The organism is Streptomyces sp. NPDC007907 (assembly GCF_042959365.1).
Taxonomy (GTDB): domain Bacteria; phylum Actinomycetota; class Actinomycetes; order Streptomycetales; family Streptomycetaceae; genus Streptomyces; species Streptomyces indiaensis.
This window is the reverse complement of record NZ_JBIBKR010000002.1, coordinates 396,421-452,056: the sequence shown is the minus strand read 5'-3', so window position 1 is coordinate 452,056 and position 55,636 is coordinate 396,421. Positions and strand designations below refer to the sequence as shown.

The window sequence follows — 55,636 nt, the reverse complement described above, 5'->3', positions numbered from 1 at the left end:
GGGAGTTCGCGGCCATGGCCGTCAGGGTCGGCAGCCGGGAGCGGATCCGGTTCAGGACCTGTACGCCCGCTTCCCGGTCGGGCACGCCGACGTGCACGTGCGTGCCGTTGACCAGTTGCTCCGCCACGAGCTGCGGGGCCTGGGTGACCATGGCGCGGTAGCGGGCCTGGTCGGTGACGGCGATGGGGCGGCCGTGCCGGACCGGCGGTGTGCCGCACACCCCGATGCGGCAGCCGTGCTGCTCGGCGGCCACGCCCACGGCGTGCCGCAGCCGCAGCAGATGACCTCCGACCTCCTCCAGGGTGTCGCAGACCGGGGTGGCCACCTCGACCTGGGCCTGGAGCAGCTCGTACTGCACTTCCTGATCGGCCACGAGATGCCCCACACCCGCCGCCGCGCGCACCTTGTCCGCCTGAGGTACCGGCAGGCCCGTCACCGGGTCGAGCAGCAGGTACTCCTCTTCCACGCCGATCGTCGTCATCGACCATCCTTTTGTCCCGCCCGGCGGCCGGCCTGTCCCCGGGCGCAGCCCGTGCAGTGGAGGTCACCTCTCGGGGGCACGCTCGTGGCTTCCCGAGTGCCGCGCTCCGGCCCGGACAAAACACGGCACAGACCCAGAAAGCGATTGCACGGGCAAAGGAGCGCCTACCGGTGCCACCCGGCGTGCGGGGGGGGGCCGCCCGGTCGAATGGATCACTGCTCCATTCGGATCAAGGGCACCCGGCGGCATACAAAGGTGAGCAACCGGACCCAATAGGTTCCTCTCGGGCGGACGACCGTCCGTCCTGTTGCTGCCGATCGAGGAACTGATGGCGACTCACACCGAACCGGTTGCACCCGTCCCTGCGGTGGAGCGCCGTGGCAGAGGTCAGGTGATCGTCTCCTGGCTGACGACCACCGATCACAAGAAGATCGGGCACCTGTATCTGATCACGTCGTTCGGCTTCTTCCTGGTCGCCGGGGCACTGGCGATGGTCATCCGGGCGGAGCTGGCGCGGCCGGGGCTGCAGATCGTCTCCAGTGAGCAGTACAACCAGGCGTTCACCATGCACGGCACGATCATGCTGCTGCTGTTCGCGACGCCCACGTTCGCCGGTTTCGCCAACGCGGTCATGCCCCTCCAGATCGGTTCACCCGACGTGGCCTTCCCGCGGCTGAACATGTTCTCGTACTGGCTGTTCCTCTTCGGTGGCCTGATCGTCCTGGGCAGCTTCCTCACCCCGCAGGGATCGGCCGACTTCGGCTGGACCGCGTACACCCCGCTCAGCGGCGGTGAGCGCACCCCTCAGGTGGGAGGCGACCTGTGGATCATGGGCCTGGCCCTGTCCGGCTTCGGCACGATCCTCGGCTCGGTCAACTTCATCACCACCATCATCTGCATGCGCGCCCCGGGCATGACCATGTTCCGGATGCCGATCTTCACCTGGAACGTGCTGCTCACCTCGGTGCTGGTACTGCTGGCCTTCCCGGTCCTGGCCGCCGCGCTGCTGGTGCTGGAGGCGGACCGGCGCTTCGGGGCGCAGGTGTTCAACGCGGAGAACGGGGGCGCGATCCTGTGGCAGCACCTGTTCTGGTTCTTCGGCCACCCCGAGGTGTACATCCTGGCGCTGCCGTTCTTCGGTGTGATCACCGAGATCATCCCCGTCTTCGCCCGCAAGCCGATCTTCGGGTACACCGGCCTGATCGGCGCGACCGTCTCCATCGCCGGGCTGTCGGTGACGGTGTGGGCCCACCACATGTTCGCCACCGGCGCGGTGCTCCTGCCGTTCTTCTCCTTCATGACGTATCTGATCGCCGTGCCGACGGGCGTGAAGTTCTTCAACTGGATCGGCACGATGTGGCAGGGTTCGCTGTCGTTCGAACCACCCATGCTCTGGGCACTCGGCTTCCTGGTCACCTTCCTCTTCGGCGGCCTGACCGGCGTGATCCTGGGCTCCCCGCCGCTCGACTGGCACGTCACCGACAGCTATTTCGTGGTCGCCCACTTCCACTACGTGCTGTTCGGGACGATCGTGTTCGCGATGTTCGGCGGATTCAGCTTCTGGTGGCCGAAGATGACCGGCACGATGCTCGACGACCGCCTGGAGAAGATCCACTTCTGGACGCTGTTCGTCGGCTTCCACACGACGTTCCTGGTGCAGCACTGGCTCGGTGCCGAGGGCATGCCCCGGCGCTACGCCGACTATCTGGCCGCCGACGGTTTCACCGCGCTCAACACCGTCTCCTCGATCGGCGCGTTCCTGCTCGGCCTGTCCACCCTGCCCTTCCTGTACAACGTGTGGCGGACCGCCCAGAAGGGCGAGAAGGTCGAGGTCGACGACCCGTGGGGTTTCGGCCGCTCCCTTGAGTGGGCCACGTCCTGCCCGCCGCCCCGCCACAACTTCGTCACCCTGCCCAAGATCCGCTCCGAGTCCCCCGCCTTCGACCTTCGCCACCCGGACGTGGCGAGCCTGGACGAGGCGGAGAACACCGGGCGGCGCGATGCCATCGACGCCGAGGGGCACAAGGGCGAGCGGCAGTGAGACGCGGCAGGCACGAGCCGTCCGCGGGTGAGCAGCGCAGCCTCCTCGCCGACGAGACCGAGGGCTATCTCCTCGCCCACACCCACCGCGACGGCGCACAGCGCGAGGCAGCGGAGCTCTGCGGGCGGATGCCGTGGCTGACCACGGCCCAGGCCGAGGATCTCACCGGCCACTACGTCCGCCTGCGTCTCGACGTCACCCGGCAGCTGATGCTCGGCACCGTGCGGCGGGCCGAGGAACTGCGGCAGGAGTACGAAAGCCGTTACGCCCACCTCCGGCGTGCCCTGCTGCGCCGGCACGCCGCCGGAGCCTGTGCGGTGCTGGCATGCGTTGCCGGGGTGGGTGCACTGGTGGAGGTACTCCCTGACTGACCGGGGGGATCATCGGCCGTAGCCGTCGTGCTCACGGGGGCCTGATATCCGTGCCCGAGCGGTGGCTTCAGTGGCCGTAGGGCGGCTCGAAGCAGCCGGTCTCCGGGTAGGGGCCGTTGACCCGCACCTCGAAGTTCGACTTCTGCGCGAACCCCGACACGCAGGCGTCGGCGTGCACGCGCAGGGCGACCCGCGTCCCCTCGGGCGTGACGTAGCCGTCGTCCTTCCAGCGCGGGGACATCGTCGTGACGGTGAGCGTCCCGCCGAGACGCTTGCCGTCCTGCGTGACGCGCTCCTCCTCGTAGCCGAGCCGGAGCAGTGCCGTCCGTACGGTCGCCGGGTCCCACTTCCGCTGCTTCCACAGCCGCTCGATCACCGGCCGGATCCGGGCGGCCTCCCGCTCGGCGTCCTTCGCGTGGGCCGGGGCCATGTCGCCCTCGCGGCGGTAGGCGTTGTTCTCGTTGTAGTGCGGGGCACCGTCACCGGCGCCGGGCTCCACATAGGGCGACGCTCCCGGGGCGCTGGGCGAGGAGGTGACCGACGGAGAGGAGGCCGCTCCGGTCCGGGAGTCCTGGGCATGGAGGTCGCCGCAGCCGCCGACAGCCGCGACGACGGCGAGCGTCACGACGACGAGACGGAACGGGCGGACCGGCTTTGAGGTGGACATGAAGCCGACTCTCTCATCGCGGCCGGGTCCCGCTCGCCGGATTTTCGCGTCCGGACGCTCAATCGTTGCGGTACAGAGCGGTGAGGAGTTCGATGGCCGGCTGCGTGGCCGGGTGGGGCTCGTCGTGCCACCACGCGAGGCGCACGGCGATGGGTTCGGCGTCCCGTACGGGGCGGTAGACGACTCCGGGGCGCCGGTACTGGTGGGCGGTGGACTCCGCGGTCATGCCCACGCAGCGGCCGGTGGCGATGACCGTCAGCCAGTCGTCGACGTCGTGCGTCTCCTCGGTCGCCGGGCGGGAGTGGGGTGGCCACAGGTCGGGGGTGGTGGTACCGGTCCGACGGTCGATCAGCAGGGTGCGGCCGCTCAGGTCGGCGAGCCGTACCGAGCGGCGTCCGGCCAGGGGGTCGTCCGCGGCCAGGGCGACCATGCGTCGTTCGAGCCCCACGATGACCGAGTCGAGCCGCCGGTCCTCCGTGGGCCTGCGCACCACGGCCAGGTCGCACGCGCCCTCGGCCAGGCCGGCCGTCGCCGAGTTGACGCGCACCAGGTGCAGTTCGGTCTCCGGACGGTCCAGAGCCCAGCGGCGCTGGAAGGCCGAGGTGTGGCGGCCCAGCGCCGACCAGGCGTAGCCGATCCGCAGGACGGCGTGGCCCGACGTGGCCTCGCGGACCAGGTCGTCCACCTCCCCGAGCACTCTGCGGGCCCGGGCCACCACGCGCAGCCCGGTCGCGGTCGGGGTGACCTCGCGGGACGTGCGGCGCAACAGCTTCGCCCCCAGGGCCCGTTCGAGGGAGGCGAGCGTTCGGGAGACCGCCGCCTGGGAGACGCCCAGCGCGTGGGCGGCGTCCGTGAAGGTGCCCTCGTCGACGATCGCGACGAGACAGCGCAGCTGGCGGAAGTCCACATCCATGACTGCATCGTATAGATCGAACTCGTGGCGCATTTTGCGCAAGGATCGGCTCGGCGCACGATCAGCGCATGCGAGCCGCCTCCGCCCCCGTCGCCGCCTCCGGCCCTCCCACCGAGCCCGTGCTCCCGCCTGCGGCGGAGGACGCCGGGCACAGCCCGCGCCGGCTCGTCGGCGTGGTCACGATGGTGGGCAGCGGCCTGTCCAACCAGACCGGTGCCGCGATCGGCTCCCTCGCCTTCCCCGTCATCGGGCCGCTCGGGGTCGTCGCGGTCCGTCAGTACGTGGCCGCCGTCGTGCTGTGCGCGGTGAGCCCGCCCCGGCTGCGGTCCTTCACCTGGCGGCAGTGGTGGCCGGTCCTGGCGCTGGCCGTCGTCTTCGGGACGATGAACCTGTCCTTGTACAGCGCCGTCGACCGCATCGGCCTGGGCCTGGCCGTGACCCTGGAGTTCCTCGGTCCGCTGACCATCGCCCTGGCCGCCGCGCGGCGCCGGGTGGACGCGTGCTGTGCGGTGACGGCGGCGGCGGGGGTGGTCGTCCTGATGCGGCCCCAGCCGTCCGCCGACTACGCGGGCATGGGGCTGGGCCTGCTGGCCGCAGCGTGCTGGGCGTCGTACATCCTGCTCAACCGCACCGTCGGCCGGCGCATCCCGGGTGCTCAGGGCTCGGCGGCAGCGGCGGGCCTGTCGGCCCTGATGTTCCTTCCGGTCGGTGTCGTCCTCGTCGTCCGTCAGCCGCCGACCGCGCAGGCCGTCGGCTGTGCCGTCGCCGCGGGCGTTCTGTCGTCCGCCGTGCCGTACCTGGCGGACCTGGTCACGCTGCGCACCGTACCGGCCCAGGCCTTCGGGCTGTTCATGAGCGTCAACCCCGTTCTCGCCGCAGGGGTGGGCCTGTTGGGCCTCGGCCAGCACCTCGGCTGGGCCGAGTGGGCCGGCATCGGCGCCATCGTGCTGGCCAACTCCCTGAGCGTGCTCGTACGCCGGGGCTGACCCGGCTGAAGGTCATGCGCCGGCCGGGCCGGTCTCAGGCCAGGCCGAAGCGTTCGGCGTGCACCTGCCGACGGGGAACCCTCAGCCTCCGCAGTGCGTCGAGCACGGCCGAGGTCATCGCGGGCGGGCCGCAGACGTACACGTCGCGCTCGGCCATGTCGGGGACCAGGGCCCGGAGGCTGTCCGGCGCGAAGGGCCGGTTCCCCTCCCCCGTGCGGCCGGTGAGCAGGTGCAGCCGCCCACCGCGGTCCGCGACCAAGGCGCGCACCTCGTCGGCCAGCACGGCCTCGTGTTCGCTGCGCACCCGGTAGAGCACGACGACGTCCCCCGCCGCTTCCTCCTCCAGCAGAGCCCGGACCGGGGTGATCCCCACCCCTCCGGCGATCAGGAGAGCACCGGGCCGCGTTCGGTGCAGTGAGGTGAACGCCCCGTACGGTCCCTCGACGTACGCACGGCTCCCGACCGGGACGTGCCGCAGGCCCGCACTGGCACTGCCGACCGCCTTGGCGGTCAGGCGCAACGTGCGGCCGTCGGGAGCCGCCGACAGGGAGAACGGATTCGCCGCCCACCAGTGCCGGTGCCCCGGGAAGCGCCAGATGCAGAACTGGCCCGCCCGGGCGGGAAGCCGGTCGAGATGGCGGCCGGTGACGTGTACCGACACCACGTCGTCCGACTCCGGCACCACCGCGCTCACGTGGAACCGGTGGTAGGCGTTGCGCCACACGGGCAGGACGATCCGGCCCGTGACCAGCGCACCGAACGCGAACAGCCACAGGGCGAACCAGTAGGTCTTCGCGGCCGTGGAGGAGTTGAAGGTCGTGGTCTCCTGCAACTGGTGGACGAACGCCAGCCCCAGCGCCACGTACAGCAGCAGGTGCAGGCCGTGCCACGTCTCGTACCGCAGTCGCTGCCTCACGTACCGGGCGGAGACGGCACCGATCACGACGACGATCGCCGCGGCCGCCATCCCGAGCAGCGACGCCGGCACCCCGGCCAGCGCCAGGAACGTCTTCGTCATCGGCGCGTCGTCGAGCCGGTCGTAGCCCAGCACCACCAGAACGGCGTGGGTGAGGAGGGTCCACACCAGGGTGAAGCCGACCCACCGGTGCCACACCGTCAGCCGGTCCATGCCGATACGGCGGTCGAGCCAGGGCAGCCGGGCCACCAGCAGCAGCTGGAACAGCATCAGCACAGCGGCGTGCACACCGAAGAACTTGGCGACGGTGAGCACGTCGTTCTTCCCCGTGCCGGCGTCGAGGAACAAGAACTCGACGATCACCACGTTGACGATGACGAACGTCCACAGGGCCCACCGGGCCGCAACCACCGGAGTTACTGTGCGTCGCCGCACCCGCATCTGTGACCCAGCAGCTTCCACTGCTTCCCCCTCATGTTCAGGTGACGTACCGCGTCCGGGAACGCATACGGATCTCGCCGCGAAGAGACTCGAACCGTTCATCGGCCGCGGTCGCCACGCCGTCGAGCGGACCCCTGAATAGCACCTCGCGCACCCGTCGGCCACCCCGCGCGGACCGAAGCCGCCCTTCGCGGCCTCGCGCGCAACGCGGCAATCGGCCCGGGCGGCGGCAGCCGGACGTCCGGGGTCCAGGGCGCTTACCGCGGCACCTTAGCCGCGCCGGGTGGTTTCCAGCCTGAACGGGATCGCTCCACCGGGGCGTGGCCCGACGAGGCGCCGGGCGCTCACGTTCCCGCCCGGCGCCTCGTCCGGCCCGTGAGGCGGACCTCCTCGCCGTCGTGACTCCCCTTCCGCCGCAGCGGCTCAGACGCGGCTCCACTTCTGGTTCGCCTGCCCGTTGCAGGTCCACAGGACCAACGGGGTACCCCCCGCGGTGCCGGCGCCGTTGACGTCGAGGCACAGCCCCGCGCGCACGTTGCGGATCGACCCGTCTGCGCCGACGGTCCACTGCTGGTTGTTCTGGCCGTTGCAGGGCCAGGTGACGACCCGAGTGCCGTTGGTCGTGCCCTGGTTGTGGGCGTCGAGGCACTTGTCGCCGAAGACACGGATCTCGCCACCGGCCCATGTGGTCCACAGCTGGTTGGCGGCTCGGTGACAGTCCCAGATGAGTACGGTGGCGCCGGGCGCGGTCGAGGCGTTGTCCACGTCCAGGCAGCGGCCGGACGCGCTGCCCCGCAGGCGCGAGGTGGTGGCGCTCAGCGGGCTGCCCCCGCTCACCCGGAACACGGCCACGCCGTGCGCGGGAACACTCGCCGAGATCTGGCCGGACGTCGTCGAGGTGCCGCCGTTCCACAGCTCGGTGAGGTTGAACGGCCCGCCGGTCAAGCCGACTTGCGCGGCCGTGGTGGTGACGGTCGCGGCAGCGGCGCCACGGTTGAACAGACCCACCGCGACCGATCCGTCGGACAGGGGCTTGGCGAACACCTCGGTGGAGCCGTCGTCGCGCACTCTGCGTCCGCCCGCGCCCAGCGGGTCCTGGTTCACCGCCAGCAGGCGCGGGTTGCGCAGGATCGCGCTCACGTCGGCAGACATGGTGCGGATGTCGTTTCCGGCCATGAGGGGAGCGGCCATCAGCGCCCACAGGGCGAAGTGGGAGCGGGACTCGGTCAGGGACAGGCCCGGGCGGCCGACGACCAGCATGTCCGGGTCGTTCCAGTGCCCCGGACCGGACTGCGCCGCAAGCGGCGCGGCGACGTCCAGGACGTTGCCGACGCCCATGGGGTAGCTGTTGGTGTTGTTGTTCTGCCAGATGTCGAGCAGGTCCTCGGTCGTCCGCCACAGGTCGGCGACCTCGCCCCAGTTGTACGTGGCGCCGGTGATGGCGTGGAAGCTGTTGGGGTTGATGCTGTAGACGATCGGCCGCCCGGTGGCGCGCAGGGCGTCGCGCATCAGCGTGAACCGCGCGACCTGTTCGTCCCGGGTGCCGCTCGAGGAGCACCAGTCGTACTTCAGGTAGTCGACGCCCCATGCGGCGAAGGTGGCGGCGTCCTGGGCCTCGTGGCCCCTGCTGCCCGTCGATCCGGGATAGGCGCCGGTGGTCTGCGCACAGGTGCGCTCGCCCGGCACCTGGTAGATGCCGAACTTCAGGCCCTTGCCGTGAAGGTAGTCCCCGAGGGCCTTCATCCCGCTGGGGAACGTGGCCGGGTTGGCCCGCAGGTTGCCCGCCGGGTCGCGCTGCGGGTCGAACCAGCAGTCGTCGACCACCACGTATCGGTAGCCGGCGTCCTTCATGCCGGACGTCACCATCGCGTCGGCCGCTTGGCGGACCTGGGCCTCGGTGATCCCGCACCCGAAGCTGTTCCAGCTGTTCCAGCCGAGCGGCGGGGTGAGCGCCGGGCTGCCCGGCGCGGCCGTGGCGGTGGGGGGTGCGGAGCCCGCCAGGGCCGCGGTGACCGTCAGCACGGTGGTCGCGAGAAGGCGGAGCAGTCGTCCGCCTGGTCGTCTGGGCACCAAGGCCTCCTCGGCCGGAACGGTGTCACGGGTGGCGACGCCGAGCTGATGTCACGCCCATGACAGTCAGGTGGGTTCGAAATTTCGTATGCAATTCAGAACCATTCGGAAAATGGTGATGCCCCGGATGGTAGAGATAGGCCTGCACATGTCAATACCGGGGGAGCGTCCACCCGCCAGGCAGCAAATTTAGGCTTCGAATGTTTCGCAGGGCAAATCGAATCCTGCGGGAAGGATTGACGGGGCTCAGCCGCCTCCTATCATCCAGGTTGCTCGACACATCGATACATGTTCGACAGCTCGGACGATACGCACGCTCCACTCGCTCGAAGCGCGGCACCTCCAGGTCATCCCACACACGCAACGGCCGAGCCACGCGGGGAGAACGCACCCATGGAACTGTCATGGCTTCATCAAAGTATGTCCCGCCGCCACGCCCTGGCGGCCGCCACCGGCCTCACCGCGGGCGCTCTGCTTCCCGTGGCCCCGACACCCGCCGGCACCGCTTCCGCCGCCGCCCGGGGACCGGACCTCGCGAACGCGGCGGCCTACACGAACCCGGTGATCTGGCAGGACTTCGCGGACATCGACGTCATCCGCGTCGGTGACGCCTTCTACGCCTCGGCTTCGACGATGCACTACTCGCCGGGCGCGCCCGTCCTGCGGTCGTACGACCTGGTGCACTGGGAGATCGCCGGTCACGCGGTGCCCGTGCTCGACTTCGGCGCGAAGTACGACCTGAACGGTGCCCGCGGGTACGTGCGGGGGATCTGGGCGTCGTCCCTGGCCTACAGGCCGAGCAACCGGACCTTCTACTGGCTCGGCCAGATCGACTTCGCCCGGACGTACGTCTACACGGCCACCGCCGCCGAGGGACCGTGGAACAGGCTGACGACCATCAGCACCCCCTACTACGACGCGGGGCTGCTGGTCGACAGTGACGACACCCTGTACGTGGCGTACGGCAACTCCACGATCCACGTGGCCCAGCTCTCGCGCGACGGCCGGACCCAGGTCCGCACCCAGCAGGTGTTCACGACACCGTCGAGCGTCGGCATCCTCGAGGGCTCCCGCTTCTACAAGATCAACGGGCAGTACTACATCTTCCTGACCCGCCCGGCGAACGGCCAGTACATCCTGAAGTCGTCGGGCGGCCCCTTCGGTCCGTACACGATGCGGCAGGTCCTGCTCGACCTGCGCGGGCCGATCCCCGGCGGCGGGGTCCCCCACCAGGGTGGCCTCGTACAGACGCAGAACGGCGCCTGGTACTACCTGGCCTTCGTCGACGCCTATCCCGGTGGCCGGATGCCCGCCCTGGCTCCCGTCACCTGGACCCCGGACGGCTGGCCGGTCGTGCAACTCGTCGACGGCGCCTGGGGCACCTCGTATCCCGGTCCCGCCGTGCCTCCTGCACCGCGGCCGGTGAGCCCGATGACCGGAGTCGACACCTTCGACGGCCCGGCCCTGAATCCGCGCTGGGAGTGGAACCACAACCCGGACAACGCCAAGTGGTCGGTGGGCGACGGACTGACGCTGCGGACAGCGACCGTCACCGGCGACCTCTACGGGGCGCGCAACACCCTGACGCACCGTATCCAGGGCCCCACCTCCACGGCCACGGCCCAGCTCGACCACTCCGCGATGCGGGACGGCGACCGGGCCGGGCTCGCGCTGCTGCGTGACTCCTCCGCCTGGATCGGCGTCCGGCGCGACGGCGGCGTGCCGCGGGTGGTGATGGTCGACGGGCTGACCATGGACGGCAGCTGGAACACGACGGGCACCGGCAGCGAGCGAGCGAGCGCGGTCCTGCCGGGCAGCCGGGTCTGGCTGCGCGCGAGTGCGGACATCCGCCCCGGTGCGGCCCGCCCCGGCACCTTCTCCTACAGCACCGACGGCACCGCCTTCACCCGCCTCGGCCCCGCCTTCTCCCTGGGCAACGACTGGCGGTTCTTCATGGGCTACCGATTCGCCCTCTTCAACCACGCCACGCAGGCACTCGGCGGCGCGGTCCGCGTCCAGCGGTTCGATCTGTCCACGCCCTGAAGCGGCCCACCGATCGCACCACCAACACCCCCCACCCCCACGAGGAGATCCATGAACCTCCTGAAACGGCTCGGCTGTCGCCGGGCCGCGGTCCTCGGCCTGCTGGCCGCGACGGTCCTGGTGACACCCGGGACGGCGACCGGCGCGCCCGACGCCGTGCAGGCCTCCACCCTGGGCGCCCAGGCGGCCCAGTCCGGGCGGTACTTCGGAACCGCCGTGGCCGCCGGACGGCTCGGCGACGGTACGTACACCGGCATCCTGGACCGTGAGTTCACCTCGGTCACTCCCGAGAACGAGATGAAGTGGGACGCGACCGAGCCGTCCCGTGGCTCGTTCACCTTCGGCCGCGCCGACCAGATCGCTCAGCGCGCGCAGGCCCGCGGTCAGCGCCTGCGCGGCCACACCCTGGTCTGGCACTCCCAACTGCCCGGCTGGGTCGGCTCCATCAGGGACGCGAACACGCTGCGCGGCGTGATGAACAACCACGTCACCACCGTGATGAACCGCTACAAGGGCCGCATCCACTCCTGGGACGTGGTCAACGAGGCCTTCGCCGACGGAGGCAGCGGACAGATGCGCAGTTCGGTCTTCCGGGACGTGCTGGGCACCGGCTTCGTCGAGCAGGCCTTCCGCACGGCGCGATCGGCGGACCCGGCGGCCAAGCTCTGCTACAACGACTACAACATCGAGAACTGGAGCGACGCCAAGACCCAGGGCGTCTACCGCATGGTGCGCGACTTCAAGGCGCGCGGGGTGCCCATCGACTGCGTGGGCCTCCAGGCCCACTTCGGCGCCGGCGGCCCGCCCGGCAGCTTCCAGACGACGCTGTCGAGCTTCACGGCCCTCGGGGTGGACGTCCAGATCACCGAGCTGGACATCGCGCAGGCACCGACGACGGCCTACGCGAACACAGTCCGGGCCTGCATGAACGTCGCGCGCTGCACCGGCATCACGGTCTGGGGCATCCGTGACAGCGACTCCTGGCGCAGCGGCGAGAACCCGCTGCTGTTCGACCGCAACGGCACCAAGAAGCCGGCGTACCACGCGACCCTCACGGCGATGGGCGGCACGCCCGCCCTGGTGGCAGCGCTCTCCTCACCGCCGCCGGCACTCGCCGCCGCCCGGCCCGCTCAGACGGCCGATCCGACGACCATGACCAACGGGTTCTACGTGGACCCCGACTCCAGCGCGAAACGGTGGGTCGCCGCCAACCCCGGCGACGGGCGGGCCTCCGCGATCAACGCCTCCGTCGCCAACACGCCGACGGCCCGCTGGTTCGGCTCCTGGAGCGGCAGCATCGGCACCGCCACCGGTGCGTACACCGGCGCCGCGGACGCCCGGGACAAGCTGCCCCTCCTCGTCGCGTACAACATCTACAACCGCGACTACTGCGGCGGACACTCCGCGGGCGGCGCCTCCTCACCGCCCGCCTACGCGAACTGGATCGCCCAGTTCGCCGGCGGGATCGGCGGGCACCCGGCCGTCGTCGTCCTCGAACCGGACTCCCTGGGCGACTACGGCTGCATGAGCCAGGCGCAGATCGACGAACGCGAGGGCATGTTGACCGGTGCGCTCGCCGAGTTCAACCGCCGGGCACCCAACACCTGGGTGTACCTCGACGCCGGCAACCCGGCCTGGGCGGACGCGGCGACCATGGCACGGCGTCTGCACGAAGCCGGTGTCCGGCAGGCTCACGGTTTCTCGCTCAACGTCTCCAATTACCTCACCACCGCCGAGAACACCGCGTACGGCGACGCCGTCAACAGGGAGCTCGCCGCCCGTTACGGCTACACCAAGCCGTTCGTCGTGGACACCAGCCGCAACGGCAACGGCTCGAACGGCCAGTGGTGCAACCCGGCGGGCCGCCGTATCGGCACACCCACCCGGCTGGGCGGAGGCGCCGAGATGCTGCTGTGGATCAAGGTTCCGGGCGAGTCCGACGGCAACTGCGGTGTCGGCGGCGGCTCCACGGCCGGGCAGTTCCTCCCCGAGGTCGCCTACAAGATGATCCACGGCTACTGATCGAGGCCGTTCGGGCGCTTCCTGTGTTTCGTGCTCGGCCGGAGCGCCCGGGAACCTGGCCGCCACGGGGGCTGATCCCGACACCGGGCCGAGGCCGTCCGCACCTTCGAGGGGTGGGGACGGCCTCGGCCCGTAGGGCGTGTGGTCCACGACGGACCGATGCGAGCAGTCAAGATCGACAACTGGTCAAACGTGGTGTGGGCTGCGAAGCTGGAGTTCCAGGGCTCATCTACTAGGTCGTCTAGGAGGTACCCCGTGAAGATGCTGATCAACGTCCCGGAGACCGTGGTCGCGGACGCGCTGCGCGGTCTGGCGGCTGCCCACCCGGAGCTGACCGTGGACGTGGAGAACCGGGTGATCGTACGGCGGGACGCCCCCGTCGCCGGACAGGTGGGGCTGGTGTCGGGCGGAGGCTCGGGGCACGAGCCGTTGCACGGGGGATTCGTGGGTCCCGGCATGCTGTCGGCGGCCTGTCCGGGCGAGGTGTTCACCTCCCCCGTGCCCGACCAGATGCTGCGCGCGGCCGCCGCCGTGGACAGCGGCGCCGGCGTGCTGTTCATCGTCAAGAACTACACCGGTGACGTGCTCAACTTCGACATGGCCGCCGAGATGGCCGAGGACGAGGGCATCCAGGTGGCGAAGGTGCTGGTCAACGACGACGTGGCGGTGACCGACAGTCTGTACACGGCGGGCCGGCGCGGGACCGGCGCGACCCTGTTCGTGGAGAAGATCGCGGGCGCCGCCGCGGCCGAGGGCATGCCCCTGGAGCGGGTCGAGGCCGTCGCCCGGCAGGTGAACGAGAACTCCCGCAGTTTCGGGATCGCGCTGAGCGCCTGCAGCACCCCGGCCAAGGGCAGCCCGACCTTCGATCTGCCGCCGGGCGAACTGGAGTTGGGCATCGGCATCCACGGCGAACCCGGTCGGGAGCGGCGCTCCATGATGACCTCCGGGGAGATCGCCGAGGCCGCCGTCGAGGCGGTGGTCGAGGACCTCCAGCCACGCAATCCGGTGCTGGTGCTGGTCAACGGCATGGGCGCGACGCCGCTGCTGGAGCTGTACGGCTTCAACGCCGAGGTGCACCGGGTGCTCGAACAGCGCGGCGTCCCCGTGGCCCGCGTCCTCGTGGGCAACTACGTCACCTCCCTGGACATGGCGGGCGCCTCCCTCACGCTGTGCCAGGTCGACGAGGAGCTGCTGCGGCTGTACGACGCGCCGGTGAAGACGCCGGGCCTGCGCTGGGGCGTGTAACGCACGGGGTAGACGATCACCAGGTACCTACCAGGCAAGGAGAGCCAGTGCTCGACGCCGATTTCTTCCGCCGTTGGATGACGGCGACCGCCGCGTCCGTCGACCGTGAGGCGGAACGGCTCACCGCCCTCGACTCCCCCATCGGGGACGCCGATCACGGCAGCAACCTCCAACGCGGGTTCACGGCTGTGGCGGCCGCGCTGGACAAGGAGGCCCCCGGCACGCCCGGCGGGGTCCTGATCCTGGCCGGACGCCAGCTGATCTCGACGGTCGGCGGGGCCTCGGGGCCGCTGTACGGGACGCTGCTGCGCCGCACCGGCAAAGCGCTGGGCGATGCCGGCGAGGTCAGTGCGGAGCAGCTGGCCGAGGCCTTGCGGGCGGGGGTGGACGCGGTCATGACCCTCGGCGGTGCCGCCCCGGGGGACGCGACCATGATCGACGCGTTGGTGCCCGCGGTGGACGCGCTCGGCGACTCGTTCACGGCGGCCCGGACCGCCGCGGAGGAGGGCGCCGTGGCGACGACGCCCCTGCAGGCACGCAAGGGCCGGGCGAGCTACGTGGGCGAGCGCAGCATCGGCCACCAGGACCCGGGAGCCACGTCGGCGGCCTTGCTGATCGCCGCACTCGCGGAGGCCGCCGGTGAGTGACGAACAGCTGGTGGGAATCGTGCTGGTGTCGCACAGCGCGGAGGTGGCGGCGTCGGTCGCCGAGCTGGCGAAGGGGCTCGCGGGCGGTGGTCCGGCGGTGCCGGTCGCTCCGGCGGGCGGTACCGAGGGCGGCGGACTGGGCACCAGTGCCGAACTGATCGCCGCGGCGGCCGCGTCCGTCGACCGTGGTGCCGGGGTGGCCGTCCTGACCGACCTGGGCAGTGCTGTGCTCACGGTGAAGGCGCTGCTCGCGGAGGGCGACGAACTGCCCGAGCGGACACGTCTGGTGGACGCGCCGTTCGTGGAGGGAGCCGTGGCCGCGGTCGTCACGGCGTCCACCGGGGCGGACCTGGCGGCGGTGGAGGCGGCCGCCACGGAGGCGTACAGCTACCGGAAGGTGTGAGCGACGGATTGCGGCCGGGCGCACCGGAGCGGCGCTGCGCCCGGCAGCGAGCCTGCCGGCGGGGCACCCGGCCGCAAGCCACGCGGTGAGGCACCTGACCGCGGACGCGGCGGCGGTCACCCGAGGGGTAGGGGCTGAATCGCAGGCGCGCGGCGGTCCGCCCGGCGTAGACCCGCCGGCAGAAGTCCGCCCTGTCGCGGATCCGCCGACGGTCCGCCCTGCCGCAGTCCCGCGGGCGGACTGTCGGTGAGGTGTCGTCAGCTGCTCAGCCTCCGTTCGCCTGCCCTCCGGCCACGAACCGCTTCGCGGCCCGCTCGCCCTCCGTCACGGCGGCGGCGTGGTCCTCGATGGGCGACACCTTGGTGTCCTTGAAGACGATGTAGGTGACGCCGGAGGGTGCGCCACCGCCGTGCGGGTCGGCGCGGATGCCGAGGCCTTTGGCGGTCGCGTAGGACGCCTCCCCGAGGATGCCCTTCGGGCCCACGTCGCCCACCACCGCGTACTGCACGCGGCCGCGGTACACGACGGCCACGACCGAGCCGCCGCCGATTCCGTGGGCCCGGTAGTCCCAGCGGGCGCTCGGGGCGGGTACGACGACGAAGGGCAGGCGCTCGGCGCTCAAAGGGCGGCCGTCCGACTGGGAGTAGGTCGTGCTCGCCGCGAAGTACGGGTCGGTCCGGGAGTTGCAGCGGGGCCCTGGCCGGCCGTCACAGTCGATGTCCATGTCGGCCTTCCAGAACACGACGTCGCGGGTGCCGCAGACCGGGATGTTCGCGGGAGCGCCGGCGTCGCTGCGGAAGCGGCCGCGGGAGACGGGGACACAGTCACGCACCTCAGCGAGCAGGTCGGCGGCACTCACGGTGCTCTCGCGCCGTACCGCGGGCCGGGGGTGGGCGGCGGGGGATGTCGTCGAGGCGGGCGAAGCGGCCGAAGGCGTCGCCGGGGGGAGCAGAGCGGCTGGGGGTGTCGCCGGGACGGGCAGAACGCCTGGGGGTGTCGTCGGGACGGGCAGGGCGCCTGGGGGTGCCGCCGGAGCAAGCAAAGCCGCCGAAGACGTCGCCGGGACGGGCAGGGCGCCTGAGGGTGCCGCCGGGACGGGCAGGGCGCCTGGGGGTGCCGCCGGGACGGGCAGGGCGCCTGAGGGTGCCGCCGGAGCAAGCAAAGCCGCTGAAGATGCCGCCCGAGCGAGCGGAGCCGCTGAAGATGCCGCCGGAGCGAGCAAAACCGCCGAAGACGTCGCCGGGACAGGCAGAGCGCCTGAGGGTGCCGCCGGAGCGAGCAAAACCGCCGAAGACGTCGCCGGGACAGGCAGAGCGCCTGAGGGTGCCGCCGGAGCAAGCAAAGCCGCCGAAGACGTCGCCGGGACGGGCAGGGCGCCTGAGGGTGCCGCCGGAGCGAGCAGAGCCGCCGAAGACGTCGCCGGGACAGGCAGAGCGCCTGAGGGTGCCGCCGGAGCAAGCAAAGCCGCTGAAGATGCCGCCGGAGCGAACAGTGTCGTGGGGGCGAGCAGGGCGGCACTGGCCGCGGCCAGAGTGAGCGAAGACTGGACACGCACGATACGGGAGCCTCTCGCTGGGGACCTGACGGGCACTCAGCTCAATCTGTCCCCGGGGTGATCATCCGGCCACCACTGTGGGGCCGGACGGAGCAGGCCCCCAACGTCCGACGGTCGCCGGGGGCCTGAGTCCGTGTGAGGCTCCGGCCCACCGGGCCGACACCAACCGCGACGACAACTGTCCGTGCGTGGGGCCGAACTCCCGGCCTGACGGCAGGAGTTCGGTCGCGATGCCCTCAGCGTGCGTAACGCTCCCGGATGGTCACGCGCGGCCGGGGGCGAGGCGGCGCCGGCAGCGACACGCCGGTTCAGCCGGACCTGCCCTCTTGATGTGCCCCCGCCAACAAGGCCATATTGGTCCGGACCATCCGGTTGTACCCGTCGGCCGACCACCCCGGGAGGCAGTGCCGTGCGAGGACGTTCCACCCCCTCGTTCCTCCTCCGCCGCCTGGCGCTCTGCGCAACCCTCACACTCGTCGCGGCCTGCGGCGGAGCCGGGGCCCGGGAGGGGGACGGCGGCCGAGTGCCCGGCGCGCCGACGGGTGTCACCGCGGCGGCGGGCAGCGCGCGGAGCGTGCACGTCATGTGGAACACGACCGCCCGGGCCGAGACCTACGAGGTGTACCGGGGCGCCACCAAAGTCGAGGAGGTGCCGGGTTCGCAGCACATGGTGGATGTCACCGGACTCCGGCCCGCCACCCTGTACGTCTTCTCCGTGCGGGCGCGGGACACCGACGGGCGGCTCGGGCCGCCCAGCCGCGAGGTACGGGCGAAGACGCCCGAGGCCGTCGCGGACGACCGCTCCGCACCGAGCCGGCCGAAGTCGTCCGAAGGGCGGGCGGCGGGGAGCCGAGCGGTCCAGCTGTCCTGGTCGGCCTCGACGGACGACCGGGGAGTGGTGTCGTACGACATCCATCAGGGAGACACGAAGATCCACAGTGTGGGCGGGCGGCAGACGGCCACCGTGCTGACGGGGCTGCGCCCCGGCACGCGCTACACGTTCACCGTCCGGGCCAGGGACGCGGCCGGGAACGTCTCCCCCGCCGGACCCGCCGTCCGCCTCACCACCCCGGGCACCGACGACGGCCGCGGCACCGCCCCCACGGACTTCCGGGCGACGAGCCACCGCGAGAACGGGGCCTACCACCTCGACCTGAGCTGGGTGCCGCCCCGGGTGGACGGTGAGGTGACCGAGTACCGGATCGAGCTGGACGGCCGGCCGGCGACGTCCCTCGTGTACGGCGGCAGGGCCCCGCGCGAGCGCGCCACGTACAGCTTCTACGTGGGGCGCACCGCCGGTGTCACGCACCGGGTCCGCGTCCGGGCGATGCTGCCGGACGGCACCTGGGGAGGTCTCTCGGCGGAGCGCGTGGTGACCACGGGGCACTGACGGCGCCGTGCCGTCGGCCGTCGTCGGTCCTGCACCCTGCCGTCATCGGCCGGGTGGAGGAACGCGTCACCTGCACGGGGGCGCTCGGAGTGCGGCCGTGGCCAGGGGCGCTTTGGCTGACCCCGAGGCAGCACGGGCGTTCCCCGACCCTCGGCGGCGCCAGGGATGTACCGCCGACCGTGCCGCCGGAGGGCAGTCCACATGCGCAACTCATCGTCAGTTCTCCGCTCCGGCCTGACCGTGGCAGTCGCCGCGCTGCCCCTCGCCCTGGCCGCGGTACCCGCCGTCGCGGCCCCGGGCATCTCCGTGAGCACCACGGGCTCCACGGTGTCGGTCACGACCAGCTCGTGCACCCAGATCAACGGCAGCTGGGGCACCGCCTCGCTCCTCACCAGCAGCCAGGGCAGCTTCGCCCAGGGCCGCCAGGTGACGCTGTCGGGGACGTCCACGAGTCAGTCGGCGGCCTGGTCGAACGTCTCCCCGGGCACGTACACGGTCATCGTCGTGTGCTCGGACGGCACCACTGCGGGCACCCAGTCCGTCGTGGTCTCCACCGCCCCCTCCCCCTCGCGGTCCGCGTCCCCCTCCGTCTCGCCGTCCCGCGGCGTCATGGGCGGGGTCGGCGGCAGTGCGACGGACTACGGAACCGTCACTCTGGTGGCGGGCGGCACGCTGGTCGGGGCCGGCCTCCTCGGAACGGCCTGGTACCTGCGCCGGCGCAACAAGCCGTACCGGCTCTGATCCGGTACGGACATCGGCCCGCTCCCCCGATGCGCTCCGGGCGGGCGGGCCGACGTCACGTCCTGACCGGGCCGGCCGGCCGGGCCGGCCGATCGGCCGGTGAGTCGGTCGGCCGGTGAGTCGGTCGGCCGGTGAGTCGGTCGGCCGGTGAGTCGGCGGGCCGGCGGTCGGCTGGTCCGTCGGCGGGCCGGTCAGGTGGCCTCGTCGGGGAGTTCGGCGAAATCCTCCAGGGCGTGCCTGAGCCACCCGGTCCAGAAGGTCTCCAGATCGATCCCGGCCCGCAGCACGAGGTGCCGCAGCCGGTCCTCGGTGCCGTCCCGGCCGGGCGGGAAGTCGCGCTTCTCGATCTCTTCGTACTCCGCGAGCTGCCGCTCGTGCAGCTCCAGGTGGCGGCGCAGGTCGGCCTCCAGGCCCTCCGTGCCGACCACGGCCGCCGCCCTGAGCCGCAGCAGCAGCGGGTCGCGGTGCGGTCTGGGGTCCTGGGAGGCGGCGGTCCACCGGGCCAGTTCGGCACGGCCCGCGGGCAGGACCTCGTAGGCCTTCTTCTGCCCTCGGGCCGGCTGCTCGGACGGCAGCGCCCTGATGAGGCCGTCGGCCTCCAGTTTCCCGAGCTCGCGATAGATCTGCTGGTGCGTCGCCGACCAGAAGTAGCCGATCGACCGGTCGAACCGGCGGGTCAGCTCCAGGCCCGACGACGGCTTCTCGAGCAGGGCGGTGAGGATCGCGTGCGGGAGTGACATGGCCTCATCCTAGGGACGCGTATCCGCACTACAGGGCGGCTGCGAGCTCCGTGCCCTGCTTGATGGCGCGCTTGGCGTCCAGCTCGGCGGCCACGTCGGCGCCGCCGATGAGGTGCGCGCTGCGTCCGGCGGCGATCAGCTCCTCGTACAGGCCCCGGCGCGGCTCCTGGCCCGTGCACAGCACGATCGTGTCGACCTCGAGGACCGTGCTCTCCTCACCGACGGTGATGTGCAGACCGGCGTCGTCGATCCGGTCGTAGCGCACGCCCGGCACCATGGTGACGCCGCGGAGCTTGAGCTCGGTGCGGTGGATCCAGCCGGTGGTCTTGCCGAGGCCGGCGCCGACCTTGGAGGTCTTGCGCTGGAGCAGGTGGACGGTGCGCGGCGGGGCGGGCCGCTCGGGCGCGGCGAGGCCGCCGGGGCCGTTGTAGTCCATGTCGACGCCCCACTGGCGGAAGTACGTCGCCGGGTCCTCGTGGGCCTTGTCGCCGCCGTCGGTGAGGAACTCCGCCACGTCGAAGCCGATGCCGCCCGCGCCGAGGACCGCGACCCGGTCGCCGACGGGGGCGCCGTCGCGCAGGACGTCGAGGTAGCCGACCACGCTCGGGTGGTCGACGCCGGGGATCTCCGGGGTGCGCGGGGTGACGCCGGTGGCGACGACGACCTCGTCGTAGTCGTCGACGTCCGCGGCCGTGACGGGCGTGTTCAGCCGTACGTCGACGCCGTGCCAGTCGAGCTGGGTGCGGAAGTAGCGGAGCGTCTCGTCGAACTCCTGCTTGCCGGGGACCTTGCGGGCGACGTTGAGCTGGCCGCCGATCTCGCCCGCCGCGTCGAACAGCGTCACGTCGTGGCCGCGTTCGGCGGCGGAGACCGCGCAGGCCAGACCGGCCGGTCCGGCGCCGACGACCGCGACGCGCTTGCGCAGCCGGGTCGGGGAGAGCACCAGTTCGGTCTCGTGGCAGGCGCGCGGGTTGACCAGGCAGGAGGTGATCAGACCGCTGAAGGTGTGGTCGAGGCAGGCCTGGTTGCAGCCGATGCAGGTGTTGATCGCCTCGGGGCGGCCGGCGGCGGCCTTGGTGACGAAGTCGGGGTCGGCGAGCATCGGGCGGGCCATCGACACCATGTCGGCGGCGCCCTCGGCGAGCAGTTCCTCGGCGAGTTCGGGGGTGTTGATGCGGTTGGTGGTGACGAGCGGGACGGACACCTCGCCCATGAGCCGCTTGGTCACCCAGGTGTACGCGCCGCGCGGCACCGAGGTCGCGATGGTGGGGATGCGGGCCTCGTGCCAGCCGATGCCGGTGTTGATGATCGTCGCCCCGGCGGCCTCGACGGCCTTGGCGAGGGTGACGACCTCGTCCAGCGTCGAGCCGCCCGGGACGAGGTCGAGCATGGACAGCCGGTAGATGACGATGAAGTCCTCGCCGACGGCCTCGCGTACCCGGCGCACGATCTCCAGCGGGAAGCGCGTGCGGTTCTCGTACGTGCCGCCCCAGCGGTCGGTGCGGTGGTTGGTCTGCTGTGCGATGAACTCGTTGATGAGGTAGCCCTCGGAGCCCATGATCTCGACGCCGTCGTAGCCGGCCTCGCGGGCCAGGCGGGCGGCGCGGGCGTAGTCGTCGATCGTCCGCTCGATGTCGGCGTCGGTGAGCTCGCGGGGCGGGAAGGGGCTGATCGGCGCCTGGACCGGGCTCGGCGCGACGAGGTCCCGGTGGTAGGCGTAGCGGCCGAAGTGCAGGATCTGCATGGCGATCCGCCCGCCCTCGCGGTGCACGGCGTCCGTGATGACCCGGTGCTGCTCGGCCTCTTCCTCGGTGGTGAGCCTGGCGCCGCCCTCGTAGGGCCGCCCCTCGTCGTTGGGGGCGATGCCGCCGGTGACGATGAGGCCCACTCCCCCGCGGGCGCGGGCGGCGTAGAAGGCGGCCATGCGTGCGAAGCCGCCCTCGGCCTCCTCCAGGCCGACGTGCATGGAGCCCATGAGGACCCGGTTGGGCAGGGTGGTGAAGCCCAGGTCGAGGGGGGTCAGCAGGTGCGGGTAACGGCTCATCGGGCCCTCCGTGCGCGGTGTCGTGCCTGTAGTTGTAGAGGACGACCGACCGTTTATGCAACTAGTTGCACAAGGTGATGGAGGGCACAGTGGAGCCATGACCAGGGGCCTTGCCCCGCCGGCCGACGTGGTGGACCTCGCGGGCGAGCCGATCCGCCGGCCGAGCCGGTCCGGGCTCGACGACACCCCACCCATCGTGGGGGCCTGGAGGACCGGGTGTCCCGGGCGCCGACGACGGCTGCCGGACGCACCCCTGCCCGGCCCCGCGGCCGACCGGGGTCACCGCGGGGCTGCTCACGGGGAGAGGCGCGAGGTGGCGGTCAGCGGCTCTGCAGACGTACGTGCAGCTCCTTCTCCTGGTCGCCGGAGACGGCGCTCAGGTCGTGCACGTCGAACAGCGAGTCCAGGGCCATGCGGAACCGTTCGATCGCCCAGTAGCCGCCGTGCAGGTCGGCGTCGACGGAGGACGACAGGTGCACCGGCCGCGCGCCCTCGTGCTCGTCGGCGACGTCGAACGTGCCGAGCCACACCGTGGGACGGGTCTCGTGCAGTTCCTCCGGCACGTCGTCGGCGCACCGGTCGGATTCGAAGCAGGAGCACAGTGCGTCGAACACGGTGCGGGCGTCGTGCTTGCTGCACCCGCTGATCTCCACCAAGACGGAGTGGGGGTGCGGTCGCTCCTGGTCCATCGCCATCGTGATCGCTCCTTACGTGGACACCGGCTGCCGTATCCGCCCCCACCCCAGCAAAGCACCACCTTCCGGCGAGCACTACCGGCGGTGCCGTTCTCGCGGGAGCGGGTCTTGCGGGGCGGTCCGGGCCGTGTTGGGAGATGGTGGAAGGTGACGGAAGGGGCCTTCGGGAACGGCTCCGCGCGGTAGAACATGGGGTGTCGGCACACGACGGCGTGCCGCGAGGACGGCGAAGGCGGGGCGTGGGATGAGTGCAGCCGGGTCTCCCGAGTCCGCAGGCGACGGTCCGGTGCGCGGTGCGGCGCGCCCGAGCGGGCTGCTCGACGTGCTGCGCGTGGCCTCGGTCGTCCTGGACGCCGAGGGCCGCATCGTGCTGTGGAGCCCGCAGGCCGAGGAACTGTTCGGGTACGAGGCCCGGGAGGCGCTCGGGCAGTACGCCGCCCGGATCATGGTCCACGAACAGCACGTCGACCTCGTCGTCAAGTTGTTCGCCGACGTCATGGGCACCGGTCAGAGCTGGGCGGGAGCCTTCCCGGTCCGCTGCAAGGACGGCACCACACGGCTCGTTGAGTTCCGCAACATGCGGCTGCTGGACGACCAGGGCGACGTCTACGCGCTGGGGCTGTGCGCCGACCAGAGGACCGTGCACCGGCTGGAGCGCGAGGTGGCGCTGTCGACGCGGATGATCGCGCAGTCCCCCACCGGGCTGGCCGTGCTGGACACCGAGCTGCGCTACGTCTCCGTCAACAAGGCACTGGAAGAGATCAACGGGGTACCGGCGGAGGAGCACCTGGGCCGCACCCCCCGCGAGGTGGTGCCCGAGATGGACGTGGACGCCCTGGAAGCCGCCACACGCCGGGTGCTGGAGACGGGCACGCCGGTCGTCGACCAGTCCACGATCGGCCGCACCCCGGCCGACCCGCACCAGGACCACGCCTGGTCGGTCTCGCTGTACCGCCTGGAGAACGCCTTCGGGACGGTGCTGGGCGTCGCCGTCTCGATCGTCGACGTCACCGAGCAGTACCGGGCGGGCATCGAGGCGGAGGCGGCGCGCCGGCGTCTGGCCCTGATCGCCGACGCCTCGGGCCGCATCGGCACCACCCTGGACCTCGACCGTACTGCCCGTGAGCTGGCCGACGTGGCCGTGCCGGAGCTCGCCGACGTCGCGGCGGTCGACCTGCTGGACGCGGTGGTGCAGGGCCGGCGCACCAGCCTCGGGCCCGCCGAGTCGGCCGTGATCCGCGCGCTGGCGGTCCAGGGCTGTGACTCCGCCGAGGCCCTGGAGGCGGCCGACACCCCCGGCCAGGTCGCCCGGTACGCCCCCGACCGGCTGGTCACCCAGTGCGTGCGCACGGCGAGCCCGGTGATGCTGCCGGAGGTCAAGGACGAGGACCTGGTGCACATCGCCCGCTCCCCGGAGGCGGCCGAGCTGCTGGGCCGGGCCGGGGTGCACTCCTATCTGGCCGTGCCGCTGATCGCGCGCGGCGAGGTCCTGGGGGCCCTCGACCTCAAGCGCACCCGCAATCCGCTGCCGTTCAGCGAGGACGACCTGCTGCTGGCGCGCGAACTGGCCGCCCGGGCCGCGGTGCAGATCGACAACGCCCGCTGGTACCAGGGCGCCCGTGAGACCGCGCTCACCCTGCAGCGCAGTCTGCTGCCCACTCATCCGCGGGTGACGGGCGGGCTGGAGGTCGCCTCCCGCTACCAGCCGGCGGGCACCACGAGCGAGGTGGGCGGCGACTGGTTCGACGTGATCCCGCTGGACGGCGGCAGGACGGCGCTCGTCGTGGGCGATGTGATGGGCAGCGGCATCCCCGCGGCCGCCGCGATGGGGCGGCTGCGCACGGCGACCCACACCCTCGCCTCCCTCGGTCTCGACCCCAACGTGCTCCTGGAACACCTCGACAAGATCACCGCGGGTCTGGAACAGGCCATCGCCACCTGTGTCTACGCCGTCCACGACCCGCATCTGCGCCAGTGCCGGATCGCCAACGCCGGGCACCTGCCGCCGGTGCGCGTCCGGGCCGGCCGGCCGCCGGAACTGCTCGACCTGCCGACCGGAGTACCGCTCGGCGTGGGCGGCGTCGCCTTCTCCACGACCACCGTCGACCTCGAGCCCGGCGACCGGCTGGTGCTCTACACGGACGGCCTCGTCGAGACCCGCCGGGACCCGATCGACGCACGGCTCGAGACGCTGCTGTCCCTGCTCGACGGGCCCGACCTGCCGCTGGAGGACGTCTGCGACCTGTTGCTGCGCACCCTGCACGAGCCGGACAACTTCGACGACGTGGCGCTGCTCATCGCGCGGGCCACCGCACCGGGCTGAGCGGCCTCACGGCCGGACGCCTACCACCACGTGGGCGTACAGCTCCTCCGACACGGCCAGGTCGGTCGTGAGGCCGTTGCGCTCGAACGCCTCGACGGCGGCCGGGGCCTGATGCCGACTCGTCTCCACCAGGACACAGCCGCCGGGGGCGAGCCAGTCGGGTGCCCCGGCCGCGACCCGGCGCAGGACGTCGAGGCCGTCCGTACCGCCGTCGAGGGCGACCAGTGGCTCGTGGTCACGGGCCTCCTGCGGCAGCAGCCCGATCTCGTCGCTCGGCACGTACGGCACGTTGGCCGCGAGGATGCCGACGCGGCCCCGCAGGGCGACCGGCAGTGCCTCGAACAGATCGCCCTGGTGAACACGGCCGCCGGCGGCGGCGACATTGTCCCGGGCACAGCGCACGGCGGCCGGGTCGATGTCGGCGGCGTGCAGCTCCACTCCACCGAGTCCGGCGGCCAGGGCCGCTCCCACGGCGCCCGAGCCGCAGCACAGGTCCACGACCACGGCGGCGCCCGAGGCCCGCCGCAAGGCCTGCTCCACCAGGAACTCGGTGCGCCGGCGCGGCACGAAGACGCCCGGGGCGACGGTGATGCGCAGACCACGGAACTCGGCCCAGCCGACGACGAGTTCGAGCGGCAGACCCGCGACGCGGCGCTCGACCATGGCGGCGGCCTCGGCCGGGGTGCGCGCCGCGGCGAGGATCATCCCGGCCTCGTCCTCGGCGAAGACGCAGCCCGCGGCGCGCAGGGCGACGACGACGGAGTCACGGGACACCGGCGTGGAAGGGGGGACTGCGGAGACAGACGGCATGGAAGCCCAGAGCCTTTCGGGAACCGAAGGGCGCTCCGGCGATCGCCTACGACCGGCGATCCGCGCGACGTCGAGAGGAGAGCACCCGAGCTGACACAGCGGTAATGGGTCTCACCTCCTCGGCTTCCGACGGCGGGGTCCTCCCCCGGCCGGACGGCAACCCTACCCGACGGGCCCGCCGCCCGGTACGGCCCTCGGGACGACACCGGCGAGGTGGTTGGGTTGTGCAACCATGGCAGGAGTCGAGCAGCACCGGTGAGGGAGGTCCCGTGCACACCGCAGACGCCGTGGAGACCATCCAGCGCGAGATGACGGTCTTCGCCCGCCGGGCCCGGGCCGCGGCGGGCCGGATGCACCCCGAGCTGTCGCTGGTGTCGTACACGCTGCTGGGGCACCTGGAGGAGAGCGGCGGGTGCCGGGCCACCGATCTGGCCGCCCACTACGCCCTCGACAAGTCCACCGTCAGCCGCCAGGTGACGGGACTGGAGCGTGCCGGTCTCGTCGAGCGCCGCCCCGACGCGGCGGACCACCGCGTCCAGGTGCTGCATCTGACCGGGGCCGGGCGGCGGATCCTGGCCCAGGTCACCGAGAGCCGCCGTGCGGCCTTCCGGGAGCGTCTGGCCGACTGGTCCGCGGAGGATCTGAGCCGGTTCGCGCACTACCTGGTGCGCTACAACGCCTCGCCCGGTCCCGGCCGGCAGGACTAGGACACCCGGCACGTACGGTTGAGTACGCACACACCGAGCACACCGGTCCGGCGGGGCACCGCCGGCCCGGCCCGGAGGCACCACCGCATGCACATCACCCGAGGCTTCACCGGGCGCCCCCGCGTCGCCGACCCCGGCCTGCCGCCCGGCCAGTACGACGCGGGCGACGACTGGCCCGTCCTGTCGGCCGAGGTCACTCCCGAGCTGGCGGCCGCCGACTGGACCTTCCGCGTCGACGGACTGGTGGCCGAGCCCCGTACCTGGGACTGGGAGGCGGCGCACCGGCTGGAGCCGTCGGCGTACGAGGGCGCCATCCACTGCGTGACGAGCTGGTCGAAGTTCGGGGTGCGCTTCGCGGGCGTGTCCCTGGACGCGTTCCTGGATGTGGTCCGGCCCCATGGGTCGGCCACCCATGCCGTCGCCTACTCGCACACCGGCTACACCGCGAACCTGCCGCTCGCCGACCTGACCGGCGGCCGCGCCTGGATCGCCTGGGAGTACGACGGGCAGCCGCTCGCCCCCGAGCACGGCGGCCCGGCCCGGCTGGTCGTTCCGCACCTGTACTTCTGGAAGAGCGTCAAGTGGGTCGCGGGCCTGCGGCTCCTCGACCACGACGAGCCGGGCTTCTGGGAGCGCAACGGGTACCACGAGCGGGGCAACCCGTGGGAGGAGCAGAGGTACTCCGGTGACTGAGACCGCCGTGACGGAGAGCTTCGTGCCGCCCACGCGGTTCGCCGTGCCCGGGCGCATCGCCGTGCACGAGCAGGCCGCGTCCGAGTGGCAGACCGCCACCCTCGTCGAGATCCGCCGCGAGACGCCGCGCGTGGCCACCTTCCGGCTCGCCGTACCCGGCTGGCCGGGTCATCTGCCGGGCCAGCACCTGATGGTGCGGCTGACCGCGGAGGACGGCTACACCGCCCAGCGGCACTACTCGCTCGCGTCCGCACCCGACGACTCCGGGCACGTCGAACTCACCCTGGACCACGTCGAGGGCGGAGAGGTCTCGGGCTGGTTCCACACCGTCGCCCGGCCCGGCGACCGGGTCGAGGTGCGGGGCCCGGTGAGCGGCTTCTTCGCCTGGCCCGGCGACCGGCCCGCCCTGCTCATCGGTGCCGGCTCCGGTGTCGTACCGCTGATGTCGATGATCCGGCACCACCGGGCACGGCGGCTGACCGTGCCGCTGCGGATGGTGGTGTCGGCGCGCAGTCCCGATGAGCTCGTCTACGCCCGGGAGTTGGGTGCGGAGACCACCACCGTGTTCACCCGCAGCGCGCCGGAGGGTGCGGCGGTGGGACGTATGGCCGGCGCACATGTGGCGCCCCTCCTGGCCGAGCAGCCGTCAGGTGGGTGGGAGGCCTATGTGTGCGGCTCCAACTCGTTCGCCGAGCACGCCTCGCGGCTGCTGGTGACGGCCGGTCAGCCGGTGGACCGGATCCGCATCGAACGGTTCGGCTGACCCGGGGGTTTCGCCGCCCTCGCCCCGGGCACCCAGCCCGGGGTTTCGGCCGGTCGCTCCTGCCGTGCAGGTGGCCGTGGAGCGATCGACGGGTGCCGGACGGGGTACCCGGTCGGTGAGGGCACTCGCACGCGTGACGTGACGTGGAGGGACGGCGGCGCACCGCACGGCCGGTCCGGCCCTCCGGCCGCGACGACGGCAAGGAGGCGGGCAGTGCGGATCCCGAAGGGAAACTGGCGCCGGCGGCGCAGTCCGCTGCGGCGCCGGTCGGACGTCGTCGAGGCGTGGACCGTGCTGGTGGTCGCCGTCCTCCTCCTGGTGGGCGCGCCCCTGGCCGGGGTGGCCGCCGCCCGGTGGGCCCACGGCGAGGCGCGGTCGCTGGCGGTGGAGCAACGGGCCGAGCGGCACCGGGTCCGGGCCGAGGTGGTCGGGAGGAACGACTCGCTGCCGTCGGTGCAGGCCGGCGGACAGCGCGCCTACCGGGCCCCCGTGCGCTGGACGGAACCGGACGGCGCCACGCGCACCGCGACGGCCCGGGTCCCCGCCGACACCCGGCAGGGCGAGACCGTGGACGTCTGGTTCGACGATCGGGGACGCAGTGCGGCGCCGCCGTTGGACGGGGCGGCGGTGTGGCAGCACACCCTCACCGTCGGGACCTGCGCCGCGGGCGCGACGGTGTTCGTGGTGCTCTTCGGCCACTTCCTGGTACGCCGGGTGGCGCTGCGCCGGCGGATGGCCGAGTGGGACCGGGCGTGGGCCCGTACGGAGCCGGAGTGGACACGTCGCAACGCCTGACGGGCGGGCCCCGGCGCATGAGGACACACGCCTGGCCCGCCCTCCGACCCCACCCGTAGGGTGATCATCCGCACGGCCCCGTAGCTGCTTCTCACCGAAGGCGGTCCCGCATGGCCCTGTTCGACCTTCCGCTCGACGAGCTCCGTGCATACCGCAGCGTGGCCGACGAACCCGAGGACTTCGACGCCTTCTGGTCCAAGACCCTCCAGCAGGCGCGTGCACACGACCTGGACGCCCGCTTCGAACCGGTCGACACGGGCCTGACCACGGTGCGGGTGTTCGACGTGACGTTCGCGGGCTTCGGCGGTCACCCGGTCAAGGGCTGGCTGACGCTCCCGGCCGGCGCGGACGGCCCGCTGCCGCTGGTGGTGGAGTTCATCGGTTACGGCGGCGGGCGCGGCCTCCCCCACGAGCACCTGCTGTGGGCGTCCACGGGCCGGGCGCACTTCGTGATGGACACCCGCGGGCAGGGCAGCGCCTGGGGCGGGGGCGGCGGTACGGCGGACCCGGTGGGCGGCGCGCCCGCGTACCCCGGTTTCATGACCCGTGGTATCGACGCCCCGGAGAACTACTACTACCGCCGGGTCTACACGGACGCGGTGCGTGCCGTGGAGGCGGCCCGCTCCCACCCCTCGACCGACCCGGAGCGCACGGTGGCCGTCGGTTCCAGCCAGGGCGGCGGCATCACCATCGCGGTCGGCGGGCTGGTCCCGGACCTGGCGGGCATCGCGCCGGACGTGCCGTTCCTGTGCGACTTCCCGCGCGCGGCGACGCTCACGGACCGGCACCCGTACCGGGAGATCGGTCTCTACCTCAAGACCCACCGCGGTCGCACCGAGGACGCTCTGCGCACGGTGTCGTACTTCGACGGCGTGCACTTCGCCGCCCGCGGCCGGGCCCCCGCGCTGTTCTCGGCCGCCCTGGAGGACCAGACCTGCCCGCCGTCGACCGTTTTCGCGGCCTTCAACGCCTGGGCCCACGACGACAAGGCGATCGAGGTCTACGACTTCAACGACCACGAGGGCGGTGGGCCCTTCCAGCAGGCGGTCAAGCTGCGCTGGATGGGCTCGTACATCTGATCCGGCCGTTTCCCTGCGCCGGACTTCCGCGTGGTCCGACCCGTCGGTACGTTCATCGCGCCCGGGCCGCGACGCGGTGCCCCGGGCCCGGGACGGTCGGCGGAGGGGGCTCATGTCCGAGTTCGGGACACAGGTGCACGGTCAGTGCGACGCGCGCTTCACGGCGGTACGCGAGGCGTTCGAGGAGAACTTCCGCAAGCGCGGTGAGCTGGGCGCCGCGGTGACCGTCATCATCGGCGGCCGGACGGTGGTGGACCTGTGGGGCGGCTGGGCGGACGCGGCGCGCTCCCGGCCGTGGGAGCGGGACACCCTGGTCAACGTGTGGTCCACCTCCAAGGGGCCGGTGGCGTTGTGCGCGCACATCCTCGCCGACCGGGGGCTGCTGGACCTGGACGCGCCGGTGGCCCGGTACTGGCCCGAGTTCGCGGCGGCGGGCAAGGAGAAGGTGCTCGTCCGGCATCTGCTGTCCCACCGCGCCGGTCTGGCCGGTCTGCGGGAGCCGCACTCGCTGGAGCAGCTCTGCGACTGGGAGCTGACCACGCAGCGGCTCGCGGCGACCGAGCCCTGGTGGGAGCCGGGCACCCGGTCCGGCTATCACGCGCTGACCTACGGGCATCTGGTCGGCGAGGTGGTACGCCGGGTGTCGGGGCGCAAGCCGGGGGCCTTCCTGGAGCGGGAGGTGACCGGCCCGCTCGGCCTGGACTTCCGCATCGGCCTGCCGGAGGAGGACGCCGGCCGGGCGGCCGAGCTGGTGCAGGCGCCGACCACGGGCAGCAGTGAACATGCCTCGGTCTTCGCCCAGTTGGTGCCGGCGGCCGTCGCCGCGCTGACCAACCCTCCGGTGTCCGCCGCCGAGGCGAACACTCCGCAGTGGCGGGCCGCGGAGATACCGGCGGCGAACGGGCACGGCACCGCGCGTGCCGTCGCCGGGCTGTACGGCGTCTTCGCGGGCCTCGGTACCCACGGCGGCCACCGCCTGCTGTCGCCCAAGGCGGCCGAGCGGGTGCGCGAGGGGCAGGGCAGCTGCCGGGACCTTGTGCTCGGCGCCGGTTTCGAGCACGAGACGGAGGTCGGCCTCGGGGTCTGGCTCAGCGGCCCCGCCGGCTCGTACGGACCCAACCCGCGCGCTCTCGGGCACGACGGTTTCGGCGGCTCCTGCGGGCTCGCCGACCCCGAGGCGGATGTGTCCCTGGGCTATGTGATGAACCGGATGGGGCCCCGTATCGCCGACGACCCGCGCAAGACGGCTCTGGTCGGGGCCCTGTACGGCGCGCTGTGAGGGGCTCCTCCCGGGATGAGGTCGTCGGTGCGCGTCACCCGGCGGGTGCACGGCCGCTACGCGCGCCACTGGAGATCACCGGTCTCGTGAGGGACGCCCAACGGGACGGGTCCGTCCACGAGTTCACCCTGCCGGGCCGGGAGGCGCCGTCCGCGGACGGTAGCCCTCGCTCACCCGTTCGGCGGACTGCCCACGCGGGCTCGTGGAGATGACGGAGATCATCGAGAGACGGCACGGCTTCCCCGGCGAGTCCCGAGAGGATCACCCATGACCATGTTCACGACCTCCGACGGCACCGAGCTCTACTACAAGGACTGGGGCGAGGGGCAGCCCGTGGTGTTCAGCCACGGCTGGCCCCTCAACGCGGACGCGTGGGACGGACAGGCCCGGCTGGTCGCCGAGCACGGCTTCCGCGCCATCGCCCACGACCGCCGCGGGCACGGCCGCTCGGGCCAGCCCTGGCAGGGCAACCACATGGACCGGTACGCCGACGACCTGGCCGAGCTGATCGAGGCGCTGGACCTCCACGACGCGGTCCTGGTGGGGCATTCCACCGGCGGCGGCGAGGTGGTCCGCTACATCGGGCGGCACGGGACCGCGCGGGTCGCCAAGGCCGTGCTGCTGGGGGCGGTGCCGCCGCTGATGCTGCGCACCGAGGCCAATCCGCAGGGCACGCCGAAGGAGGTCTTCGACGGGATCCGCGCCGGCGTGGCGGCGGACCGCTCGCAGTTCTACTGGGACCTGAGCGAGAGCTTCTACGGCTTCAACCGGCCCGGCGCCGCCGTCTCGGAGGGGGTGCGGAGGGCCTTCTGGAGGTGGAGCATGCAGGCCGGTCTGAAGGGCGCCTACGACTGCGTGGCGCAGTTCTCCGAGACCGACTTCACGCAGGACCTGGGGCACATCGACGTGCCGACGCTCGTCGCGCACGGGGACGACGACCAGATCGTGCCCATCGCCGCGTCGGCCCACCGCACCTCGCAGCTGATCGGGGACGCGACGCTGAAGGTGTACCCGGGCGCCCCTCACGGCCTGGTCGGCGACTACGAGAAGGCGTTCAACGACGACCTGCTGAACTTCCTGCGCGGCTGACCCTCACGCCGGCAGCCGGGCCGGGTCCGGCAGCCGCGCCATGACCAGACGCACCCGGGGGCTGCCGTCCGGCCGCCGACCGAATTCCGGCAGGGCGAGCAGCTCCACCCGGAAGCCGGCCTCCGTGAGTTCGCGTCGCACGGCCGCCAGGCGGAACGTGCGGTAGTACATGACGAACGGAGGCCGCCAGAGCGCGTTGCGCACCCGCATCACGGTGTCGAAGCCGAGCAGTGCCCAGGAGCCGGGCGAGCCCGGGCGGGGCGGGGCGACCAGCGGGAAGGCGAAGCAGCCGCCCGGCCGCAGCACGGAGCGGACCTGCGCGAACAGCCCGGGCAGTTCGCGGGGAAGGAAGTGCCCGAAGGCCCCGAAACTGACCACGAGGTCGAAGGCGGGCCCGAAGGGCAGCGCGCGGGCGTCGGCCCGGACCCAGGAGACCGGCGGGCCCGGCGTCCCGACCCGCTCGCGTGCGACCTCGAGCATGCCCGCGCTGAAGTCGACACCGGTCACCCTCTCCCGGCACACCCGCGCCAGCACTCCGACGCCCGCCCCGGTACCGCAGCACAGATCGAGTCCGGCGTCGAAGGGCCCGGTCCGCCGCAGTGCCGAGCCGACGGCGTCGAGGACCGCGTCGGGTGTCCGGAACGGCGTGTGGTCGAACTTCGGCGCGAGGAGGTCGTAGCCGCGCTCGACGGACGACAGCGCCTGGACGGCGAGTTCGCGCAGACTGGGGCCTTCGGGGCTGAACATCGGCTCAGCCTAGGGGAGCCCGCTGCCGCAGGACGGTGAGTACGCGCTCGCACCAGCGGAGGTTCTCCTCCTCGAAGCCGATGCCGCCCATCAGCGTGAGGTACGGGCCGACGCGGTCGGTCTCCCGGAGGTACTCCGCCTCGGTGCGGCCGGCCAGGAGGCGTTCGCGCACCCGCCGGTAGCGGGCGAGCTTGCCGCGGGACCACGCCTCACGCTCCTCGACCAGCGCACGCGTGGCGTCCGGGTCCACGCCGTCCATGGCCTGGATCTTGATGAGGAGTTCGTCGCGGATCGCGGTGGGCCGACGGGGCGGCGTGGCGGCGAACGCGTCCAGGTCCCGGCGGCCGGCCTCGGTCAGCGTGAACATCCGTTTGTCGGGCCGCCGTTCCTGGCGCACCACCCTCGCCTCGATCAGTCCGTCCTGCGCGAGACGCTCCAGTTCGCGGTAGAGCTGCTGGGGAGTCGAGGCCCAGAAGTTGGCCAGCGACACGTCGAACACCTTGGACAGCTCGTACCCCGAGGCCTCGCCCTCCAGGAGGGCCGCCAGGACGGCGTACTTGAGAGACATGTGGACACCGTACCAAGGGATGATTAATCTACTCCGCACCTACTCAACAATGCGACTAAGGCGGTTTCGATGCGTGCATTCCGAGAGGCGATCGAGAAGCTCGACCTCGACGCCGCCGAGGCGCTGCTGGCGCCGGACGTCGTCTTCACCAGTCCGGTCGTGTTCAAGCCGTACACCGGCAAGGCGATCACTGCGGCGATCCTGCGTGCCGTCTCCGGGGTCTTCCAGGACTTCCGCTACGTGCGCGAGATCAACGACGTGGACGGCCGCGACTCCGCCCTGGTCTTCACCGCGCGTGTGGGCGACCGGGAGATCAACGGCTGCGACTTCATCCATGTCGACGAGGAGGGGCGCATCGACGCATTCACGGTGATGGTCCGTCCGTTGTCGGCGGCCCAGGCTCTGGCGGCGGCCATGGGCGAGCAGTTCGAGCGGATCGCCGAGGAGGCGCGCTCCCGTTCGGTCTGAGCGCCACGCCCCGGGCCCGTTCCCGCGTTCTCCCGGCACCGGCGGCCGGTTCGCGGTTGGATGTCCCCATGACGTCCGTCGAGCACGAGCGGCTGATGCGGGCCAACCAGGCGAACTGGGACGCCCGCACGCCCGTCCACCTCGCCAGCCGCTTCTACGGTCTCGACCAGGACCTCGACCCCGGGCGCTGGTTCGCCCCGTTCGAGTGGGAGGACCTCGGCGAGCTCGCCGGGCGTGACGTGCTGCATCTGCAGTGTCATCTCGGGACGGAGACGATCGCCTTCGCGCGGCGCGGCGCCCGGGCCGTCGGCCTCGACTTCTCCGAGGCGTCGGTGGCGGCCGCCCGGGACATCGCGGCGAAGGCCGGAGCGGACGTGACGTACGTCCGGGCGAACGTGTACGACGCGGTCGAGGCGCTGGGCGGGCGGCGGTTCGACGTCGTGTACACCGGCAAGGGCGCCCTGTGCTACCTCCCCGACCTCAGCCGGTGGGCGGAGATCGTCGCCCGGCTCCTGCGTCCCGGCGGCCTGCTGTACGTCGTCGAGTTCCACCCCCTGCTCCACGCGCTCGGGCCGAAGCCCGGTCCGGGCGAGGGGCCCGAGCTGCTGTTGCGCCACGACTACCTGGGCGGCGCCGGTCCGGTGCACCGCGACGGGACCCACACCTACACGGACGGCCCGGCCGTCGAGGGCGCCACGGACAGTTACGAGTGGCCGCACGGAATGGGTGAGGTCGTGAACGCGTTGACGGGAGCGGGACTCGCCGTGCGGCGACTGCGGGAGGGCGACGAGCTTCCCTGGCCGCGCTGGCCGCAGATGGTCCGCACGGAGTCCGGCTGGTGGCGGCTGCCCGAGCCGCGCATTCCGTTGCTGTACGGGCTACTGGCCACGCGTTGAGGTAACGGCTTGCCTCCACCGCTTTCGGTGGTACAGTGCGAACAGCACTCGTGCACGCCCCTGTTGATGGGCGCCGGTGCTGTTTCTTCTCTCTCCTTTCTTCCGGCACCACGACGTGTTCGTCGTACCCGAGGTGCTGTTTCCCCGCCGCCCGGAGGCGTGCCACAGGCCCTCCCCTCGCGGCCTCTCCCCCCTTCCTCGCATGTCCCCGTGCCTACCGTCCGTGAAAGGACACCCACCACCATGACCACCACACTCGAAAGCCCGTCCGTCCAGCAGCAGTCCCCGGACCGGACCGTGTCCGGTGTCCTCGACATCGACACGCACGGCAAGGGGCACCTGCGCGGTGAGAACTGCCTGCCCTCGCCCGCCGACGCCGTGGTCTCCCCCGCGTTGATCCGCCGGTACGGCCTGCGCAAGGGCGACCTCGTCGAGGGCGTGACCGGCGACCGGCGCGCCCTGACCGACGTCGCACGCGTCGGCGGGCGAGCGCCCGTCGGCCTGCACGGGCGGCGCCACTTCCTGGACCTGACGCCGCTGCACCCGCGCGAGCGGCTGCGGCTCGAACACCCGGCGGCCGGCCTCGCCGGACGCGTCGTCGACCTGCTGGCACCCGTCGGCAAGGGCCAGCGCGGGCTCCTCGTGGCCCCGCCCAAGACCGGCAAGACCGTCCTCCTCCAGCAGGTCGCCGCCGCCGTCACCGGCAACCACCCCGAGGCCCGGCTGATGATGCTGCTGCTCGACGAGCGGCCCGAGGAGGTCACCGACATGCGGCGCTGCGTGCGGGGCGAGGTGTACGCCTCGACCTTCGACCGCAGCGCCAAGCAGCACATCGCGCTCGCCGACCTGGTGATCGAGCGCGCCAAGCGGCTCGTCGAGGCCGGTGAGGACGTCGTGGTCCTCCTCGACTCGCTGACCCGGCTGTGCAGGGCGCACAACAACGCAGCCGCCTCCGGGGGCCGCATCCTCACCGGGGGTGTCGACGCGTCCGCGCTGACCGGCCCCAAGCGGTTCTTCGGCGCCGCCCGGTCGGCCGAGGAGGGCGGTTCGCTCACGATCCTCGCGACGGCCCTGGTGGAGACCGGTTCGCGGGCGGACGACTTCTACTTCGAGGAGCTGAAGTCCACCGGCAACATGGAGCTCCGGCTGAGCCGGGACCCGGCGTCCCGGCGCGTGTTCCCGGCCGTCGACATCACCCTCTCGGGCACGCGCCGCGAGGAACTCCTGCTGCGTCCGGCCGAGTTGGCGGCCGTCCACGGCCTGCGACGCGTGCTGCAGGGCCGGGACGGCCAAGGCGGTCTGGAGACCCTCCTGGAGCGGATGCGCGAGACGCCGGACAACGCGACGTTCCTGCGCCGCATCCAGCCGACGCTGCCCTCGGGCTGACGCGAGGGGCCGCTTTCCGCAGGATCTCGCGGGGCGTGCGGGTCATCGAGCGCGACCGCCCCGACGTCGGATCGATGAGGAGCAGCTCCCCCGAAGGCGTAGCCGCCGTCGCCCGTCCACGCGAGGCGCCCCAGGGTCTCCGACCAGGACGGCGATCGCCCTCGTCTCGCTGACGGCGACGGCCGAGGGCACGCCGATCTCCGCGAAAGGGAGGTCGCCGAAGACCCGGCGGACGGTCACAGGGTCGGGCACGGGAGGTCATCCATCCGGGTGCTGGGGCGTGGAGTGCGGGCCCGTCGTCGCCGTGCGGAGCATCTCCGTTCCTACGTTGATCACATGATCAACGGATTCTCTTGCCGGGTGACCGCGTGGGCCGGTGCGCTCTGCGTCGCGGGGCTTCTGGCGCTGACGCCCGCGGCGGCGGCCGACTCCGGCGGGGCCGAGCCCACGCCGCCGGGCGGGCCCAGGGCCGCGGCCCCGCACCCCTCCCTGCTGTACCGACCCGGCACGCAGGTCCGCCTGCGCACCGGCGTGGCACGTCTCCCGGAGGTCTCCGCACTATCCTGGCTGGTGGCCGACGACCGAACCGGAGAGGTGCTCGCCGCCCACAACGCGCACCGCAAGCTGCCCCCGGCCAGCACCCTGAAGACCCTGTTCGCCCTCACCGTGCTGCCCGGGCTGCCGGCGGGCGTCCGGCACACGGTCCGCGAGCGGGAGCTGCGCGGCATCGGCGCCGGCAGCAGCCTGGTCGGGGTCGAAGAGGGCCACACGTACCGGATCTCCGACCTGTGGCGCGGTGTCTTCCTCAACTCGGGCAACGACGCGGTGCACGTCCTGGCCGAGCTCAACGGCGGCTGGCGGGTCACCGCCCAGCAGATGCAGGCCAAGGCCCGGTCCCTCGGTGCCCGCGACACCCACGTGGTGTCACCCGACGGCTACGACGCACCGGGCCAGGTGTCGTCGGCGTACGACCTCGCCGTGTTCGGCCGGGTGGGGCTGCGCAACCCCGACTTCGCCCGGTACTGCGCCACCGTCGAGGCCACGTTCCCCGGCGGCGGCAGCGGGTCGTACCCGATCCTCAACACCAACCGGCTGCTGAGCGGCGCCAAGGGGGTGAAGCCGTACCGGGGGCTCATCGGCATCAAGAACGGCTACACCTCCAAGGCGGGCAGCACGCTCGTCGCGGCGGCCCGCCGGGAGGGGCGCACCCTGGTCGTGACCGTGATGAACCCTCAGGAGGGCGGCGGGTCGGCCGTGTACGAGGAGGCCCGTTCACTGCTCGACTGGGGTTTCACGTCGGCGGGGAAGGTCGAGGCGGTGGGCTCGCTCGGTGCGCCGGGCACGTCCGCGCAGCCGGCCATGACGACGCCGCCCGCGGTCGCGGCGGCCGTTCGGCAGCAGCACGGGTCCGTCTGGACGGAGGCGGGGATGATCGCGGGCGCCGCCGGTACGGGCGCGGCGGTCGTGGTGCTGGTGCTGCGGCTTCCGGTCCGCAGACCCGGGCGGAGCTGACCCGCGGGCAGCCACAGCAGCAGACCGAGGGTGATCCAGGCGTAGGTGTTGCCGCCCAGGAACCCGTCGACGCCGGACGCGTCGTCGAACCACAGCCACACCACACTGGTGCACAGCACGGCGTACAGGGCGCCCGCGACCCGGAGGCGTCCCGCGCGGACCAGCACGGCGAAGGCGGGCAGCAGCCACACGAGATGGTGCACCCAGGTGATCGGGCTGACGAGACAGGCGGCGAGACCGGTCAGGGCGAACGCCGCCGTCCAGTCCCCCGCCGCGACCGCCCGGCGGGACCGCATCGCCCACACGCCGAGGACCAGCAGCACCACCAGGGCCCACACCGCGCGGTCCGGTTCGCCGAGCCGGGCCAGGATGCCCTGCACCGACTGGTTCGAGACGTAGCCGAGGCGTCCCACGCGGTCGGTGTCCCACAACGCGCGCGTCCAGTAGAAGCGCGAGGCGCCCGGGTCCACCCAGGCCGCGAGGGCCGTGGCGCCGAGGGCCACGGCCGTCGCGAGCGCCGCCGCGCGCCTGCGTCCGGCCACCAGCAGCAGAGCGATGAACAGCGCCGGCGTGAGTTTGATCGCCGCGGCGAGACCGATGCCGACGCCCGCCAGGCGCCCGCGCCCGGTGGCGAGCAACGTCGCGTCGGTGAGGACGAGCGCCAGCAGCAACAGATTGACCTGGCCGAAGCTGAGGGTGTCGCGGAGCGGTTCGAACAGGGCGAGCAGACAGGCCGTCAGGGCCCAGGCGAACCAGCCGTGACGCCGCCAGGACGGTCCGGCGAGCAGCCGCAGGATCACGGCCAGCGCGGCCAGGTTCAGCAGCAGGGCCGCGGCGATCGCCGTGTGCAGCCCCAGCAGGGCCATCGGCAGCATGGCGACCGCGGCGAACGGCGGGTAGGTGAAGCCGTACGTCGTGCCGGGCACCCGGTAGTCGTAGAGGCGGCCGCCGTAGTGTGCCCAGGAGTCGATGCTGCCGTAGTAGACGCGCAGGTCGAACCAGTCGCGCAGCAGCGGCACGGTCGCGGTGAAGACCGTCACCAGCGTGGCGAGGGCGAGCACCAGCAGCAGCCGGCCGCGGTCGGTGCGGGGCAGGGCCGGGGTCATGCCGCGCCGCCCGGTGCGGGGGCGAGTTCCGCCTGGTGGGCCTGCCACAGCACGACGACCGCGAGGGCGCCGCCGGAGACGGCCGGCACGAGTTGCCCCGTGTCCGCCGGACCGCCGCCGGGCAGCACGGTCAGCGCGAGCACGCCGGTGACGGCCGCCGTGCGGTGGCGCACGGACGTACTGGGTGCGGCGGCGGCGATGAGGAACAGACCCCACAGGGCGTACCACGGGCGGATCGCCGGCCCGAGCGCGGCCATCGCCGCCAGGGACAGGCCGAGTGCGTACACCGGCCGCAGGCGCAGCCGCAGCCAGATCAGCGCGATCGCGATCACGGCGGCCACGATGCCCAGCGCGTGCCAGGCGGGGAGCGCCAGGGGCGCGAGATCGCTGCCGAGGTGCTCCAGCAGGGCCTGCGTGACGCGGCCGAGGAGAGTGGTCAGGGCCCAGTTCTGCGGGGAGACGGGGGTGTTCAGGGCGCCGACCCAGCCGTACCCGGTGCCGGCCACGGCCGTCGTGGCGGCGGTGGTCGCCGCTGCCGCGACGGCGGTCGTCACGAGGGCCTTCGCCGGGCGGCGGCCCGCGCGCATCTGGAGGGCCACCACGGCGGCGAGACCGAGGACGGCGGGCGCCTTGACCAGGGCGGCCAGGGTGACGAGGACAGCGCCGAGGACCGGCCACCGGCCGAGCGCCGCCACCAGGCCGACGCCGAGCAGCCCCAGCATGACGGCGTCGTTGTGGGCTCCCGCGACCAGGTGCAGCAGGACGAGCGGGTTGAGGGCGCCCAGCCACAGCGCGGCGGACGGGTCGGCCCCGCTGTGCCGGGCGAGGCGGGGCAGCGCGGCCGTCATCAGGGCCACGCCGGCGAGGGCGACGACCCGCATCCCGAACAGCCCGGCCGGCAGTTCGCCGCGGGTCAGTGCCGACAGCGCCCCCGCGACGGCGAGGAACACCGGGCCGTACGGGGCACCGGTGTGCCGCCAGAGCGGGGCGACCTCGTCGGCGAGCGGACCGCCGAGCCGGGAGGGCCCGTACGCGTAGACGTCCAGGTGCGCATCGACCATCGCTCCCTGGGCGAGGTAGCTGTAGACGTCCCGGCTGAACAGCGGCGGGGCGAGGAGCAGCGGGGCCGCCCAGGTGGCGAGGACGAACAGCAGGGAGCGGGGCTCCGGCGGTCTCGGCCCGCGGACCAGCCGGCCCAGCAGCAGCCAGGCCGCGAGCAGCAGGACGACGCCGAAGTACACGCCGACCAGGCCGAGGGCGGCGCGCGCGGAGGCGGGGTGGAGCAGGTCCGCCACGGGCAGGGCGCCGGCCGTCTCACCGCCCAGGGCGAGGCAGGCGGTTCCGGCCAGACCGAGTGTCCGGCAGCGGCGGAGATCGACGGGGAGAGCCATGGCCGACACACGGGCAGCGTGTCAACGGCGGATGGCCGAAAGGGGACGCTCCCCTCTCCGCGGGGCGGCCCGCGCGTGACCGCCCGGTGCACACCGGCCGATGAGTTCCGGCCACGGCGGGAGGCCTACCGGCATAAGCGGACCGACGAACGGACGTGCTCCCATGACCAGCACCTCGGCGTACGCGCCTTCAGCCCCGGCGGCCTGACCGCCCTGGAGGTGGGGGCGCGCCTCATTGACCCCACGCACACGGCGCTCACGCGGCGCACGGGTGGTCAGAACACCGACAGACCGGTCAGGGTCGTGAACCGGTCGAGGGCCGCGACGCCCGCCACCGAGTTGCCCCGCTCGTCGAGGCCCGGGCTCCACACGCACAGGGTGCAGCGGCCGGGGACGACCGCGATGATCCCGCCGCCCACACCGCTCTTGCCGGGCAGGCCGACCCGGTAGGCGAAGTCGCCCGCCGCGTCGTACGTGCCGCAGGTCAGCATGATCGCGTTGATCTGCTTGGCCTGGCTGCGGGTGAGCAGACGGGTGCCGTCGGCGCGGATGCCGTGCCGGGCGAGGAAGCCCGTGGCGAGGGCGAGATCGGCGCAGGACGCGGCGATCGAGCACTGCCGGAAGTACTGCTCCAGGAGCGTCGGCACGGGGTTGTCGATGTTGCCGTAGGACGCCATGAAGTGGCCGAGCGCGGCGTTGCGGTCGCCGTGGGCGGTCTCGGACGCGGCGACCTCCTGGTCGAAGCCCAGGTCGGGGTTGCCGCTCTCGGCCCGCAGGAACGCCAGCAGTTCACCCGACGCGTCGCCGGTGCGGGTGTGCAGCCGGTCGGTGACGACCAGGGCGCCCGCGTTGATGAACGGGTTGCGCGGGATGCCGTTCTCGTACTCCAGCTGGACGAGGGAGTTGAAGGGGTTGCCGGAGGGCTCGCGGCCCACGTGCTCCCACAGGACGTCACCCTCGCGGGCCAGGTCGAGGGCGAGGGTGAAGACCTTCGTGAGGGACTGGGCGGAGAACGGCTCCCGCCAGTTGCCCACCCCGTACACCGTGCCGTCCGGCTCGGCGACGGCCATGCCGAAGCTGCGCGGGTCGCGGGCGGCGAGCGCCGGGATGTAGTCGGCGGGCCGGCCGCGGCCGGGGGTCCGCTCGATCTCCTCGGCGATGCGCTCCAGGACCGGCTGGAAGGTCGTCGACGACGTCATGATCGCTATTGTCCCTCCGCCGGTCCCGGTGCGCTCCGGCAGGTCAGGCCGGGGTCCGGCCGCTGCCGGCGAGGACCTCGGGGCGCAGCAGGCCGGCGAGGGTCTCGGCGGGGAGCAGGCCCTTCTCGAGGACGAGTTCGGCCACGCCCCGGCCGGTGGCGAGGGCTTCCTTGGCGATGTCGGTGGCCGCCGTGTAGCCGATGTGCGGGTTGAGGGCGGTGACCAGGCCGATGGAGTTCTCGACGCTCGCGCGCGCCTCGGTGTTGGCGGTGATGCCGGACACGCAGCGCTCGGCCAGGGTCAGGCAGGCGCTCTGCAGATGCGTGACGGACTCCGACAGCGAGTGCAGGATGATCGGCTCGAAGGCGTTGAGCTGGAGCTGTCCGGCCTCGGCGGCCATGGTGATGGTGACGTCGTTGCCGATGACCTCGAAGGCGACCTGGTTGACGACCTCGGGTATGACCGGGTTGACCTTGCCGGGCATGATGGACGAACCGGCCTGCACGGGCGGCAGGTTGATCTCGCCGAGGCCGGCGCGCGGGCCGGAGGACAGCAGCCGCAGGTCGTTGCAGCTCTTGGACAGCTTGACCGCGATGCGCTTGAGCACGCCGGACATCTGCACGAAGGCGCCGCAGTCCTGGGTCGCCTCGACCAGGTTGGCCGCCGTCACCAGGGGCAGTCCGGTGATGGCCGCGAGGTGGCGGCGGGCCGCTTCGGCGTAACCGGCGGGGGCGTTGAGGCCGGTGCCGATCGCGGTGGCGCCGAGGTTGATCTCGTGGATCAGCAGGACGGCCTCGGCGAGCCGGGACCGGTCCTCGTCCAGCATGACGGCGTACGCGGAGAACTCCTGGCCCAGCGTCATGGGCACCGCGTCCTGCAACTGGGTGCGGCCCATCTTGAGCACGTCGCGGAACTCGACGGCCTTGCGGGCGAACGTCTCCTGGAGGACGGACATCGCGTCGAGCAGCCCGCGCACCGCGAACACCGTCGCGATCTTGACGGCGGTCGGGTAGACGTCGTTGGTGGACTGGCCGAGGTTGACGTCCTCGTTGGGGTGCAGGAACCCGTACTCCCCCTTGGCGTGACCCAGCAGCTCCAGCGCCCGGTTCGCCACGACCTCGTTGGCGTTCATGTTGGTGGAGGTGCCGGCGCCGCCCTGGACGACGTCGACGACGAACTGGTCGTGCAGCTTGCCGTCGCGGATCTCACGGCAGGCCTCGACGATGGCGGCGGCCTTCCTCGGCTCCAGCAGGCCGAGTTCCTCGTTGGCGAGGGCGGCGGCCTCCTTGACGGCGGCGAGGGCGTCGATCAGGTGCGGGTAGGCGGAGATGGTCATGCCCGTGATGGGGAAGTTCTCCGTGGCCCGCAGGGTGTGCACACCCCAGTACGCCTCGGCGGGAACGTCACGGTCACCGAGCAGATCGTGCTCGGAGCGGGTGGCGGCGGTCATGACGGTGAGGGGCCTCTTTCTGAGGGAAGTGAGGGTGGTTGCGCGCCCTTCGGGGGCGCGGGGAACTGCGCGATCAGCCACATGGGCGCCGCAGCCTCCGGACGGGAGAACCCGGCACGCCGTCAGGCGCGGTCAGCACCGGCGACCGGCTCCAGCGAGCGAACGGGCCGCACACGCCCGACCTCCCGCCCACCACCGAGCAGCGGCTCACCCGCGAACTCGGCGAGCAGCTCCGGGTCGACACCGGCCCGGGCCAACGCCGCGGCAGCCACCGGCACCCGGGCCCGGTTCGCCCCGTCGGCGATCTTCACCGCCACGGCCCGCCCGTCGGGCAGCGCGGCGACCTGGACACCCTCGAAACCGTCCTTGGACAGCAGCCCCGGCACGGCCCGCATCAGCGCGGCGACGTCCCGCCCGGAGCCGGAGGCCATCTCGGCGTGTTCGCGCATGGCGTCGGCGACCCGGGCCTCGGGCGTGCCCGGCGCGGCGGTGACGATCCGGGCGGTGGCCCGGGCCAGTCCGTGCAGGGAGAGGGAGAACAGGGGCGCGCCGCAGCCGTCGACGGTGACCTGGGCGATGCGCTGCCCGGTGAGGTCCTCGACGATCTCGGCGACGGCCTGCTGGAGCGGGTGGCCGGGGTCGAGGTAGTCCTCCAGGGGCCAGCCGTTGAGGGCGCAGGTGTAGAGCATCGCCGCGTGCTTGCCGGAGCAGTTCTGGGCGAGCCGTGAGGGCAGTCGGCCCTCGCGCACCCAGGCGTCCCGGACGACCGGGTCGAACGGCAGGTCCGGGACGTTGCGCAGGTGGCCCTCGGTGAGCCCGGCGAGTTCGAGGATGCGCCGGGCCCCGGCGAGGTGGCGTTCCTCGCCGGAGTGGCTGGCGGCGGTCAGCGACAGCAGCTCGCCGTCGAGGGGCAGCCCGGCACGGACCATGGCCACGGCCTGGACGGGCTTGATCGCGGAGCGGGGGTAGAAGGCGGCCTCGATGTCTCCGATCTGGAGCCGGACCTCTCCGTCGGCGTCGAGGACGACGACGGAGCCGTAGTGGATGCCTTCGGTGATTCCGCCGCGTATGAGGTGGGCGACGGGGGCGTGGAGGGGTTCACGGACCAGGGGTGCGTCCGCGAGTGAACTGCTGTACATCACTGCCTGCTTCTCGGGGAGCGGCGCGTTCCTCACGCGTCGGCTCCGCTGGTGGACTTGGGTGCGATACGGCCGCGTATGGCGAACCATCCGCCGACCAGGGCTCCGACGATCAGCGGCAGGCACAGCACGGTGGTGCGTCCCGCGCCGCCGTCGGCGTACATGAGGACCAGGACGGAGGCGAGGAAGGCCAGCGTCACGATCTCGGTCCAGGGGGAGCCCGAGAGCCGGTAGCCCGGGCGGGTCAGCTCGCCCCTCTGGGTCTTCTGCCAGAAGAGGAGGTGACAGATCATGATCATGCCCCAGGTGGCGAGGATGCCGATCGCGGCGAAGTTCAGCACGATCTCGAACGCCTCGGCGGGCACGACGAAGTTGAGGCCGACGCCCAGGACGCAGATGCCGCTGGTGAGCAGGATGCCGCCGTAGGGGACCTGGCTGCGGCTCATCACGGAGGTGAACTTCGGCGCGGATCCGGCCATGGCCATGGAGCGCAGGATGCGGCCTGTGGAGTAGAGGCCGGAGTTGAGGGAGGACATGGCGGCCGTGAGGACGACGAGGTTCATCACGCCGCCCGCCGCCGGGACACCGATGTTGGACAGCACCGTCACGAAGGGGCTCTCCCCGGCGGTGTACTTGTTCCACGGCAGCAGCATCGACAGCAGCACGACCGAGCCGACGTAGAACACGCCGACACGCCACATGATCGAGTTGATCGCCTTCGGCATGATCTTCTCGGGGTTCTCGGTCTCACCTGCGGCGACGCCGACCAGTTCGACGGAGGCGTAGGCGAAGACGACGCCCTGGATGATCAGCAGCATGGGCAGCAGGCCGTGCGGGAAGACGCCGCCGCTGTCGCCGATCAGGGACGGGCCCGGGGTGTGGCCGTCGACGGGGTGCTGGGTGACCAGCAGGAAGATGCCGATGCACATGAAGACGACCAGGGCGCCGACCTTGACGATCGCGAACCAGAACTCCAGCTCGCCGAAGATCTTCACCGAGATCAGGTTGACGGTGAGGACGACCGCCAGCGCGATCAGCGCGATCACCCACTGCGGTATGTCGGAGAACATGCCCCAGTAGTGGGTGTAGGTGGCGACGGCGGTGATGTCGGCGATGCCGGTGGTCGCCCAGTTGAGGAAGTACATCCAGCCGGCGGTGTAGGCGCCCTTCTCCCCCATGAACTCGCGGGCGTAGGAGACGAAGGCGCCCGAGGAGGGCCGGTACAGCACGAGTTCGCCGAGGGCGCGCACGACGAGGAAGGCGAAGAGGCCGCAGACCGCGTAGGCGATGAAGAGGGACGGGCCGGCGTCGGCGAGACGGCCGCCGGCGCCGAGGAACAGGCCGGTGCCGATGGCTCCGCCGATGGCGATCATGTTGACGTGCCGGGACTTCAGGGACTTGCTGTAGCCCGCGTCTCCGGCGTCGACATGGATGGAACGTTTCTGCACCTCATCGTGCAGGGACTGCTCGCTCACGCCTCGGTTCCGCCTTCCATGGGGGTTTCCGTGGGGGTGTCCGTGCGCGAGGAGCGCACGATGTCGGTGAGGGTGGTCTCGACGCGGTCGAGGTGGTGGGCCATGGCCTCCACCGCGTCGTTCTCGGAACCGTCGGTCAGCGCTTCGACGATCGCCCGGTGCTCGCGGTTGGACTGCTCGCGGCGGCCGCCCAGCTCGTTGAGGAAGGCGGACTGGCGGGCCAGGGCGTCCCGGATCTCCTCGATGACCCGGCGGAAGACCGGGTTCTGGGCGGCCTCGGCCACGGCGAGGTGGAACAACGTGTCCATGGCGACCCACGCGGTGGTGTCCGTCTCCCGCTCCATCCGCTCCAGCAGGTGGGCCAGGTGGTCGAGGTTCTCCGGGGTGCGGCGCCGGGCCGCGTACCCGGCGACCGGGATCTCGACGTGGCGGCGCACCTCCAGCAGGTCACTGGCCGCGTAGTCACCGAAGGTGGGGTCCTCGACGGTGCTGGCCACGACGAAGGTGCCCTTGCCGGTGCGGGAGACGGTCAGGCCCATGGTCTGCAGGGCCCGCAGCGCTTCGCGCAGCACGGGCCGGGAGACCTCCAGGGTGCGGCAGAGCTCGGCCTCGGAGGGGAGCTTGTCGCCGATCGCGTACTCGCCGCGCTCGATGGCGCCGCGCAGGTGCGCCAGCACCGCTTCCATGGCACTGATGCGACGCACAGGCTGTCCGGCTGTCCGGCTGTCTGACAGGTTCACGGGAGAGATACTCCGGGCGACGGGAGGCGGCTGTCAAGAGGGTGCCCGAAAGGGGCGCGGGGAACTGCGCGACGAGCCGCGACGGCGCCGCAGATGGACGACGGCGCCTCCCGGCAGACGCTCAACTGTGCAGCACACCCGCTCCGAGCAGCCCGAACAGCAGCACGCCCACCACGATCCGGTAGATCACGAACGCGGTGAAGGAATGCTTGGCGACGAACTTCAGCAGCCAGGCGATCGAGGCGTAGGCCACGACGAACGAGACGAGCGTGCCGACGGCCAGCGGCGCCGCGCCCGCCCCGGTGCCCAGGGCGTCCTTGAGCTCGTAGAGGCCGGCGCCGGTCAGCGCGGGAATGCCGAGGAAGAACGAGAGCCGGGTGGCGGCGACGCGGTCCAGATCGAGGAGCAGCGCCGTGGACATGGTGGCGCCGGAGCGGGAGAAGCCGGGGAAGAGCAGGGCGAGGATCTGGGAGCTGCCGACGAGCATCGCGTCCCTGAACGAGGTGTCGTCCTCCCCGCGCTTGTGCCGGCCCCTCCGGTCCGCCGCCCACATGACGCCGCTGCCGACGATCAGCGAGCCGGCGACCACCCACAGCGAGGCGAGCGGACCCTCGATGAGCGGTTTGGCGGCGAGCCCGACCACGACGATCGGGATCGTCGCGCAGATGACCCACCAGGCGAACTGGTAGTCGTGCCGGTACCGCTCCTCCCGGTTGCGCAGGCCCCTCCCCCAGGCGGAGACGATCCGCACGATGTCCTTGAAGAAGTACACGAGCACCGCGGCGATCGCACCGACCTGGATGACGGCCGAGAACCCGACCACGGCGTCGTCGTCCACGGGGATGCCCATCAGCCCCTCGACGATCTTCAGATGGCCGGTGGAGGAGACGGGCAGGAACTCGGTCACCCCCTCGACGGCTCCGAGGACGACAGCCTGACCGACGCTGATGACGCTCATGGGATCCAGTTCTGCTCGGGAGCGGGAGCGGAGGGGACCGTCTTACTACACCCGGACGAGAACGGAGCCCATGGACGCGCCTCACAGCCGCGCCAGGGCCGCCCCCGCGAAGGCCGCGGCGAGGCCGGCCGTCGCGCTGAGCACGACGTTGAGGGCGGCCTGCAGCCGCGCCCCGGTCTCCGCCAGCCGCAGCGTCTCGTAGGAGAACGTCGAGTAGGTCGTCAGGGCCCCGCACAGGCCGGTGCCGAGCAGCAGCTGGAGGTGGGTGGCGGCGCCCGTGAGCAGGCCGAGGATCAACGACCCGCAGACGTTGACCGTCAGGGTGCCCCAGGGGAAGACCGAGTCGTGCCGCGCCTGGACCGCGCGGTCGGTGAGGTAGCGCAGCGGGGCGCCGACCATCGCGCCGCCGACGACCAGCAGCCAGTTCACAACCAGTTCTTACCCTTCGTGTCGGCCGGGCCGGGATCGTCCCCGGGGCCGGTGTACCGGATCACTTCACACTCGTCGAGGGTCACGAGCCCCTCGGTGACGATGTCGTCGAGGTGCGGGAGGAACGCGCGGACGCGGAGCTCGGTGTCGACGATCACCACGGCGACCGGCAGGTCCTCGCTGAGGGACAGCAGCCGCGAGGTGTGGATCAGGGAGGAGGCGCCGAAGCCCTCGATGCCCCGGAAGACGCTGGCGCCCGCCAGTCCGGCCGCGTGGGCCCGGTGGACGATCTCGGAGTAGAGGGGCCGGTGGTGCCAGGTGTCGCTCTCGCCGACGAAGACGGTCAGGCGCAGGGCCCTGGCGGTCTGTCTCGTCATCTCTGCCTCCTCTTCAGGACGCGGCGGGTCGTCCCGGCGGCGAGCCACACCGCCGTGAGGGCCGCGAGCGGGGTCGTGACCAGGTAGGCCAGACCGGTGGCGGCCTGACCGCCGTCGACGAGCCGCCGGATGTCGACGGCGTACGTCGAGAAGGTGGTGAAGCCGCCGAGGACGCCGGTGCCGAAGAAGGGCCGGACGAGGGGATGGGGGGTCCCGACCTCGGTGATGATCACCATGAACACGCCGATCACGGCGCAGCCGGCGATGTTGACCCCGAAGGTCGTCCAGGGGAAGCCGCCCGCGGGCGAGGGCCACCAGAGGGAGGCGGCGTAGCGGGCTGTCGCCCCCACTCCCCCGCCGAGCGCCACGACGGTGACGACGGGCGCCTGGGCGCGCCAGGAGGGCCGCCGCGGGGTGGAGGCTCGCACGTGGAGGCTCTCGGGGGATGTCATGGGGGTGCGTCTCCTACTCGCCGGGAGCCCGGGGTCGTGCGGGCGCGTGCCGTCGCAAGTAGGGACCGTTGGCGGCGTCCTTGCCGCGGTTCGGGTACGGCGGGCCCCACCGCCGCGCCGCGACGTCAGCCGCGGCCGGAGTTCAGATTAACCCCGGGGCCGAACGGGGTCACTCCGAGGCTGCGGTGAGGGTCACTTCGGGGCGGGTGGTTCGCAGACGGCGACGCCGCGTTCCCAGAGGCTGCCGAGGATCAGGTGGCCGCCCGCTTCGCAGACGCTGGTGGGCATGCGATAGCCGGAGTGGCGGCGGCCGAGGTGGTGGACGAGGCGGCCCTGGTCGTCATAGGCCTGGAGGGCGATCGTGCCGACCGGGCGGAACGGGGCGTGTACGGCGGCACGGGCGGCGGCGGCCCGGACGCCGGGCGCCCTGCGGTGGAGCAGTTCGAGGGCCGGGACGCGGGGCCCGGCGAGCGCGACCCAGATCGGTCCGTCGGGTGCGCCGCGCCAGAGGTTGTCGGGCATGCCCGGGAGGTCCTCGGCGAACGGCTCGCCGCGTCCGGCCCCGGGCCCGGTGAGCCGGAAGCGCAGGAGCCGGCGTGCGCCGGTCTCGGCGACGACGAGGAAGGACTCGTCGGCTCCGACGGCGACGCCGTTGGCGAACTGCAGCCCGTCCAGCACCACCTCGGGACTGTCACCGCCGGGGGCGAGCCGCAGCAGCCGTCCCGTCCCGGTGTGCTCGACGATGTCGCCGATCCACTGCTCCAGGGGGTAACGGCGGCTGGAGACGGTGAAGTAGACGCTGCCGTCGGAGAGGGACACGACGTTGCTGCAGAAGCGCAGCGGCTCGCCCGCCACCGAGTCGGCGAGGACACGGACGGTGCTGTCGCCGGTGCCCACGCGCAGCAGCCCGCGTGCCGCGTCGCACACCAACAGGTCGCCGTCCGGCAGGAGTTCGAGCCCTAGCGGCCTGCCGCCGGTCTCGGCGATCACCTCGACGCGGGCCGCGACCCGATCGCCGAGGCCCTCGAGCCGCAGGATGCGGCCGTCCGCGACGCCGGTGAGGACGCGGCCGCGCGGGTCGGCGACCACGTCCTCGGGGCCGGGGCCCACGGCGACGTAGTGGCGCGGGACGAGTGCCGTGGGTCGGTCCATCGCGTGCGTGTCCTTCACCGTCGGGAGTGATACCGCGGTACCGGGTCGCCTACCAGCCCTTTTCAAACATGCGGGCGACCTCGGCGATCCGGATGTCGTCGCGGTGGTAGTGAACCCGGCCCGCGGACCTGCTGGTGCGCAGCATGCCGGTGGCCTCGAGTAGCCGGAGATGGGTGACGGCGACCGGGCGCGGCAGCGAGAACCGCTCGGCGACGGCGTCCGCGGTGACACCGTCCGCCGCGGGCCCGGGCTCCTTCAGCCAGGCCAGGATGCGCAGCCGCGTCTCGTCCGTGGGAGTCCTCAGCATGTCGTGCCCCTGCCTCGCGGCTTCGCGCTCACCGCGTCCTCCCACTGTCTCGCAGCGGGGGCCGCCGTGTCCGGCACTCGGCATGCTTGTCCGATACCGAACTGCCCTGTCGTGCGCAGGACTTCGGACAGATGCGCGGACGGCGGGCAGGACCCGGCGGCGGGCCCTCCCCGGTGTGCTCAGCGGTGCCGGAACCAGGGCATCGACGACTGCGGGCGGCCGTCGTGGCCGAACAGCGCCTGGTTCTCCCTGGCGTTGCCTCAGGCCGCGTCGGTCGGGTCCCAGCCGTTGCCGCCCACGGCGGTCCAGATGGCCTCCCAGGAGAAGACGCCCAGGTCGAGGCTCTCGGGCGGGAGCCGGCGCAGGCGCGCCGGAGACGATCCATGCGCGGTCATTGAACCCTGCACCGGTGTTACCGTTCCCCTATGGCGGCGAGTACGGCTGGTGGACAGCTCGAGGAACGGTGGCGGGACATCCTGTCGGCGCACGCGCGCACGATGTGCGAGATCGACCGGGCGCTGCATCCGCACGGCCTCGGCGCGTCCGACTTCGAGGTCCTGGACCTGCTCGCGACCGCCGCGCCCGAGGAGGGCGAGCAGTGCCGGGTGCAGAACCTCGTGGGGCGGGTCCACCTCAGCCAGAGCGCGCTGTCCCGGCTGATCGCCCGGCTGGAGAAGGACGGCCTGGTGACGCGGTCCGTCTGCGCGGAGGACCGGCGGGGCGTATGGGTCTCCCTCACGTCGAAGGGCCGTGACCTGCACACCGAGGTGCTGCCACTGCAGCGGGCGGCCCTGAGCCGGGCACTGGGCGGCCAGCCGCCCAGGCCCGGATCGACCCGGTCGTCCGACTAGCGGGCCAGCAGGGTGCGGACTCCCTCCGAGGTGAGCGTCAGCCGGTGCTCCGAGCTGCCGTCGATGGTGAGCGACAGGTCGTCGGCCGGCCACTGGGCGGCGAGGGCGCCGAGCGGCACCATGCGGTAGCGGGAAACGAACGGCAGCAGCCCGGCCATCTCCACCTCGGAGGTGAACACGGGCACCACCGGTTCGCCGCCCGGCTGCTCCAGCACGGGCAGCGCCACCGCCGAGGGGTTGGCGGCGTCGGCGTCGGCCGCGTCGTCGGGCACGGGGATGAGCACGTCGCTGTTGGCGAGCGCGTCCAGAGCCGCCGCGTCCTCGGTGTTCTCGGCGAGGACGTCCAGTGCCCGCTGGGCGGGCGTGGGCGTGGGGTCGTTTGCAGGTGTCTCCATGGCACATTCCCTGGTAGCGGCGGTCGTGCGGCCTGCCCGGGGCAAGATCCGCCCCGGGTACGGTCCTGCTCGCGTACCCGAACGGCAACGGGGCAATCCTGGCGGATCTTCAGGGTTCGTGGGAGCCGCGGGGAGATCCTGTGGCCGGTGCCCGTGGACCTGGCCGTACGGGGAGCAGCGCCCCGCCACCGCCACGCTGACCGGCGCCCGTCAGCCGTCTCCCGCAACGGCCCGCTGCACAGACCGGCGCCCGTCAGCCGTCTCCCGCAACGGCCCGCTGCACAGACCGGCGCCCGTCAGCCGTCTCCCGCAACGGCCCGCTGCGCCGACCGGCGTTCGTTCAGCCGTCTCCCCCCGCCACAGCCCGCTGCCAGGCCCCCTCCCGCAGCAGCCGCAGCCCGTTCAGGCCGACCAGGACCGTGGAGCCCTCGTGGCCCGCGACGCCCAGCGGCAGCGGCAGGTCACCGGCCAGGTCCCAGACGACGAGACCGGCGATGAACACCCCGGCGATCACGAGGTTCTGCACGACCAGCCGACGGGCGCGGCGGGACAGGGCGACGGTGGCGGGGACCGCGGCGAGTTCGTCGCGCACGATGACGGCGTCCGCGGTCTCCAGGGCCAGGTCGGAGCCGGCCCGTCCCATGGCGACACCGGTGTGTGCGGCGGCCAGGGCGGGTGCGTCGTTGACGCCGTCCCCGACGACCAGCACCTTGCGGCCCGCGCCCTCCATCTCCTTGACGGCCGCCAGTTTGTCCTGCGGCAGCAGCCCGGCGCGCACGTCGTCGATCCCGGCCTCGGCGGCGAGGTGCGCGGCGGCGCGGGGGTTGTCGCCGGTGAGGAGCACGGGGGCGGTGCCGGTGAGCCGGATGAGGGCGGCGACCGTGGCGGTGGCGTCCGGGCGCAGCCGGTCGGCGACGCCGAGCAGTCCGGCGGGGGTGCCGTCCACGACGACCAGGACGGCGGTGCGGCCGGACTCCTCCAGTTCCGCGGCCGGGCCGACGGCGTCGTCCGCCAGCCGGGCCGGTGCGCCGACTGCGACCGTACGGCCGCCGACCACGGCGGTGACCCCCACACCGGGCGCGGAGGTGAAGTCCCGCGCGTCGGGCAGGTCGAGGCCGCGTTCGCGGGCCGCGTCCACGACCGCCCGGGCCAGCGGATGCTCACTGGGCCGTTCGGCGGCGGCCGCCAGGGTCAGCAACTCCCGCTCGTCCAGGCCGGATCCGGGCAGCGGCCGGACGTCGGTGACCCGGGGGCTGCCCTCGGTGAGCGTGCCGGTCTTGTCCAGCGCGACCGCGTCGACCTGGCCGAGCCGCTCCATCACCACGGCCGACTTCACCAGCACACCGTGGCGTCCGGCGTTGGCGATGGCCGACAACAGGGGCGGCATGGTGGCCAGCACCACCGCACAGGGCGATGCGACGATCATGAAGGTCATGGCGCGCAGCAGCGAGTCGGTCAGCTGTGCGCCGAAGGCGAGCGGCACCAGGAAGACGGCCAGGGTCGCGGCCACCATGCCCAGCGAGTAACGCTGTTCGACCTTCTCGATGAACAGTTGCGTGGGCGCCTTGGTCTCGGACGCCTCCTGCACCATGCGGACGATCCGGGCGATCACGGAGTCCGAGGCGTCGCGTTCGACCCGGAGGCGCAGCGCGCCGGTGCCGTTGAGGGTGCCTGCGAAAACCTCGTCGCCCCGCTCCTTCGGTACGGGCAGCGGCTCACCGGTGATGGTCGCCTGATCCACCTCGCTCGCTCCGTCGAGCACACGTCCGTCGGCACCGACGCGCTCGCCGGGCCGAACAAGAACGGTGTCGCCGACCTGCAACTCCTCGACGGCTACGGCCTGTTCCTCACCCGCCGCGCTCAGCCGGGTGGCGGTGGCGGGGGCCAGGTCGAGCAGGCCTCGGACGGAGTCGGCGGTGCGGGCCGTGGCCAGGGCCTCCAGCGCGCCCGAGGTGGCGAAGATGACGATGAGCAGGGCGCCGTCCATGACCTGCCCGATCGCGGCCGCGCCCAGAGCGGCGACGACCATCAGCAGATCCACGTCGAGGGTGCGTTCCCTGAGCGCCTTCAGCCCCTCCCACCCCGGCTCCCACCCGCCCGTGACGTACGACAGGGCGTACAGGGGGCCCCAGATCCAGGCGGGGACGCCGGTCAGCTGCAAAGGCAGCGCGAGCAGGAAGAGGACGGTGGCCGCGGCGGCCCAGCGCGCCTCGGGGAGCGCGAGGACACGGGTACGCCGCCGGGCCGCCTCTCGGGTGCGTGCGGGCTTCGCCCGTTCGACCGGTTGCGGCGCGAGCGTGGAGGTCATCAGGGGTCCTTCTGGCGGGGTCGCGTGGCCACCTCACCATACAGGAACACATGAAGACTCATTCATGCCTTCATGTGACGGCGATGCACGCCGCCCCGGCACAGCGCGCATCGCCGTCACACCACGGGCACCGCGACGTACTGGTACTCCAGGAACTCCTCGACCCCGACCCGGCCGCCCTCTCGCCCGAGCCCGGACTGCTTGACCCCGCCGAAGGGAGCCGCCGGGTTGGAGACCAGACCGGTGTTCAGACCGACCATGCCGACCTCCAGGCCCTCACTGACGCGCAGCCCGCGGTCCAGCCCCCGGGTGAAGACGTAACCGACCAGGCCCCAGGGCGTGTCGTTGGCACGGCGCAGCACCTCGTCCTCGTCGTCGAAGGTGAGGATCGCGGCGACCGGGCCGAAGATCTCCGTGTCCATCAGACGGCTGCCGGCATCGACACCGGCCAGCACGGTCGGCGGGTAGAAGTGGCCGGGCCCCTCCGGCGTACGGCCGCCGACGAGCACCCGGGCGCCGCGCTCCACCGCGTCGGCGACCAGCTCCGCGACCTTGGCGCGTCCGGCGGCGTCGATCAGCGGGCCGACGTCGGCCCCGTCGCAGGTTCCGGGCCCGACCACGAGGGCGCCCATCCGCTCGGCGAGCCGCCGCCCGAACTCGTCGGCCACCGACCGGTGCACGAAGAAGCGGTTCGCCGCCGTGCAGGCCTCCCCCATGTTCCGCATCTTGGCGACCATCGCCCCGTCCACGGCCACGTCCAGGTCGGCGTCGTCGAAGACGATGAACGGCGCGTTCCCGCCCAGCTCCATCGAGGTGCGCACGACGGTGTCGGCGCACTGCGCGAGCAGCAGCCGGCCGACGGCGGTGGAACCGGTGAAGGACAGCTTGCGGATCCGCCCGCCGCGCAGCAGCGGCTCGCACACCTCGCCGGCACGGGAGGTGGTGACGACGTTCAGCACGCCGTCCGGCAGACCCGCCTCCCGCAGGATCCCGGCCAGCGCCAGGCCGGACAGAGGGGTCTGCGGCGCGGGCTTGAGGATCATCGTGCAGCCCGCCGCGATCGCCGGACCGATCTTGCGGGTGCCCATGGCCAGCGGGAAGTTCCACGGCGTGATGAGCAGGCAGGGTCCGACCGGGCGCCGGGAGAGCAGCATGCGGTTACGGCCGTCGGGCAGGATGCCGCAGCCACCGTCGATCCGGACGGCCTCCTCGGAGAACCAGCGGAAGAACTCGGCCGCGTAGGCCACTTCTCCCCGGGCCTCGGCGAGCGGCTTGCCCATCTCGGACGTCATCAGGTGGGCGAGTTCGTCGGTGCGTTCCAGGATGACTTCGTAGGCGCGGCGCAGGATCTCGCTGCGGGCCCGGGGCGCGGTGCGGGCCCAGGCCGTCTGGGCGCCGACGGCGGCCTCCTCGGCCAGCCGGGCGTCCTTGGGGCCGGCGTCGGCGACGTGGCAGAGGATCTCGCCGGTCGCGGGATCGTCGACGGGCATGGTGGCACCGTCGGTGGCGTCCACCCACGCACCGCCGATGAACAACTGCGTCAGAACCTCGGTCATGTCGTCTCTCCTGGCCGGTCGGCGGCGGGGTCGAGGAGCAGGGCGCGGATGCCCGGCCCGGTCTCCACCCGCGGACCGGGCGCGAACTCGGCGGTACGGGCCGTCAGATTCGCCAGGCCGCGGGTGGCGGCGGTCATCGGTCCGACGCTCCCGAGGTTCCGGCCTCGACGGCGTTCGCCCAGGCCCGGAGGCCCTCGTCGACGCCGGTCTCGTCGATCACGAGCGCCGGGATCATGCGGACGACCTGGTTCCAGGCGCCGCACAGCAGCAGGAGCAGGCCTTCGTCGACGGCGGCCCGCTGGACGCGGGCGGCGGTCTCCGGGTCGGGGCCGCCGTCCTCGGTGACGAACTCGGTGGCCAGCATGAGGCCGAGGCCGCGGACGTCGCCGATGCCGGGAGTGCGGTCGGCCACGGCCTCCAGGCCCTGGCGGAGCCGCTTGCCCATCGCCTCGGCGTTCTCCACGAGGTTCTCGTCGCGTACGACGTCCAGCGTCGCGCAGGCGGCGGCGCAGGCGACGGCGTTGGCGCCGTACGTGCCGCCCTGAGAGCCGGGCCAGGCCTTCGTCATGAGCTCCTCGGAGGCGGCGATGCCGGAGAGGGGGAAGCCGCTGGCGAGGCCCTTGGCGGTGACCAGGATGTCGGGAGTGACGCCGAAGTGGTCATGGCCCCAGAACCGGCCGGTGCGGCCGACACCCGTCTGCACCTCGTCGAGGATCAGCAGGAAGCCGTGCCGGTCCGCCCGCTCGCGCAGGCCTTCGAGGAACGCGCGGGTGGCGGGGACGTAACCGCCCTCGCCGAGGACCGGCTCGACGATGACCGCCG

The 55,636-nt window shown here is 72.4% G+C and carries 52 protein-coding genes and 3 pseudogenes (2 of these 55 running past the window's edge); 24 read left to right on the top strand and 31 right to left on the bottom strand.

All coding sequences use genetic code 11. The annotated features are described in order from the left end of the window. Positions 1-481 carry the 5' portion of a glutamate--cysteine ligase gene (locus tag ACFZDI_RS08040; protein ID WP_234849708.1) on the bottom strand. Its footprint begins 614 nt before the window's first position, so only the first 481 of its 1,095 coding nucleotides appear in the window; its start codon is at positions 479-481; the stop codon falls past the left edge of the window. Between the two features lie 328 nt (positions 482-809). Here ACFZDI_RS08040 and ctaD point away from each other — a divergent pair, with 328 nt between their 5' ends. Beyond that, on the top strand, positions 810-2,522 hold the full coding sequence (gene ctaD, locus ACFZDI_RS08035; protein WP_234849707.1) for a cytochrome c oxidase subunit I: 1,713 nt from the start codon (positions 810-812) through the stop codon (positions 2,520-2,522). Continuing rightward, positions 2,519-2,893 (top strand): hypothetical protein, encoded by a 375-nt coding sequence (locus ACFZDI_RS08030; protein WP_391248602.1) that lies wholly within the window; start codon positions 2,519-2,521, stop codon positions 2,891-2,893. The genes ctaD and ACFZDI_RS08030 overlap by 4 nt, the downstream gene beginning before the upstream one ends. Before the next feature lie 67 nt (positions 2,894-2,960). Here ACFZDI_RS08030 and ACFZDI_RS08025 read toward each other — a convergent pair whose 3' ends face one another. Both ACFZDI_RS08025 and ACFZDI_RS08020 read right to left on the bottom strand, forming a co-directional pair. After that, the gene (locus ACFZDI_RS08025; RefSeq protein WP_391248600.1) at positions 2,961-3,560 is read right to left on the bottom strand and encodes a hypothetical protein; all 600 of its coding nucleotides are present in this window, start codon (positions 3,558-3,560) and stop codon (positions 2,961-2,963) included. Positions 3,561-3,618: 58 nt separating this feature from the next. Next, positions 3,619-4,473, bottom strand: a complete 855-nt coding sequence (locus tag ACFZDI_RS08020) for a LysR family transcriptional regulator (protein WP_391248598.1) — start codon at positions 4,471-4,473, stop codon at positions 3,619-3,621. Positions 4,474-4,541: 68 nt separating this feature from the next. Here ACFZDI_RS08020 and ACFZDI_RS08015 point away from each other — a divergent pair, with 68 nt between their 5' ends. Next, on the top strand, positions 4,542-5,459 hold the full coding sequence (locus ACFZDI_RS08015) for an EamA family transporter (RefSeq protein ID WP_308287528.1): 918 nt from the start codon (positions 4,542-4,544) through the stop codon (positions 5,457-5,459). Between the two features lie 34 nt (positions 5,460-5,493). Here ACFZDI_RS08015 and ACFZDI_RS08010 read toward each other — a convergent pair whose 3' ends face one another. Beyond that, positions 5,494-6,816, bottom strand: a complete 1,323-nt coding sequence (locus ACFZDI_RS08010) for a ferric reductase-like transmembrane domain-containing protein (protein WP_391248596.1) — start codon at positions 6,814-6,816, stop codon at positions 5,494-5,496. A gap of 423 nt (positions 6,817-7,239) precedes the next feature. Further along, positions 7,240-8,886, bottom strand: a complete 1,647-nt coding sequence (locus ACFZDI_RS08005) for a ricin-type beta-trefoil lectin domain protein (RefSeq protein WP_391248594.1) — start codon at positions 8,884-8,886, stop codon at positions 7,240-7,242. 420 nt (positions 8,887-9,306) lie between these two features. On the opposite strand from ACFZDI_RS08005, the gene ACFZDI_RS08000 reads away from it, so the two are divergent. The 6 genes and pseudogenes from ACFZDI_RS08000 (at position 9,307) to ACFZDI_RS07975 (ending at position 15,249) form a co-directional block, all read left to right on the top strand. Further along, on the top strand, positions 9,307-10,929 hold the full coding sequence (locus ACFZDI_RS08000) for a family 43 glycosylhydrolase (protein ID WP_391248592.1): 1,623 nt from the start codon (positions 9,307-9,309) through the stop codon (positions 10,927-10,929). 51 nt (positions 10,930-10,980) lie between these two features. Beyond that, positions 10,981-11,922, top strand: a pseudogene (locus tag ACFZDI_RS07995) (endo-1,4-beta-xylanase); the annotation flags it as partial. 66 nt (positions 11,923-11,988) lie between these two features. Further along, on the top strand, positions 11,989-12,951 hold the full coding sequence (locus ACFZDI_RS07990; protein WP_391249497.1) for a glycoside hydrolase family 6 protein: 963 nt from the start codon (positions 11,989-11,991) through the stop codon (positions 12,949-12,951). Between the two features lie 255 nt (positions 12,952-13,206). Beyond that, complete coding sequence (gene dhaK, locus ACFZDI_RS07985) at positions 13,207-14,199, top strand: dihydroxyacetone kinase subunit DhaK (RefSeq protein WP_234849714.1); 993 nt, start codon at positions 13,207-13,209, stop codon at positions 14,197-14,199. Positions 14,200-14,246: 47 nt separating this feature from the next. Continuing rightward, positions 14,247-14,846, top strand: coding sequence for a dihydroxyacetone kinase subunit DhaL (gene dhaL / locus ACFZDI_RS07980; protein WP_234849700.1), 600 nt, complete (start codon positions 14,247-14,249; stop codon positions 14,844-14,846). Then, positions 14,839-15,249, top strand: coding sequence for a PTS-dependent dihydroxyacetone kinase phosphotransferase subunit DhaM (locus tag ACFZDI_RS07975; protein WP_234849699.1), 411 nt, complete (start codon positions 14,839-14,841; stop codon positions 15,247-15,249). The genes dhaL and ACFZDI_RS07975 overlap by 8 nt, the downstream gene beginning before the upstream one ends. Positions 15,250-15,514: 265 nt before the next feature. On the opposite strand, the gene ACFZDI_RS07970 is transcribed toward ACFZDI_RS07975, so the two are convergent. After that, the gene (locus ACFZDI_RS07970; protein WP_391249495.1) at positions 15,515-16,231 is read right to left on the bottom strand and encodes a glycoside hydrolase family 75 protein; all 717 of its coding nucleotides are present in this window, start codon (positions 16,229-16,231) and stop codon (positions 15,515-15,517) included. A gap of 982 nt (positions 16,232-17,213) precedes the next feature. On the opposite strand from ACFZDI_RS07970, the gene ACFZDI_RS07965 reads away from it, so the two are divergent. Together ACFZDI_RS07965 and ACFZDI_RS07960 are read left to right on the top strand one after the other, a co-directional pair. After that, complete coding sequence (locus ACFZDI_RS07965) at positions 17,214-18,194, top strand: fibronectin type III domain-containing protein (RefSeq protein ID WP_391248589.1); 981 nt, start codon at positions 17,214-17,216, stop codon at positions 18,192-18,194. A gap of 201 nt (positions 18,195-18,395) precedes the next feature. After that, entirely contained in the window at positions 18,396-18,935 is a 540-nt protein-coding gene (locus tag ACFZDI_RS07960; protein WP_391248587.1) for a hypothetical protein, read from the top strand. A 191-nt stretch (positions 18,936-19,126) separates the two neighbouring features. Here the strand turns inward: ACFZDI_RS07960 and ACFZDI_RS07955 are convergent, their stop codons facing one another. From ACFZDI_RS07955 to ACFZDI_RS07945, 3 genes are all read right to left on the bottom strand, one after another. After that, the gene (locus ACFZDI_RS07955; protein WP_234846982.1) at positions 19,127-19,675 is read right to left on the bottom strand and encodes a PadR family transcriptional regulator; all 549 of its coding nucleotides are present in this window, start codon (positions 19,673-19,675) and stop codon (positions 19,127-19,129) included. Between the two features lie 28 nt (positions 19,676-19,703). Beyond that, positions 19,704-21,719 carry an FAD-dependent oxidoreductase gene (locus tag ACFZDI_RS07950; RefSeq protein ID WP_234846981.1) on the bottom strand — a complete coding sequence of 672 codons (2,016 nt, stop codon included), beginning with the start codon at positions 21,717-21,719 and terminating at the stop codon, positions 19,704-19,706. Between the two features lie 320 nt (positions 21,720-22,039). Further along, on the bottom strand, positions 22,040-22,408 hold the full coding sequence (locus ACFZDI_RS07945) for a hypothetical protein (RefSeq protein WP_234846990.1): 369 nt from the start codon (positions 22,406-22,408) through the stop codon (positions 22,040-22,042). A gap of 250 nt (positions 22,409-22,658) precedes the next feature. Between ACFZDI_RS07945 and ACFZDI_RS07940 the strand changes: the two genes are divergently transcribed. Then, a complete protein-coding gene (locus ACFZDI_RS07940) occupies positions 22,659-24,737 on the top strand; it encodes a SpoIIE family protein phosphatase (protein WP_391248584.1) in 2,079 nt (692 codons plus the stop codon). 6 nt (positions 24,738-24,743) lie between these two features. Here the strand turns inward: ACFZDI_RS07940 and ACFZDI_RS07935 are convergent, their stop codons facing one another. Next, positions 24,744-25,547 (bottom strand): putative protein N(5)-glutamine methyltransferase, encoded by an 804-nt coding sequence (locus tag ACFZDI_RS07935; RefSeq protein ID WP_391248583.1) that lies wholly within the window; start codon positions 25,545-25,547, stop codon positions 24,744-24,746. Between the two features lie 269 nt (positions 25,548-25,816). Between ACFZDI_RS07935 and ACFZDI_RS07930 the strand changes: the two genes are divergently transcribed. The 7 genes from ACFZDI_RS07930 to ACFZDI_RS07900 all read left to right on the top strand — a co-directional run bounded on the left by ACFZDI_RS07930 (position 25,817) and on the right by ACFZDI_RS07900 (position 31,952). After that, positions 25,817-26,254, top strand: coding sequence for a MarR family transcriptional regulator (locus ACFZDI_RS07930; protein ID WP_391248581.1), 438 nt, complete (start codon positions 25,817-25,819; stop codon positions 26,252-26,254). An 87-nt stretch (positions 26,255-26,341) separates the two neighbouring features. Further along, positions 26,342-26,947 carry a sulfite oxidase-like oxidoreductase gene (locus ACFZDI_RS07925; RefSeq protein ID WP_361115107.1) on the top strand — a complete coding sequence of 202 codons (606 nt, stop codon included), beginning with the start codon at positions 26,342-26,344 and terminating at the stop codon, positions 26,945-26,947. A 7-nt stretch (positions 26,948-26,954) separates the two neighbouring features. Further along, the gene (locus ACFZDI_RS07920) at positions 26,955-27,710 is read left to right on the top strand and encodes an FAD-binding oxidoreductase (protein ID WP_391249493.1); all 756 of its coding nucleotides are present in this window, start codon (positions 26,955-26,957) and stop codon (positions 27,708-27,710) included. A 213-nt stretch (positions 27,711-27,923) separates the two neighbouring features. Next, complete coding sequence (locus ACFZDI_RS07915; RefSeq protein ID WP_391248579.1) at positions 27,924-28,505, top strand: hypothetical protein; 582 nt, start codon at positions 27,924-27,926, stop codon at positions 28,503-28,505. A 110-nt stretch (positions 28,506-28,615) separates the two neighbouring features. Next, positions 28,616-29,584 carry an acetylxylan esterase gene (locus ACFZDI_RS07910; RefSeq protein WP_391248577.1) on the top strand — a complete coding sequence of 323 codons (969 nt, stop codon included), beginning with the start codon at positions 28,616-28,618 and terminating at the stop codon, positions 29,582-29,584. 112 nt (positions 29,585-29,696) lie between these two features. Next, positions 29,697-30,863: a serine hydrolase gene (locus ACFZDI_RS07905; protein ID WP_391248575.1), complete on the top strand. Its 1,167-nt coding sequence runs from the start codon at positions 29,697-29,699 to the stop codon at positions 30,861-30,863. Positions 30,864-31,130: 267 nt separating this feature from the next. Then, positions 31,131-31,952, top strand: a complete 822-nt coding sequence (locus ACFZDI_RS07900; protein ID WP_391248573.1) for an alpha/beta fold hydrolase — start codon at positions 31,131-31,133, stop codon at positions 31,950-31,952. A gap of 3 nt (positions 31,953-31,955) precedes the next feature. Here ACFZDI_RS07900 and ACFZDI_RS07895 read toward each other — a convergent pair whose 3' ends face one another. Continuing rightward, positions 31,956-32,699: a class I SAM-dependent methyltransferase gene (locus tag ACFZDI_RS07895; RefSeq protein WP_234846972.1), complete on the bottom strand. Its 744-nt coding sequence runs from the start codon at positions 32,697-32,699 to the stop codon at positions 31,956-31,958. Between the two features lie 4 nt (positions 32,700-32,703). After that, a complete protein-coding gene (locus ACFZDI_RS07890) occupies positions 32,704-33,267 on the bottom strand; it encodes a helix-turn-helix transcriptional regulator (RefSeq protein WP_391248571.1) in 564 nt (187 codons plus the stop codon). 69 nt (positions 33,268-33,336) lie between these two features. On the opposite strand from ACFZDI_RS07890, the gene ACFZDI_RS07885 reads away from it, so the two are divergent. From ACFZDI_RS07885 to ACFZDI_RS07870, 4 genes and pseudogenes are all read left to right on the top strand, one after another. Then, positions 33,337-33,735: a nuclear transport factor 2 family protein gene (locus ACFZDI_RS07885; protein ID WP_361115129.1), complete on the top strand. Its 399-nt coding sequence runs from the start codon at positions 33,337-33,339 to the stop codon at positions 33,733-33,735. 68 nt (positions 33,736-33,803) lie between these two features. Continuing rightward, complete coding sequence (locus tag ACFZDI_RS07880) at positions 33,804-34,631, top strand: methyltransferase (RefSeq protein ID WP_391248568.1); 828 nt, start codon at positions 33,804-33,806, stop codon at positions 34,629-34,631. Between the two features lie 243 nt (positions 34,632-34,874). Next, complete coding sequence (gene rho / locus ACFZDI_RS07875) at positions 34,875-36,017, top strand: transcription termination factor Rho (RefSeq protein WP_391248566.1); 1,143 nt, start codon at positions 34,875-34,877, stop codon at positions 36,015-36,017. Positions 36,018-36,353: 336 nt separating this feature from the next. Then, positions 36,354-37,190, top strand: a pseudogene (locus ACFZDI_RS07870) (D-alanyl-D-alanine carboxypeptidase family protein); the annotation flags it as partial. A gap of 59 nt (positions 37,191-37,249) precedes the next feature. Here ACFZDI_RS07870 and ACFZDI_RS07865 read toward each other — a convergent pair. The 14 genes and pseudogenes from ACFZDI_RS07865 to ACFZDI_RS07800 all read right to left on the bottom strand — a co-directional run. Continuing rightward, entirely contained in the window at positions 37,250-38,635 is a 1,386-nt protein-coding gene (locus ACFZDI_RS07865) for a glycosyltransferase 87 family protein (RefSeq protein ID WP_391248564.1), read from the bottom strand. Beyond that, the gene (mptB, locus tag ACFZDI_RS07860) at positions 38,632-40,026 is read right to left on the bottom strand and encodes a polyprenol phosphomannose-dependent alpha 1,6 mannosyltransferase MptB (RefSeq protein ID WP_391249491.1); all 1,395 of its coding nucleotides are present in this window, start codon (positions 40,024-40,026) and stop codon (positions 38,632-38,634) included. The genes ACFZDI_RS07865 and mptB overlap by 4 nt, the downstream gene beginning before the upstream one ends. Positions 40,027-40,301: 275 nt before the next feature. Then, positions 40,302-41,225, bottom strand: a complete 924-nt coding sequence (locus ACFZDI_RS07855; RefSeq protein WP_391248562.1) for a glutaminase — start codon at positions 41,223-41,225, stop codon at positions 40,302-40,304. Between the two features lie 43 nt (positions 41,226-41,268). Next, on the bottom strand, positions 41,269-42,675 hold the full coding sequence (gene aspA, locus ACFZDI_RS07850) for an aspartate ammonia-lyase (protein WP_391248559.1): 1,407 nt from the start codon (positions 42,673-42,675) through the stop codon (positions 41,269-41,271). A 122-nt stretch (positions 42,676-42,797) separates the two neighbouring features. Further along, entirely contained in the window at positions 42,798-43,814 is a 1,017-nt protein-coding gene (locus tag ACFZDI_RS07845) for an asparaginase (protein WP_391249489.1), read from the bottom strand. A 32-nt stretch (positions 43,815-43,846) separates the two neighbouring features. Continuing rightward, entirely contained in the window at positions 43,847-45,289 is a 1,443-nt protein-coding gene (locus tag ACFZDI_RS07840) for an amino acid permease (protein ID WP_391248557.1), read from the bottom strand. Continuing rightward, entirely contained in the window at positions 45,286-45,975 is a 690-nt protein-coding gene (locus ACFZDI_RS07835) for an FCD domain-containing protein (RefSeq protein WP_391248555.1), read from the bottom strand. The genes ACFZDI_RS07840 and ACFZDI_RS07835 overlap by 4 nt, the downstream gene beginning before the upstream one ends. Positions 45,976-46,150: 175 nt before the next feature. Further along, positions 46,151-46,987, bottom strand: a complete 837-nt coding sequence (locus ACFZDI_RS07830) for an undecaprenyl-diphosphate phosphatase (protein WP_391248553.1) — start codon at positions 46,985-46,987, stop codon at positions 46,151-46,153. An 81-nt stretch (positions 46,988-47,068) separates the two neighbouring features. Continuing rightward, positions 47,069-47,416 (bottom strand): fluoride efflux transporter CrcB, encoded by a 348-nt coding sequence (gene crcB, locus ACFZDI_RS07825; protein ID WP_391248551.1) that lies wholly within the window; start codon positions 47,414-47,416, stop codon positions 47,069-47,071. After that, on the bottom strand, positions 47,413-47,793 hold the full coding sequence (locus tag ACFZDI_RS07820) for a DUF190 domain-containing protein (protein ID WP_391248549.1): 381 nt from the start codon (positions 47,791-47,793) through the stop codon (positions 47,413-47,415). Before ACFZDI_RS07820 ends, crcB (ACFZDI_RS07825) begins: the two co-directional genes overlap by 4 nt. After that, positions 47,790-48,245: a fluoride efflux transporter CrcB gene (gene crcB / locus ACFZDI_RS07815; protein WP_391248547.1), complete on the bottom strand. Its 456-nt coding sequence runs from the start codon at positions 48,243-48,245 to the stop codon at positions 47,790-47,792. The genes ACFZDI_RS07820 and crcB (ACFZDI_RS07815) overlap by 4 nt, the downstream gene beginning before the upstream one ends. 192 nt (positions 48,246-48,437) lie before the next feature. Beyond that, entirely contained in the window at positions 48,438-49,397 is a 960-nt protein-coding gene (locus tag ACFZDI_RS07810) for an SMP-30/gluconolactonase/LRE family protein (protein WP_391248545.1), read from the bottom strand. A gap of 49 nt (positions 49,398-49,446) precedes the next feature. Then, positions 49,447-49,704 (bottom strand): helix-turn-helix transcriptional regulator, encoded by a 258-nt coding sequence (locus tag ACFZDI_RS07805; protein ID WP_234846957.1) that lies wholly within the window; start codon positions 49,702-49,704, stop codon positions 49,447-49,449. 179 nt (positions 49,705-49,883) lie between these two features. Beyond that, positions 49,884-50,045, bottom strand: a pseudogene (locus ACFZDI_RS07800) (glycosyl hydrolase 53 family protein); the annotation flags it as partial. Positions 50,046-50,129: 84 nt separating this feature from the next. Between ACFZDI_RS07800 and ACFZDI_RS07795 the strand changes: the two are divergent. After that, on the top strand, positions 50,130-50,555 hold the full coding sequence (locus tag ACFZDI_RS07795) for a MarR family transcriptional regulator (RefSeq protein ID WP_391248543.1): 426 nt from the start codon (positions 50,130-50,132) through the stop codon (positions 50,553-50,555). Here the strand turns inward: ACFZDI_RS07795 and ACFZDI_RS07790 are convergent. From ACFZDI_RS07790 to ACFZDI_RS07770, 5 genes are all read right to left on the bottom strand, one after another. Next, on the bottom strand, positions 50,552-50,950 hold the full coding sequence (locus ACFZDI_RS07790; protein WP_234846955.1) for an SseB family protein: 399 nt from the start codon (positions 50,948-50,950) through the stop codon (positions 50,552-50,554). The genes ACFZDI_RS07795 and ACFZDI_RS07790 overlap by 4 nt on opposite strands. 340 nt (positions 50,951-51,290) lie before the next feature. Further along, entirely contained in the window at positions 51,291-53,258 is a 1,968-nt protein-coding gene (locus tag ACFZDI_RS07785; protein WP_391248540.1) for a heavy metal translocating P-type ATPase, read from the bottom strand. A gap of 116 nt (positions 53,259-53,374) precedes the next feature. Continuing rightward, positions 53,375-54,814, bottom strand: a complete 1,440-nt coding sequence (locus ACFZDI_RS07780; RefSeq protein ID WP_391248538.1) for an aldehyde dehydrogenase family protein — start codon at positions 54,812-54,814, stop codon at positions 53,375-53,377. Then, positions 54,811-54,951 (bottom strand): hypothetical protein, encoded by a 141-nt coding sequence (locus tag ACFZDI_RS07775; protein WP_391248536.1) that lies wholly within the window; start codon positions 54,949-54,951, stop codon positions 54,811-54,813. The genes ACFZDI_RS07780 and ACFZDI_RS07775 overlap by 4 nt, the downstream gene beginning before the upstream one ends. Then, on the bottom strand, positions 54,948-55,636 hold the 3' portion of the coding sequence (locus ACFZDI_RS07770; RefSeq protein WP_391248534.1) for an aminotransferase class III-fold pyridoxal phosphate-dependent enzyme. It continues 580 nt past the right edge of the window; the window shows 689 of its 1,269 coding nt (coding positions 581-1,269); its start codon lies beyond the right edge, outside the window — the gene reads right to left on this strand; the stop codon is at positions 54,948-54,950. The genes ACFZDI_RS07775 and ACFZDI_RS07770 overlap by 4 nt, the downstream gene beginning before the upstream one ends.

Excerpts from the sequence above, each read along its gene's own strand:
- ctaD (WP_234849707.1), top strand. The coding sequence starts at position 810 with ATGGCGACTCACACCGAACCGGTTGCACCCGTCCCTGCGGTGGAGCGC.
- ACFZDI_RS08025 (WP_391248600.1), bottom strand. The coding sequence starts at position 3,560 with ATGTCCACCTCAAAGCCGGTCCGCCCGTTCCGTCTCGTCGTCGTGACG.
- ACFZDI_RS08020 (WP_391248598.1), bottom strand. The coding sequence starts at position 4,473 with ATGGATGTGGACTTCCGCCAGCTGCGCTGTCTCGTCGCGATCGTCGAC.
- ACFZDI_RS08015 (WP_308287528.1), top strand. The coding sequence starts at position 4,542 with ATGCGAGCCGCCTCCGCCCCCGTCGCCGCCTCCGGCCCTCCCACCGAG.
- ACFZDI_RS08010 (WP_391248596.1), bottom strand. The coding sequence starts at position 6,816 with ATGCGGGTGCGGCGACGCACAGTAACTCCGGTGGTTGCGGCCCGGTGG.
- ACFZDI_RS08000 (WP_391248592.1), top strand. The coding sequence starts at position 9,307 with ATGTCCCGCCGCCACGCCCTGGCGGCCGCCACCGGCCTCACCGCGGGC.
- ACFZDI_RS07990 (WP_391249497.1), top strand. The coding sequence starts at position 11,989 with ATGGGCGGCACGCCCGCCCTGGTGGCAGCGCTCTCCTCACCGCCGCCG.
- ACFZDI_RS07960 (WP_391248587.1), top strand. The coding sequence starts at position 18,396 with ATGCGCAACTCATCGTCAGTTCTCCGCTCCGGCCTGACCGTGGCAGTC.
- ACFZDI_RS07955 (WP_234846982.1), bottom strand. The coding sequence starts at position 19,675 with ATGTCACTCCCGCACGCGATCCTCACCGCCCTGCTCGAGAAGCCGTCG.
- ACFZDI_RS07950 (WP_234846981.1), bottom strand. The coding sequence starts at position 21,719 with ATGAGCCGTTACCCGCACCTGCTGACCCCCCTCGACCTGGGCTTCACC.
- ACFZDI_RS07945 (WP_234846990.1), bottom strand. The coding sequence starts at position 22,408 with ATGGACCAGGAGCGACCGCACCCCCACTCCGTCTTGGTGGAGATCAGC.
- ACFZDI_RS07940 (WP_391248584.1), top strand. The coding sequence starts at position 22,659 with ATGAGTGCAGCCGGGTCTCCCGAGTCCGCAGGCGACGGTCCGGTGCGC.
- ACFZDI_RS07935 (WP_391248583.1), bottom strand. The coding sequence starts at position 25,547 with ATGCCGTCTGTCTCCGCAGTCCCCCCTTCCACGCCGGTGTCCCGTGAC.
- ACFZDI_RS07925 (WP_361115107.1), top strand. The coding sequence starts at position 26,342 with ATGCACATCACCCGAGGCTTCACCGGGCGCCCCCGCGTCGCCGACCCC.
- ACFZDI_RS07910 (WP_391248577.1), top strand. The coding sequence starts at position 28,616 with ATGGCCCTGTTCGACCTTCCGCTCGACGAGCTCCGTGCATACCGCAGC.
- ACFZDI_RS07905 (WP_391248575.1), top strand. The coding sequence starts at position 29,697 with ATGTCCGAGTTCGGGACACAGGTGCACGGTCAGTGCGACGCGCGCTTC.
- ACFZDI_RS07900 (WP_391248573.1), top strand. The coding sequence starts at position 31,131 with ATGACCATGTTCACGACCTCCGACGGCACCGAGCTCTACTACAAGGAC.
- ACFZDI_RS07895 (WP_234846972.1), bottom strand. The coding sequence starts at position 32,699 with ATGTTCAGCCCCGAAGGCCCCAGTCTGCGCGAACTCGCCGTCCAGGCG.
- ACFZDI_RS07890 (WP_391248571.1), bottom strand. The coding sequence starts at position 33,267 with ATGTCTCTCAAGTACGCCGTCCTGGCGGCCCTCCTGGAGGGCGAGGCC.
- ACFZDI_RS07885 (WP_361115129.1), top strand. The coding sequence starts at position 33,337 with ATGCGTGCATTCCGAGAGGCGATCGAGAAGCTCGACCTCGACGCCGCC.
- ACFZDI_RS07880 (WP_391248568.1), top strand. The coding sequence starts at position 33,804 with ATGACGTCCGTCGAGCACGAGCGGCTGATGCGGGCCAACCAGGCGAAC.
- rho (WP_391248566.1), top strand. The coding sequence starts at position 34,875 with ATGACCACCACACTCGAAAGCCCGTCCGTCCAGCAGCAGTCCCCGGAC.
- ACFZDI_RS07865 (WP_391248564.1), bottom strand. The coding sequence starts at position 38,635 with ATGACCCCGGCCCTGCCCCGCACCGACCGCGGCCGGCTGCTGCTGGTG.
- mptB (WP_391249491.1), bottom strand. The coding sequence starts at position 40,026 with ATGGCTCTCCCCGTCGATCTCCGCCGCTGCCGGACACTCGGTCTGGCC.
- ACFZDI_RS07855 (WP_391248562.1), bottom strand. The coding sequence starts at position 41,225 with ATGACGTCGTCGACGACCTTCCAGCCGGTCCTGGAGCGCATCGCCGAG.
- aspA (WP_391248559.1), bottom strand. The coding sequence starts at position 42,675 with ATGACCGCCGCCACCCGCTCCGAGCACGATCTGCTCGGTGACCGTGAC.
- ACFZDI_RS07845 (WP_391249489.1), bottom strand. The coding sequence starts at position 43,814 with ATGTACAGCAGTTCACTCGCGGACGCACCCCTGGTCCGTGAACCCCTC.
- ACFZDI_RS07835 (WP_391248555.1), bottom strand. The coding sequence starts at position 45,975 with ATGGAAGCGGTGCTGGCGCACCTGCGCGGCGCCATCGAGCGCGGCGAG.
- ACFZDI_RS07830 (WP_391248553.1), bottom strand. The coding sequence starts at position 46,987 with ATGAGCGTCATCAGCGTCGGTCAGGCTGTCGTCCTCGGAGCCGTCGAG.
- ACFZDI_RS07820 (WP_391248549.1), bottom strand. The coding sequence starts at position 47,793 with ATGACGAGACAGACCGCCAGGGCCCTGCGCCTGACCGTCTTCGTCGGC.
- crcB (WP_391248547.1), bottom strand. The coding sequence starts at position 48,245 with ATGACATCCCCCGAGAGCCTCCACGTGCGAGCCTCCACCCCGCGGCGG.
- ACFZDI_RS07810 (WP_391248545.1), bottom strand. The coding sequence starts at position 49,397 with ATGGACCGACCCACGGCACTCGTCCCGCGCCACTACGTCGCCGTGGGC.
- ACFZDI_RS07805 (WP_234846957.1), bottom strand. The coding sequence starts at position 49,704 with ATGCTGAGGACTCCCACGGACGAGACGCGGCTGCGCATCCTGGCCTGG.
- ACFZDI_RS07795 (WP_391248543.1), top strand. The coding sequence starts at position 50,130 with ATGGCGGCGAGTACGGCTGGTGGACAGCTCGAGGAACGGTGGCGGGAC.
- ACFZDI_RS07790 (WP_234846955.1), bottom strand. The coding sequence starts at position 50,950 with ATGGAGACACCTGCAAACGACCCCACGCCCACGCCCGCCCAGCGGGCA.
- ACFZDI_RS07785 (WP_391248540.1), bottom strand. The coding sequence starts at position 53,258 with ATGACCTCCACGCTCGCGCCGCAACCGGTCGAACGGGCGAAGCCCGCA.
- ACFZDI_RS07780 (WP_391248538.1), bottom strand. The coding sequence starts at position 54,814 with ATGACCGAGGTTCTGACGCAGTTGTTCATCGGCGGTGCGTGGGTGGAC.
- ACFZDI_RS07775 (WP_391248536.1), bottom strand. The coding sequence starts at position 54,951 with ATGACCGCCGCCACCCGCGGCCTGGCGAATCTGACGGCCCGTACCGCC.